At 39.9% G+C, this 57,671-nt stretch carries 47 protein-coding genes (2 of these 47 cut by a window edge); 27 read left to right on the top strand and 20 right to left on the bottom strand.

Features of this window, described 5'->3' with window-relative positions:
- Together ACFQ3Q_RS10965 and ACFQ3Q_RS10970 are read left to right on the top strand one after the other, a co-directional pair.
- Positions 1-1,240, top strand: partial view of a M3 family metallopeptidase gene (locus ACFQ3Q_RS10965; protein ID WP_380745762.1) — the 3' portion only. 911 nt of this gene lie to the left of the window's left edge; 1,240 of the gene's 2,151 nt are visible here — the last part of the coding sequence; its start codon lies off the left edge, out of view; the stop codon is at positions 1,238-1,240.
- Between the two features lie 119 nt (positions 1,241-1,359).
- The gene (locus ACFQ3Q_RS10970; RefSeq protein WP_380745764.1) at positions 1,360-1,926 is read left to right on the top strand and encodes a pseudouridine synthase; all 567 of its coding nucleotides are present in this window, start codon (positions 1,360-1,362) and stop codon (positions 1,924-1,926) included.
- Between the two features lie 58 nt (positions 1,927-1,984).
- Here ACFQ3Q_RS10970 and ACFQ3Q_RS10975 read toward each other — a convergent pair whose 3' ends face one another.
- The 5 genes from ACFQ3Q_RS10975 to ACFQ3Q_RS10995 form a co-directional block, all read right to left on the bottom strand.
- Positions 1,985-3,982, bottom strand: a complete 1,998-nt coding sequence (locus ACFQ3Q_RS10975) for a hypothetical protein (RefSeq protein WP_380745765.1) — start codon at positions 3,980-3,982, stop codon at positions 1,985-1,987.
- 285 nt (positions 3,983-4,267) lie between these two features.
- Positions 4,268-4,834 (bottom strand): biliverdin-producing heme oxygenase, encoded by a 567-nt coding sequence (locus ACFQ3Q_RS10980; RefSeq protein ID WP_380745767.1) that lies wholly within the window; start codon positions 4,832-4,834, stop codon positions 4,268-4,270.
- Positions 4,831-5,394: a response regulator gene (locus tag ACFQ3Q_RS10985; protein ID WP_380745769.1), complete on the bottom strand. Its 564-nt coding sequence runs from the start codon at positions 5,392-5,394 to the stop codon at positions 4,831-4,833. The genes ACFQ3Q_RS10980 and ACFQ3Q_RS10985 overlap by 4 nt, the downstream gene beginning before the upstream one ends.
- Positions 5,395-5,443: 49 nt before the next feature.
- The gene (locus ACFQ3Q_RS10990) at positions 5,444-7,660 is read right to left on the bottom strand and encodes an ATP-binding protein (RefSeq protein ID WP_380745771.1); all 2,217 of its coding nucleotides are present in this window, start codon (positions 7,658-7,660) and stop codon (positions 5,444-5,446) included.
- A 3-nt stretch (positions 7,661-7,663) separates the two neighbouring features.
- Entirely contained in the window at positions 7,664-11,311 is a 3,648-nt protein-coding gene (locus tag ACFQ3Q_RS10995; protein ID WP_380745773.1) for a CheR family methyltransferase, read from the bottom strand.
- A 365-nt stretch (positions 11,312-11,676) separates the two neighbouring features.
- Here ACFQ3Q_RS10995 and ACFQ3Q_RS11000 point away from each other — a divergent pair, with 365 nt between their 5' ends.
- The 5 genes from ACFQ3Q_RS11000 to ACFQ3Q_RS11020 all read left to right on the top strand — a co-directional run bounded on the left by ACFQ3Q_RS11000 (position 11,677) and on the right by ACFQ3Q_RS11020 (position 15,663).
- Complete coding sequence (locus tag ACFQ3Q_RS11000; RefSeq protein ID WP_380745775.1) at positions 11,677-12,453, top strand: MlaE family ABC transporter permease; 777 nt, start codon at positions 11,677-11,679, stop codon at positions 12,451-12,453.
- Positions 12,454-12,456: 3 nt separating this feature from the next.
- The gene (locus ACFQ3Q_RS11005) at positions 12,457-13,218 is read left to right on the top strand and encodes an ABC transporter ATP-binding protein (protein WP_380745777.1); all 762 of its coding nucleotides are present in this window, start codon (positions 12,457-12,459) and stop codon (positions 13,216-13,218) included.
- Positions 13,219-13,225: 7 nt separating this feature from the next.
- Complete coding sequence (locus tag ACFQ3Q_RS11010) at positions 13,226-14,218, top strand: MlaD family protein (protein ID WP_380745779.1); 993 nt, start codon at positions 13,226-13,228, stop codon at positions 14,216-14,218.
- An 88-nt stretch (positions 14,219-14,306) separates the two neighbouring features.
- Positions 14,307-15,146 carry a universal stress protein gene (locus ACFQ3Q_RS11015; RefSeq protein WP_380745781.1) on the top strand — a complete coding sequence of 280 codons (840 nt, stop codon included), beginning with the start codon at positions 14,307-14,309 and terminating at the stop codon, positions 15,144-15,146.
- A gap of 10 nt (positions 15,147-15,156) precedes the next feature.
- A complete protein-coding gene (locus ACFQ3Q_RS11020) occupies positions 15,157-15,663 on the top strand; it encodes a hypothetical protein (protein WP_380745783.1) in 507 nt (168 codons plus the stop codon).
- On the opposite strand, the gene ACFQ3Q_RS11025 is transcribed toward ACFQ3Q_RS11020, so the two are convergent.
- From ACFQ3Q_RS11025 to ACFQ3Q_RS11035, 3 genes are read right to left on the bottom strand one after another with little or no spacing between them, the layout of a single operon-like run.
- Positions 15,660-16,406: an LOG family protein gene (locus ACFQ3Q_RS11025; RefSeq protein ID WP_380745785.1), complete on the bottom strand. Its 747-nt coding sequence runs from the start codon at positions 16,404-16,406 to the stop codon at positions 15,660-15,662. The two genes, ACFQ3Q_RS11020 and ACFQ3Q_RS11025, sit on opposite strands and share 4 nt — an antisense overlap.
- Positions 16,407-16,417: 11 nt before the next feature.
- Entirely contained in the window at positions 16,418-16,681 is a 264-nt protein-coding gene (locus ACFQ3Q_RS11030; RefSeq protein ID WP_380745787.1) for a zinc ribbon domain-containing protein, read from the bottom strand.
- A gap of 3 nt (positions 16,682-16,684) precedes the next feature.
- Positions 16,685-17,095 (bottom strand): hypothetical protein, encoded by a 411-nt coding sequence (locus tag ACFQ3Q_RS11035; RefSeq protein ID WP_380745789.1) that lies wholly within the window; start codon positions 17,093-17,095, stop codon positions 16,685-16,687.
- Positions 17,096-17,364: 269 nt separating this feature from the next.
- On the opposite strand from ACFQ3Q_RS11035, the gene ACFQ3Q_RS11040 reads away from it, so the two are divergent.
- Entirely contained in the window at positions 17,365-18,420 is a 1,056-nt protein-coding gene (locus tag ACFQ3Q_RS11040; protein WP_380745791.1) for a response regulator, read from the top strand.
- A gap of 421 nt (positions 18,421-18,841) precedes the next feature.
- Complete coding sequence (locus tag ACFQ3Q_RS11045) at positions 18,842-19,330, top strand: Hsp20/alpha crystallin family protein (protein ID WP_380745793.1); 489 nt, start codon at positions 18,842-18,844, stop codon at positions 19,328-19,330.
- Between the two features lie 31 nt (positions 19,331-19,361).
- On the opposite strand, the gene ACFQ3Q_RS11050 is transcribed toward ACFQ3Q_RS11045, so the two are convergent.
- A complete protein-coding gene (locus ACFQ3Q_RS11050) occupies positions 19,362-19,991 on the bottom strand; it encodes a WG repeat-containing protein (protein WP_380745795.1) in 630 nt (209 codons plus the stop codon).
- 155 nt (positions 19,992-20,146) lie between these two features.
- On the opposite strand from ACFQ3Q_RS11050, the gene ACFQ3Q_RS11055 reads away from it, so the two are divergent.
- From ACFQ3Q_RS11055 to ACFQ3Q_RS11125, 15 genes are all read left to right on the top strand, one after another.
- Positions 20,147-21,001 (top strand): universal stress protein, encoded by an 855-nt coding sequence (locus tag ACFQ3Q_RS11055; protein WP_380745797.1) that lies wholly within the window; start codon positions 20,147-20,149, stop codon positions 20,999-21,001.
- 73 nt (positions 21,002-21,074) lie between these two features.
- A complete protein-coding gene (locus ACFQ3Q_RS11060) occupies positions 21,075-21,926 on the top strand; it encodes a universal stress protein (RefSeq protein ID WP_380745799.1) in 852 nt (283 codons plus the stop codon).
- Between the two features lie 2 nt (positions 21,927-21,928).
- A complete protein-coding gene (locus tag ACFQ3Q_RS11065; RefSeq protein WP_380745801.1) occupies positions 21,929-22,783 on the top strand; it encodes a universal stress protein in 855 nt (284 codons plus the stop codon).
- A 13-nt stretch (positions 22,784-22,796) separates the two neighbouring features.
- Positions 22,797-23,645 carry a restriction endonuclease gene (locus ACFQ3Q_RS11070; RefSeq protein WP_380745803.1) on the top strand — a complete coding sequence of 283 codons (849 nt, stop codon included), beginning with the start codon at positions 22,797-22,799 and terminating at the stop codon, positions 23,643-23,645.
- A 1-nt stretch (position 23,646) separates the two neighbouring features.
- The gene (locus ACFQ3Q_RS11075; protein ID WP_380745805.1) at positions 23,647-25,017 is read left to right on the top strand and encodes an MBL fold metallo-hydrolase RNA specificity domain-containing protein; all 1,371 of its coding nucleotides are present in this window, start codon (positions 23,647-23,649) and stop codon (positions 25,015-25,017) included.
- A 72-nt stretch (positions 25,018-25,089) separates the two neighbouring features.
- Positions 25,090-25,518, top strand: a complete 429-nt coding sequence (locus ACFQ3Q_RS11080) for a hypothetical protein (RefSeq protein ID WP_380745807.1) — start codon at positions 25,090-25,092, stop codon at positions 25,516-25,518.
- 27 nt (positions 25,519-25,545) lie between these two features.
- The gene (locus ACFQ3Q_RS11085) at positions 25,546-25,989 is read left to right on the top strand and encodes a hypothetical protein (protein WP_380745811.1); all 444 of its coding nucleotides are present in this window, start codon (positions 25,546-25,548) and stop codon (positions 25,987-25,989) included.
- A 95-nt stretch (positions 25,990-26,084) separates the two neighbouring features.
- Complete coding sequence (locus tag ACFQ3Q_RS11090) at positions 26,085-26,699, top strand: hypothetical protein (protein WP_380745812.1); 615 nt, start codon at positions 26,085-26,087, stop codon at positions 26,697-26,699.
- A 425-nt stretch (positions 26,700-27,124) separates the two neighbouring features.
- Positions 27,125-27,934, top strand: a complete 810-nt coding sequence (gene proC / locus ACFQ3Q_RS11095; protein WP_380745814.1) for a pyrroline-5-carboxylate reductase — start codon at positions 27,125-27,127, stop codon at positions 27,932-27,934.
- A 25-nt stretch (positions 27,935-27,959) separates the two neighbouring features.
- The gene (gene proB, locus ACFQ3Q_RS11100) at positions 27,960-28,730 is read left to right on the top strand and encodes a glutamate 5-kinase (RefSeq protein ID WP_380745816.1); all 771 of its coding nucleotides are present in this window, start codon (positions 27,960-27,962) and stop codon (positions 28,728-28,730) included.
- A 28-nt stretch (positions 28,731-28,758) separates the two neighbouring features.
- A complete protein-coding gene (locus ACFQ3Q_RS11105; RefSeq protein ID WP_380745818.1) occupies positions 28,759-29,958 on the top strand; it encodes a glutamate-5-semialdehyde dehydrogenase in 1,200 nt (399 codons plus the stop codon).
- Positions 29,959-30,092: 134 nt separating this feature from the next.
- Positions 30,093-31,961 (top strand): M61 family metallopeptidase, encoded by a 1,869-nt coding sequence (locus ACFQ3Q_RS11110; RefSeq protein WP_380745820.1) that lies wholly within the window; start codon positions 30,093-30,095, stop codon positions 31,959-31,961.
- Positions 31,962-32,082: 121 nt separating this feature from the next.
- Complete coding sequence (locus ACFQ3Q_RS11115) at positions 32,083-34,083, top strand: cation:proton antiporter domain-containing protein (RefSeq protein WP_380745821.1); 2,001 nt, start codon at positions 32,083-32,085, stop codon at positions 34,081-34,083.
- Positions 34,084-34,205: 122 nt separating this feature from the next.
- Entirely contained in the window at positions 34,206-35,870 is a 1,665-nt protein-coding gene (locus tag ACFQ3Q_RS11120; protein ID WP_380745823.1) for an ABC1 kinase family protein, read from the top strand.
- Between the two features lie 117 nt (positions 35,871-35,987).
- Complete coding sequence (locus ACFQ3Q_RS11125; RefSeq protein ID WP_380745824.1) at positions 35,988-37,481, top strand: S10 family peptidase; 1,494 nt, start codon at positions 35,988-35,990, stop codon at positions 37,479-37,481.
- A gap of 36 nt (positions 37,482-37,517) precedes the next feature.
- On the opposite strand, the gene thrC is transcribed toward ACFQ3Q_RS11125, so the two are convergent.
- The 5 genes from thrC to ACFQ3Q_RS11150 all read right to left on the bottom strand — a co-directional run bounded on the left by thrC (position 37,518) and on the right by ACFQ3Q_RS11150 (position 45,140).
- Entirely contained in the window at positions 37,518-38,813 is a 1,296-nt protein-coding gene (thrC, locus tag ACFQ3Q_RS11130; RefSeq protein WP_380745826.1) for a threonine synthase, read from the bottom strand.
- A complete protein-coding gene (locus tag ACFQ3Q_RS11135; RefSeq protein WP_380745827.1) occupies positions 38,810-39,730 on the bottom strand; it encodes a homoserine kinase in 921 nt (306 codons plus the stop codon). Before ACFQ3Q_RS11135 ends, thrC begins: the two co-directional genes overlap by 4 nt.
- 2 nt (positions 39,731-39,732) lie before the next feature.
- Positions 39,733-42,180, bottom strand: a complete 2,448-nt coding sequence (gene thrA / locus ACFQ3Q_RS11140; RefSeq protein ID WP_380745828.1) for a bifunctional aspartate kinase/homoserine dehydrogenase I — start codon at positions 42,178-42,180, stop codon at positions 39,733-39,735.
- A gap of 332 nt (positions 42,181-42,512) precedes the next feature.
- Entirely contained in the window at positions 42,513-43,976 is a 1,464-nt protein-coding gene (locus ACFQ3Q_RS11145; protein WP_380745830.1) for a magnesium chelatase, read from the bottom strand.
- 33 nt (positions 43,977-44,009) lie between these two features.
- Entirely contained in the window at positions 44,010-45,140 is a 1,131-nt protein-coding gene (locus ACFQ3Q_RS11150) for a vWA domain-containing protein (protein ID WP_380745832.1), read from the bottom strand.
- Positions 45,141-45,322: 182 nt separating this feature from the next.
- Between ACFQ3Q_RS11150 and ACFQ3Q_RS11155 the strand changes: the two genes are divergently transcribed.
- Positions 45,323-46,144: a phosphatase PAP2 family protein gene (locus ACFQ3Q_RS11155; protein WP_380745834.1), complete on the top strand. Its 822-nt coding sequence runs from the start codon at positions 45,323-45,325 to the stop codon at positions 46,142-46,144.
- Between the two features lie 11 nt (positions 46,145-46,155).
- Positions 46,156-47,235 (top strand): endonuclease/exonuclease/phosphatase family protein, encoded by a 1,080-nt coding sequence (locus ACFQ3Q_RS11160; RefSeq protein WP_380745836.1) that lies wholly within the window; start codon positions 46,156-46,158, stop codon positions 47,233-47,235.
- On the opposite strand, the gene ACFQ3Q_RS11165 is transcribed toward ACFQ3Q_RS11160, so the two are convergent.
- From ACFQ3Q_RS11165 to ACFQ3Q_RS11185, 5 genes are read right to left on the bottom strand one after another with little or no spacing between them, the layout of a single operon-like run.
- The gene (locus ACFQ3Q_RS11165) at positions 47,232-47,636 is read right to left on the bottom strand and encodes a response regulator (protein WP_380745838.1); all 405 of its coding nucleotides are present in this window, start codon (positions 47,634-47,636) and stop codon (positions 47,232-47,234) included. The genes ACFQ3Q_RS11160 and ACFQ3Q_RS11165 overlap by 4 nt on opposite strands.
- 23 nt (positions 47,637-47,659) lie before the next feature.
- Entirely contained in the window at positions 47,660-49,423 is a 1,764-nt protein-coding gene (locus tag ACFQ3Q_RS11170) for a PAS domain S-box protein (protein ID WP_380745839.1), read from the bottom strand.
- Between the two features lie 12 nt (positions 49,424-49,435).
- On the bottom strand, positions 49,436-49,849 hold the full coding sequence (locus ACFQ3Q_RS11175; protein ID WP_380745841.1) for a response regulator: 414 nt from the start codon (positions 49,847-49,849) through the stop codon (positions 49,436-49,438).
- 31 nt (positions 49,850-49,880) lie between these two features.
- Positions 49,881-53,387 carry a PAS domain S-box protein gene (locus ACFQ3Q_RS11180; protein ID WP_380745842.1) on the bottom strand — a complete coding sequence of 1,169 codons (3,507 nt, stop codon included), beginning with the start codon at positions 53,385-53,387 and terminating at the stop codon, positions 49,881-49,883.
- A 28-nt stretch (positions 53,388-53,415) separates the two neighbouring features.
- Positions 53,416-54,756: a capsule assembly Wzi family protein gene (locus ACFQ3Q_RS11185; RefSeq protein ID WP_380745844.1), complete on the bottom strand. Its 1,341-nt coding sequence runs from the start codon at positions 54,754-54,756 to the stop codon at positions 53,416-53,418.
- A 73-nt stretch (positions 54,757-54,829) separates the two neighbouring features.
- Between ACFQ3Q_RS11185 and ACFQ3Q_RS11190 the strand changes: the two genes are divergently transcribed.
- Positions 54,830-55,561 carry a tyrosine-protein phosphatase gene (locus ACFQ3Q_RS11190; RefSeq protein ID WP_380745846.1) on the top strand — a complete coding sequence of 244 codons (732 nt, stop codon included), beginning with the start codon at positions 54,830-54,832 and terminating at the stop codon, positions 55,559-55,561.
- 10 nt (positions 55,562-55,571) lie between these two features.
- Here ACFQ3Q_RS11190 and ACFQ3Q_RS11195 read toward each other — a convergent pair whose 3' ends face one another.
- Positions 55,572-57,671 carry the 3' portion of an exopolysaccharide transport family protein gene (locus tag ACFQ3Q_RS11195; protein ID WP_380745848.1) on the bottom strand. 309 nt of this gene lie beyond the right edge of the window, so the window shows 2,100 of its 2,409 coding nt (coding positions 310-2,409); its start codon lies beyond the right edge, outside the window; it ends in the stop codon at positions 55,572-55,574.

Here is a 57,671-nt window from a genome sequence, read left to right on the forward strand (position 1 = left end):
ATTATTAGGATATGATAATTATGCCCAGTGGCGACTTCAAAACAGAATGGCGAAGACTCCAGAAAGAGCAATGGAGCTTATGGAAGCTGTTTGGCCTGCTGCTTTGGCAAGAGTTGAGGAGGAAGTAGCCGATATGCAGGCGATTGCCGACCAGGAAGGAAAGGATATTACGATCAAGCCCTGGGATTATCGTTACTACGCTGAAAAAGTACGTCAGAAAAAATATGATCTTGATAGTGAAGAAGTAAAACAGTACCTGGAACTAGGGAATCTAACCCAGGCCCTTTTCTTTACTGCGGGTGAACTCTTCAATTTTGAATTTACTCCGGTTGAAGAAGGGACCGTTCCAGTTTTTCATCCAGATGTAAAGGTTTGGGAGGTTACCGATAAGACTTCCGGCGATATTGTAGGTTTATGGTACCTTGACCCCTATGCAAGACAAGGGAAAAGATCTGGTGCCTGGGCCACTACTTACCGCAGTGCTACGGAAGTAACCGGAGACAAGCCGGTACTGGCTTCTAATAACTCCAATTTCATAAAGCCTGCTCCGGGAGAACCCGTATTGGTTTCCTGGGATGATGCCGAAACATTTTTCCACGAATTTGGTCACGCCTTGCATTTCTTATCTGCCGATGTGAAGTATCCTACCTTAAACGGAGGTGTGCGTGATTATACTGAATTCCAGTCTCAATTACTTGAAAGATGGTTATCCACAGATAAGGTGATCAACCAGTTCCTGAAGCATCACGAGACCGGAGAAGTAATCCCGGATGAACTGGTAAAAAAGATCAAGAAGGCTTCAACCTTTAATCAGGGTTTTGCAACAACAGAGTTCCTTGCGTCAGCCCTTATGGATATGAAATATCATACCACCGATCCTGAAAATATTGAACCTAAAAAGTTCGAAAAGGAACAACTCGAGAAACTGGGAATGCCGGAAGAAATCGTAATGAGACACCGTTCTCCTCACTTTGGCCACGTATTTTCCGGAGAAGGTTACGCTACAGGATATTACGGATATCTTTGGGCCGATGTATTAACCTCAGATGCTGCTGAAGCTTTTGCTCAAGCCCCGGGAGGTTTCTACGATAAAGAGGTAGCACATAAGCTTGTAAAATATCTCTTTGCCCCCAGAAATGCGATGGATCCGGCTGAAGCTTACCGGAAATTCCGAGGCAGGGATGCTAATATTGATGCGCTTATGAGAGACAGAGGTTTCCCGGTTCCGGAAGAAAAATAATATTATTTTCATTCATATATAAAGCCTCGCAATTGCGGGGCTTTCTTAATTTGGCTTGTTTAGGAAATTAGAATACTTCCCTAAAATCACTATTTTCGCGCCAAGGAAAACTTCAGTTGATGCATCGGCACTTCAAAATATATAAACCCTACGGATTTTTAAGTCAGTTTATCAATAATGAAAAACCAAGGAAAAAAGGCCGTCTTTTAGGGGAATTAGGCGATTTCCCGGAGAGCACGATGTCTATAGGAAGACTGGATAAGGACTCTGAAGGCTTGCTTCTTTTGACGACTGATGGTAAAGTGAGCGCAAAGATAACCGGGAAAGGAGTAGAAAAAGAATATTACTGCCAGGTAGACGGAGAGATAGATGAAGAGAGTATCAAAAAACTCAGGGAAGGTTTAGAAATAAGCATACAGGGTAAGAAATATGAGACCCTTCCCTGCAAAGTATTAAAGCTCAAAGATCGACCGGAATTTCCGGAACGGGCAAAGAAAATAAGGGACGAGCGTCACGGTCCTACCAGTTGGATCTCTATTACCCTTACCGAAGGTAAATTTCGTCAGGTAAAAAAAATGACCGCTGCAGTTGGTTTTCCAACTCTGCGCCTTGTTCGGGTAAGGATTGGCAAGGAATATCTGGGCCAAATGCAGGCCGGGGAGGTAAGGGAACTAAACCACCTATAAAAAAGAGCAACCGCCACCGGCGATTGCTCTTATCTTAAGTTGATTATTCTAAAAATCATTATTCAGGCACCGAAGAAGCGGTTACCTCCGGATTATAGACTCTTGAGTCCATCATTAATGTATTTTGCACATTAACATCAGAAACCGGGTTTGTATCGATCTTTGCGACTCCCGCCAGTACTTTGGTATTTGTAGTGTCATAAAATAACGGAAAATCATCCGGCCCCGGTTCTATTACAGAAGCACAGGCTATTGTGAGCTGATTTATTCCGTCCATAATCGGGTGTTCCCTGTTAGAGGCAGACGGCAGTGTTGTGTAACCACAATCTATATAGCCTCCCGTATTAGTTAAAACAGCCCCCATACTCAACAAGAATTCATTTTCCACATTTATATAAAAGTAGAATTGTTCGTGTTCCCCAATAAAAATGATTCTTCCTCCTTCAGCGGCAAAAGATTTCAATTCATTAATCTCAGCTGCAGTATAAGATATAGTAGGCATAACCAAAAAGATCGTCTTTATATCTGAAGCTATATTGGTTAAATCACCCCCTGTTGAAAATAGGTCCTGTATAGAAAAACCTTCGTTAGTAATTACAGAACGCATAGTAGCCCATCCATTATCATTACATTCCCCATTGGAGTAACACCTGGCATTTCTTCCCCTGTCTATTAAAACAACATCACCATTATTACGCTGGCCGGTGGTGGTGAAATTAACCAGGTTCTGAACAAGTTTTACATTATCAGCATCGGCCATACTGTTATTATCAAAGATATTTATATCGTTAAATACCACCACATCTCTTCCCGGCACCTGGATGCTTTCACAGCCTTTTTCATCTACCGCCACTCCTTCATCGGTATCCGGACATTCGTCAATTCCATTGGGAACGCCATCTCTGTCACAATCATCCTCAGGGTCATTTGGATCACATTCCCCTGATGGAAGATCACATCCGTTTTCCTGAACAGGAGTTCCTAACATTGTATCAGGGCATTCATCTATCTCATTTGGCACACCATCCATATCACAATCTGCATTAGGATCGTTGGCGTCACATTCTCCCCCATCGTCATCTCCGCAATTGATGAATACGTGTTCATATTCTACTGAAGTACCGTCATCGCCAAGTAACATATCTACCTCGTTCCAGCTTAATGAACCACTCATCATATGATCTCCGGCTGTACCGTAGCTTCCGGGCCAGTCTGCAAGAGTCAGCTCATAGTATAAGTATGGCGTATCTGCTCCTTCTCCATCCTGTGGTCCCGGAACAGCTATACATAATGGATCGGCATACCAGTCTCCGGAGTCATCATCTTCGGTGTTTCCGGTTGCAGGCATCAATCCCTCATAGATCAAAGTACCTCCGTTATCAGGATCACCATACCAAACATTCAGGTTATAGTTAGCCGTATAGTGTCTTCCGCTGTCACTGCAGTAGTTCGCAAAGAAGCAAAGCTCGTAAAGCACTTCCGGAATGATATCGAAGAACTGGTATCCATAAAGGTTTACTTCCCTGTCATCAAAACAGATCACCTCTACATCTACATACTTCTTGGTTCCCGCACGCAGGTCCCAGATCATATCTAAAGGATCTTCAACAAATTGTGCATATTCACTGCCTTCTTTTGGTGCTGCCCAGATCACGCTTCCCGGAGAACCGTTATCGTCATCCCAGACCAAAAAGTCGGTGAGGGTCACTGCTACTGAGGTTTCTCCTGAAGGTATCGGGATCTCAAGCGCTTCATCATAAGCCGTAAAAAGCCCGTCATCATCAGACAAAATTTCAACAACCACATCTACCGGAGTATTCGATGACCCGTAGGTAAGGGAGATCTGTGCATAGGCCGGTGCATTCTCTGAACAGGCAGGCGCATCCTGTCTTACCTGGGCCCTGTTCAGCATATCGTTTAAAACAGGTCCAAAGGTCAGCACCGCTACCTCATCAGACACAGGATTGTCTACCATCTGGGTCTCATCCTTACTACAGGAAGTCAGCAATAAGGCAAATACAGCCGTAAAGGCTAAATAATACTTCAAAGTTTTCATAATTCAATATTTGGTGGTTAATAAATTACATAGTCCTGTCAGCCAGGAGAGTTATGAACTCCGGTGTATTTAGTTTTAAGCACTTTGGGATAATGGGTAGGGAATAGCTGGAAAACTATCTTAATATCTTTTTGGCAATATTTCCAGCTTAAAATTATGTAAAAATGAAAGGGGTCGAACTAGGGGTTTTTTAGTATTTATCCTAGATGACAACGTGGGATATTATTAAATAAAAAAAGCAGAACCGGTGGCTCTGCTTCTTAAATATCTTTAGTGGTATGAATTTCAGGAATCAACTCGCCCTTCATCCATAGTAAATATATCTCCGAAAAAACTAAAGGTCTCTTTAGCTTTTTCAGCTGCACGATCTTCTTCATCCTGCGTAAATGCTTCTGACTTAATGTCCTTCAGAAACCTGTTCCAGGGTTTTACATTATTGCGGTCTCCGTTAAAAAAATGATGCTCTTCTATTTCCTTAAGCTGCTCACAATTTTCTAACTCCTTTGCAATAAACATTCCTCCAAGTGCAGAACCCTCTATCACATATGCCGCTCCTAAAGCTTCACTTTTACAGGTACATTTAAACGCGTCCTGAAATTGAACCAAAGCTTCAGTGGGATCTATGTTCAAATTGAATAAATCTCTTTGTAACCTCTTAACCCGGTTAGCCTCCGGTGATTTATAATAAGGAGATATGGCATCTTCTACAATAGAATAAGCCAGGTAATTTTGAAGTAAAAGCAGTTTATACTCTTCAAGACTTATCTTATGATCCATAATCCTGGATGCAAGATTATCTTTTTCAATTTGTTTATGTAAACTTGCAGTATCCTCTCTTAGTCGGTTTATCATTCTTCCTCGTCTTCTTCATCCATTTTAAAATCGCCGATGGTATCCTTAATCTTGCTAATATTTTTAAGCTGTTCACTATTATCAGCATTTAAGTTATCCAGATAATTATAGATCTGGTTCACTGCGATCTTGTTTTGTCTCACTTTTTCACGAACATCTTCCCTTGCAACCATATTGAATGCTACCTTCTTTAATAAAGGCTTCAATTTTTCTTCGAGGTTATGAATATGCTTCTTTAGAATATAACCAGTGGCCCCGGCAAGAATAGTGTTGGCTGCCAGCTCTTCATCATTGATAGTTCCGGTAAGGAATATAAAAGGGACATCGGGATCAATAGACTTTGTCAGCTCCAGAATTTCGAGCCCATTACAGGTAGGCAGATTATAATCTGAAATCACCACATCTGGCCCAAAATTTACAAGATGGCTCCTGCACCCCTGAAGATCTTCTGCAACCTTTACTTTTGGGTCTCTTACCAGCTTTTTCAACTGCCGCTTAATAAGAACCACATCTGTTTTCTGATCCTCTATTAATAGTATGCGAAGAGAAGTATTTATCATCTAGGTCATTTCCGCAAATATACATAAAATTGGAGCGCAACAAACCTCCTTAATTCAGGTAAAAGTTAAATTTTGCACCTTTGCCCGGCTCACTTTCAACCCAGATTTCTCCTTCGTGTTTTTCAATAATGCGCTTTACAATAGCCAAACCAATTCCGGTACCCTTATAACCGTCTCCTGCCAATCGTGAAAAAGATTCAAAGATTTTATCGTGATATTCAGAAGCAATGCCGATACCGTTATCCGCTATAAAAAAGACATTTTTTCCATTAACCTTCTCAGAACCTATTTTGATCTGTGGGGCTTCGATTTTTGCAGAATATTTAAGGGCATTGTTCATTAAATTAGACCATATCTGGAAGATCATTTTCTTATCTCCCTTAATAAAAGGCATATCCTCTTCCACCATAATCTCTGTCCTGGGATAATTCACCTTAACATTGAACAATTCAATGATTTCTGAAATTATGGTGTTAACTGAAATCTTCTGAGCCCTAAGCTCTCTGGAATTCATCTTCGAAAATGAAAGGATATCATCTATTAAGTTTTCCAGCCTTCCGGTAAGACCAAGAATGGTATTTATCAAGTACTGTCCTTCTTTATTAAGGTTTGAAGCATAATCCTCCTGCAGAATTTCAGCATAGCCCTTGATCCCTCTTAAAGGAGCCTTCATATCGTGAGACATCCCGTAACCGAAAAGCTCCAGTTCCTTATTCGCATCTAACAGGCGTTCATTAAGCTCGTGAATTTCGTTTCTTTGTTTTTCAACAATTATATGGCTGATATCTTCCCTTAGGCCTTTTGCAGCACTTAACTCATAACCCTTCCAGGATTCAGAAATCCCGGTTAACTTTTGAGACCACTTTTCAAAAGATTTCCTTGGGCTTAATCTTTTCTTTGCTTCGTTATAGGTAACTTTCTTTTCAGGATTACCACCCCAATCCACAACCTGCACCAGCTCCGGCCTGAACCAGACCAGATATTTATTTTCTGTGACCCTGATACTTAATAGCCCCGAAATCAGCTTAGAAACTGATTCATCAAGTTTTATGAAGCTACCAAGATTTTTAGTGAAAAACATATCCTCCTCCTGCTTCCGGATCAACTCCTCAACCAGTTTTTTTATGGAAGCTTTGGCTGGGACCTTTTTCCCAATCATAATAGTCTCTTCCTCCCATATGATAGCCCCGCCACTACACGACAATAATTCTGTAAAGACAGGAGAAGCCTCTATTAAGGCATCAGGAATTGTATTAGCTTCCTTCATTTTCACAATAAGCTCATTTCTGAGTTTATTGGTTTTATCAGTCTTTTTCAGGAACTTATTTGTTTCAATAAGTGAAAGCTCACTTGAAAACATTTCGGTGAGAAAGCGATAACTTTCCCGCTCATAATAATTTATAAATTTTGCAGAGTAATGATGACACGCGATGAGGCCCCACAATTTACCATTCACGATGATAGCTGCGGTAAGCGAAGCTCCAACATTCATATTCTGAAGGTATTCTATATGAATTGGGGAAACTCCTCTAAGCTGAGATCTCGAGAGATCTAAAGGTTTTCCTGTGACCGGAGAAAGTTCCGGGCTAATAGATACAGGATCATAATTTACATCGGCAATGATCCTAATGGGGTGTTTTAAAAAAAGTTTGCGGGATTGGGCAGGAATATCACTCGCGGGATAATGAAGTCCCAGCCAGCTTTCCAGCTCTTCTTTTTTTTCTTCGGCTATCACCTCTCCATTCCACTCTTCATCAAAGCGGTAGATCATTACCCGGTCATAATCAAAGAACTCCCTGGTTAGTCTGGCAACTTCACGGCAAAGCTCAGGCGCATTTTCCTGAACTTTAAGGTTATTGAGCACTTTTGTCAGCTGTCTTTGAAAAAGATAAGGATCGTGCAGTTCTCCTAAAGGCTCAATATCCAAAATGAGATTCTCCTCAGAGCGATGGGCGAGTACAATAAACTTTTTCCCGTTTATTTCCAGTTCTTCCGGCAATAGAGAAGTTTGCTGCTGAAGTTTTTCTGCCAGCTTTTCCGCAAAAGAATCCCCCACGATCTCCTGAACAGGGCGCCCCAGAATATTATCTGAAGAAATGCCTAAAATGTCCTTTGCATTACTCCCGGACTGAATAACCTCAAGACTTTCAAAATATACTGAAAGTATAAGCCCGTGAGATTGAGATTTTCCAATTATATGAATCGGTTCTTTGTCACAATTGGAAATATCAACATTATTAGGATACAATTCAGATGAATTGCGCATAATTTATTCCGCTTTTAATTTAAAGTAGAAGGTACTACCTACACCCTTCTGAGAATCTACCCAAATAGTCCCCTCATGTAAAAGCACGATCTTTTCTACGTGGGCAAGTCCTACCCCGGTACTTTCTTCATTCAGCTTCTCATCTTCGTGGCGAACTCGGTTAAAAATGGTAAAGATATTTTTCTGATCTTCTTCAGAAATACCAATTCCGTTATCCATTATGGAGAATACCCAGTATTCTCCTTCTTCATAAGCCGAAATTCTTATCTCGGGATTTTTGTTACCAGGAGTATATTTCAGGGCATTACTTATCAAATTCTGGAACAAGAGTCGCAATTCGATCTCGTAGCCCATAATCTTTGGCAGAGCACCAGTATGGATCTTCGCCTTGGTGTCCTTTATTCTTTTTCCAAGATCATATTTAACAACCTCAACAACCTCTTTGGTATCTACCAGTTGTTTCTCACCGTTACGCCCAATCCTGGAATGCTCGAGTAAAGCCTTGATCTGCGCAGATAAACGATTGGATGCCTCCTTGATATAGGAAATATAATTTCTCCCTTTTTCATCCAGTTTATCTGAATAGATCTTCCCGAGTACGTCACTACCAAATTTAATGGTTGAGAGCGGCTCCTGAAGATCGTGCGAACAAAGCGAAACAAACTGTTCCAGGTCATTATTGGCTCGTTCCAGGTCACTTTTCTGTTTCTTAAGCTTTAATTCGGCATTCTTTATCGCCGAAATATCCACACAGGTATATCTTACCGTAATGATCTTATCATTTTCATCCTTTTCGGCTGTCGCATTCAGAATAACCGGCAGCACCTCCCCAGATTTGGTAAGCATTTTCTGTTCGAGGTTTACCACTTCTCCGGTTTTCTTGAATTTCTTATTTGTCTTAAGAGCCTTAATCTGAGCCTCTTCACTGTAAAGGTCAAAAATAGGAAGTCCCAGCAGGTCATCCTTAGACTCATAACCGAGTTTTGAAACCGCCATAGCATTGCATTGAACGATCAATGAGTTCTCCGGGTTTACACTTATGTGCATTACCGGATCTTCTTCATAGAATGACTTAAAGCGCTTTTCACTGGCTATAAGCTTTTCTTTAGACTTCTGAAGGGTCTCAATATCTATAAAGGTGATCACAACCCCATCTATTTTGCCTTTGGAATTGTGATAAGGAGAGATCCTTCTTAAATAGTGGAGGCCGTCCTGGGCAACAACGGATTTTTCAAGGGTTTTACCCTCTCTCAAAACTCTTTTACATCGCTCAATAAGATTACTACTACCAATATTGGAAGTGAAGTGACTAATTGGGCGCCCTTCATCTGAATTTAGAAAACTGAAATGTTTCTTGATGGCAGGTGTGAATTTCCTGATAGCAAGCGATGAATCAAGGAAGATAGTACCTATTTGAGTACTCTCCAGAAGGTTGTTCATATCTGCATTCAGTGCCGCAAGATCGTCCATCTTCTGAACATTCTCCGCATTTACAGTATTGATCTCTTCATTTACACTCTGCAGCTCCTCGTTGGTACTTTGCAGCTCTTCGTTAGAGGCAAGAAGCTCCTCGTTAGCCGCCTGTAATTCTTCGTTGCTGGTTTCTATCTCCTCCAGGGAATTCTGAAGTTCGTGCTTGGTTTCCTTTAATTCTTCTTCCAGGCTCGAAACATATTCCTTGGTGCGGTTAGTGAGCGTAAGCTTGTCTATGGTATTAGTGTCCTCTACGTTAATTTCCTTCTCTACAAAGGTTACCACATAATTGGTTTCATCCATACCATATTGCTGATCAAAAGGCGATATAATGATATCCACTCCTTTCTTTTCTCCGTTATGGCTGAAAACAGCATCCTGGTAGTAGACCTTTTCGTTAGATTTCTGAGATTTCTTGAGTGTGGTCTGTAGGATGAACTTAAGATCAGAATCAAGCATATCCATCAAGTTGATAGAGAAGCCGTTCACAGGAAGATTTGCATACTTTCTGAATTCACCCACAGCCTGCAGTATATTGTACTCCGCATCTATCAGGATACTGGCTCCGCCGAACTGCTCCATAATACTATGGTTAAGTTCCAGCCTGAGCCTGTCTTTCACGGGATTCTGAACCGTCCTGCTGGGCCTTTCGGTTTTATTCTTAGGCTTAACCTGTTTTTCATAGGAAGAATGAGAGATCCCCGATTCCAGTCTCTTCTTAGGACTAATATTCTTATATATCTTCCATTTACGATCTATTTCGCTGAAACTATCTTTGTGACTACTTACGCTTTCACTGGTTCCAAGCAATAAGACCCCATCCTGTTTAAGAGAATAATGAAGTACGTTAATGGCCTTTTTCTGGATAGCCGGCTGAAAGTAAATAAGAAGATTTCTACAAGCCACCATATCCATATTACTGAATGGCGGATTTTTAATAATGTTATGTTTGGAGAAAATCACCATACTGCGGAGTTTTTCCACAACCTGGTAATTATTGGGCTTGGAAAGGAAGTATTTAACCAGGTAATCAGATGGCACATCGGCCACTATACTTTCAGGATATATTCCTTTACTTCCTATATCAAGGTGTTTTTGTGCAAGGTCTGTAGCAAAGATCTTTACTTCCAGTCTTTTATCCTGTTTTTCCATCTCCTCATTCACGAGCATCGCAAGCGAATACGCTTCCTCTCCCGTACTACAGCCTACATCCCAGATCTTTAGGGTCTCTCCGTTAGTCTTAGACCTGATAAGTTTAGGAAAAACATCCATCTTCAATATTTCCCAAACCTTTTCGTCTCTAAAAAACTTGGTTACCCCAATCAGGAACTCGCGATATAAAATTTCAACCTCTCCCTCCTTAGATTTCAAAAAACTGAAATATTCAGACAAGGACCTGCATTTACATACATTCACCCTTCTGGCTACCCTTCGGGCAAGAGTAGAGTGCTTATACTCTCTAAAATCAAGTCCTGTTTTCTCATCAACAAAATGAAGGATCTTATTTAGTTCGCTCTGGTCATACTCTACATCTCCATCCTTAAAATGAAAAACAGAAGGCGCATTTATAAAATTACGCAGTTCAACCGCCATCTTTTCTACAGGTAATACATAATCTATAAGTCCGGTACTTATAGCACTCTGAGGCATTCCGTCAAATTTCGCCTCTTCCGGATCCTGCACCATCACCATCCCGTCATTTTCCTTGATGGCCCGCGCTCCCCTGGTTCCGTCACTACCGGTACCGCTTAAAATCACACCTATAGCCTTCTCCTTTCGCTTTCTGGCAAGGGATTCAAAGAACTTATCTATTGGTAAATTAAGGGTCTGATCCTTGGGCTTATCCAAAAGCTGAAGTGTCCCGTCATCTCCGAGAAGCAGGTTGTTCACGGGTGGGATAAGGTAGATATGACCCTGCTCAATTTCCATCCCTTCCGTAATTTCCATAATCGGCAGGCTGGTGTTCTTTTTAAGCAATTCTCCCATCATACTCTTATAATCAGGAGAAAGATGCTGTATAACTACATAGGCACTCTTATCATCCTCAGGAATATTTTGAAAAAATGATTTTAAGGCCTGAAGCCCTCCGGCACTTGCTCCAACCGCGATAATCCGCGCCTGAGCTTTTTCGCTTGTTTGATTTTCTATATCCGAAGGTAAGTTATTGTTCTTGGTCATATTCTTTAAGATAGAAATCTATAGTAGGTATAAAAGATTCTTAAGTCGTCGAAATTAAAATTTAAATCCAACATCTTTTATACCAAAAAAAATTTATTATAACAATTTTTGATGTATTTCTTACACAAATTGCGCGTTTAGGGCCAAAAAAGACCTCAAAAGTTAATTATATCTTAATAAAAGATGTGAAAAGCTAATTTTTTGTTAAAAAAAGAACTTAATTAAGTACGGGTCGTACTTGGATGTTTAACCATAATTAGTCCATATTTTTGCTTAAATTTAAGGATTCCACCACAAATCTTAACAATAGCTGAGAATTATCATTGCCGCCCCTTTAGGACTCAACTAACTTTAAACTAAAAACTATGCAAGGGGCATTTGGTTCACAAAATAAAGCTATTGCTTTCTTCTCTGAAATAGGGGCCCTGTCCTACTTTGCGGCCAGATTTTTCAGGGAAGTTTTCTCGCGTCCTTTCGAATTCAGAGAGTTCCTTAAACAATGTTTTAATATGGGGAACAAATCCCTGTTGCTTGTTGGAGTGACCGGCTTCATTCTTGGTCTTGTATTCACCCTCCAGTCACGCCCTACCCTACTGGAATTTGGTGCCGTATCCTGGATGCCGTCAATGATTAGTATATCGATAGTGCGGGAAATAGGCCCTGTGATCATCGCCCTTATATGTGCGGGAAGAATAGGTTCCAGTATAGGGGCTGAACTGGGCTCTATGCGGGTAACCGAACAGATTGACGCTATGGAAGTATCGGGTACCAACCCCTTTAAATTTCTGGTAGTGACCCGCGTTTTAGCAGCCACATTAATGCTGCCTATATTGGTGATCTTAGGCGATTTTATTGCCCTTCTTGGTTCTGCCTTGATTGAAAACTTTAAGGGACAGGTCTCATTTTTGCTGTACTTCAATCAGGCTTTTGACGCTCTGGAATTCAGCGATCTGATCCCGGCGACCATTAAATCTTTCTTTTTCGGTTTCGCCATAGGGCTGGTTGGATGCTTTAAAGGCTACAACAGCAGCAAGGGAACCGAAGGTGTGGGAAGAGCTTCCAACTCGGCTGTTGTGTTCACTTCATTACTGCTTTTTATAATAGATTTCATCGCGGTATTTATTGCCGATATAATTTACTGAGTTATGGAGCCTGTGCAATCAAATAATAATGCATCCGGAAAACCCGTAATAGAGATCAATAATCTTTATAAGGCCTTTGGTGACCAGAAAGTACTTAACGGCTTCAGTTTAGAACTCCTTGAAGGTGAGAACCTGGTACTGATGGGCAAGTCGGGCTCCGGAAAGTCTGTAATGATCAAGTGCCTGGTTGGACTTATGGAGCCCGACAACGGCACCGTTAAGGTTTTGGGAAAGGATATCTCCAAACTGAAGCATATAGAGCTTGATGAATTAAGAACACATATTGGATTTCTTTTCCAGGGCAGTGCTTTGTATGATTCTATGACGGTAAGAGAAAACCTGGAATTCCCACTAAGGCGGCATACCAAGAATATGACCAATCGTGACAGGGAAACAAGGGTTCGGGAAGCGCTTGAGAATGTTGGCCTGCCTAAAACAATGGACCTGATGCCCGCTGAACTATCAGGCGGAATGCAACGAAGGATCGCCTTGGCGAGGGCCCTTATTCTTAAACCCCGAATCATTATCTATGATGAACCTACTACAGGTTTAGACCCGATTACCGCCAAGGAGATTATCCTGCTTATGATGAACATACAGAAGATGTACAGAACCTCCTCCTTGATTATAACCCACGACGTGGACTGCGCCCGTGTGATCTCGAACAGGATGATTCTTCTCCTGGACGGAATCAACTATGCCCAGGGAACTTTCAAAGAACTCTCTACCTCAACCGATCCTAAAATACAGGCATTTTTTAAATGATCTCATTATGAAAAAGAACAACTCACAAAACCTGAAACTGGGAATATTCGTAATAGTGGGCCTTGTCCTATTTACACTTGCAGTTTACCTGATAGGCAACCGGAAAAACCTGTTTGGAAATACCACTCAGATAAGCTCTGTATTTAAGAACGTAAATGGCCTGCAACCGGGGAATAATGTGCGCTATTCCGGCGTGAACGTAGGAACCGTGAAGAGCATTTCAATTCTTAACGACACCAGCATTTGTGTTGATATGATCATTTCAGAAAAAACCATTGGACTTATCAAAAAGAATTCTCTGGCCACCATAAATTCTGACGGGCTTGTTGGAAGTATGATCGTGAACATTCTGCCCGGTGAAAAAGGGGAACCGGCAAACATCAGGCCGGGAGACACCATTACCTCCATAAGTAATATCGCGACTGCCGATATGCTGGCAACTCTAAATACTACCAACGAGAACGCGGCTTTGCTTACTGCCGATCTGCTAAAGATCACCAAAGCAATCAATGACGGGGAAGGAGTGCTTGGAGGGTTGATAAAGGATAAAGAAATGGCAATAGAATTTAAGAACAGTATTTCTAATCTTGAGAAAACCACGGCTTCAGCGGTACAAACCATAAACAGGATCAACCATTTAGTGTCTTCTATAGAATATGACGAAAGCCTTGCTTCGGTTTTGCTAAGTGATACGGCTTCAGCTGACAAAATGGAAATGATCCTTGAAGATCTCAACCATTCGGCTAGTGAGATTAAACTTATGACCTCCAATCTCAACAGCTTTTCGGAAGAGATCAGGCAGGGAGACGGTGCCTTGAATTATGTAATAAAAGACACAAGTTTTGTAAACAATCTGGAGAGCACCATCAGGAATGTTGAGGAAGCCAGCGAGAAATTTAACGAGAATATGGAAGCCTTAAAACATAACTTCTTTTTCCGTGGTTATTTTCGAAGGCTGGAAAGACAAAAAGAAAGGGCAGCCAGAAAAAACCAGGATTGACTTCCGGGAGTTATGAGTTTAAACCTGATCAAAATCATTCTTTAATCCTCTCTCCGGCACTAACTTTATTCAGCTATAAATCATAGAAATGAAAAAGATCATCTGCTCCACCGACTATTCTCCGAATTCAGTATCGGCTTTAAAATATGCTTATGCCCTTTCCCGGCTTATAAAGGCAGACCTCATCCTTTTACATGTCTACCCTCCTTCAGAAGTCAGGGGTGGTGTGACCTCCCACGGAAAAAAAGAAGCCCTGAATATCCACCACAAGAAACTGAAAACCTTTTGCGAAAAACACCTCGAGAAGGATTTTGACAGCCTGAATATCTCCCTAGCGGTGGTCCCGGGCCCGAATGTGCCCCATTCCATCCTGGATTTTATTAGGGATCTGGATGTGTATATGCTGGTTATGGGGGCCTGTGGAACCGGAACCTTAAAAGAACTCATTATGGGAAGCACCACTAAAGAGATGCTGAGTATCTCTCCTTTCCCTGTGCTTGCTGTTCCGGCAGAATTCAGTTTTAAGTCCTTAGATAAGGTGGTTTACACCACTATGTTCGAGGAAGAGGACCTCAACAATATTGCTGAACTTGTAAAAATCACGAAGCCCTTTAAAATGAAGCTATATGTGATTCACGTGACCAATAAAGATGAATTACTCACCAGAAATGAAATGGAGGAGTTCAAAGCCCGGATATCAAAACGTATCCATTATGACAACATACAGTTTGAGATCGTTTTTTCTGATGATGTCTTTGAGACCTTGAAAAGTACGATAGAAGAGATTCATCCGGATATGGTTGTCATGCTTGAAAGAAGAAACCGCACCGAGTTAAGTAATATCCTGCACCGGGACAAGGTGAAAAGAATGCAGTCCTGTACTAAAATTCCATTATTAAGCTATACGGCCTCGCACTTGAATGAATAAAACAAGCCTAATGAAAATAGAACATCTGGAAGAGCGGATAGGAGAATATCTTAATTCTATAAAAACAGTGGTAGAAAAACGTATCTATTGGAATTCTACGCTTAAGCCGCTGGTGATCCGCATTCTCAAAAAAGCCGAAAAAACCTATCTGATAGGCTGGAAAGTACAGGAACTTAACTGGATACATACCAATGAAGCAGTAAATATCACCTTCAACTCCTTCCCGCCTGGCCTCATCGAAACTACAAACCAGATTCCGTCATATCAGTTTCTTCAGGGGGGCTCTTTAGTATTTTCCCAGAAATACAACGGAGATGTCGAGATTTTTGTCATCTTCCCTCAGGTTGACAGCATCACCGACCCCTCCGGTGAAATGAAAGACCTGGGAACTTATGCCCCTAACTCTATCACTGAAAAACTAATCATAGAAAAGCTGGATGACTTCCTGAGGGAAATGATACGTTGGGAAGTTCCTTTAGTGATTTCGGGCGTTGGGTTTAAGAAAACCGAAAACTAAGAAAGTCTTTCTCCAAGCCACCATTTCTGTTTTTTACGCCTTTTAATTAATTTATAGCGTTCTATTGCGTGCTCCTCAATATAGCTTACCATTTCCTCTACAGAGTCGGTAAAAAGAAGTTTATCCAGGTCAGATTCGTCTATACTCCCCTTCTCCTTCATCATTTCTATATGCTTCATAAGATCTGTATGGTAATCCTTACAAAATAAAATCACAGGGAACTGATCTATCATTTGGGTTTGTATGAGCAGCAGCGACTCAAAGAATTCGTCTAAGGTACCCAGCCCGCCTGGCATCACGATAAATGCATAGGAGTATTTTACCAGGAGCACTTTTCTAACAAAGAAATAAGGAATATTTATCCAAACATCTAGATACGGGTTAGGGACCTGTTCTTCCGGTAAAACAATATTACAACCTACTGAATAGCCTCCTGCCATATAAGCCCCTTTATTTGCAGCCTCCATAATCCCGGGGCCTCCCCCGGTCATCACCGTGAAGCCCAGCTTTGCAAGGGCAGCCCCGGCTTCTTCCGCTTTTTTATAGAACAAAGAGTCCTCCTGAAATCTCGCTGACCCGAAGACGGTTACACAGGGCCCCAAAAAATGCATCTTTCTAAAGGCCTTTACAAAATTCCAGATGACCTTAAAAACAAAGAGTAACTCCCTGAACCTCGAACGGGGGCCCTCTAGGAACCTTCTTTCTTCGGTTAAAACGGGTAATTTTTTCTTTGGCTTGAGCATAATACAGGAGTTTAGAAATTAGACATCCTCCAGCGTTTAAGATGCGGAAGTATCTTAATTATATCCTGCGCCTCTTCAAGGCTTATTTCATTGTGTTTTTCTGCCCTTTCAAGAAGGTCTACCTCCAGTTGATGAAGGCTAAGAGAGTGGTCTTTAAACTCCCCGTTGTCAAAACAATTTCGGCAATAGTCATTACTGAGCGAAAGATCTCTGTTATGACCACGATTAGCTTCGATTAAAGGAAATCCGCAACTTTGACATACCTCGGTTATCATAATTCAGGTTTGAAGAATTGATTTTAATTTAGACAGCATAATAAGCTCAGACTTATTCTTACCCGCAAATGAAGAGGCAATAGCATCAGCCGTCTTCCAGATCAGCTTATTTACTTCCTGGTCAAACAGCTGTTCGTGCTCCATTTTATAGTCTTTGAATTCATTAAAAGCCTCATTAGCATCGGGGCGATTGTCTTCCAGCCAGTCTAACATCACCTCCATCTGGTAAGCTTCGTCTGTCCCGAACTCATCCATAGAGCCTTCCAGGCCAAGCCATTTGGTCTTCACGATTTTCTTTAATGACTTTACCTCCTGTTCTCTCACTACTTTATCGGCAGCCGCAATAGCGTAAAAAAGTTTGCCCAGGTTTTCATAAAACTTTTCAGCGGCATATGTACTCGGTAATTTTTTCATCAGGATTGTTATTTTAGGTAATCTTTTAAAATTACGCAGAATACTCTCATCGTTTAATGACAATTATCACTTTACAGGCTGAATTATCACTCCCAAATTCAATTTGAAGCCTGCACTATTGAAAAATACTATGTATCTTTAAGTCAGAGTTTTGACCTGAATCAAATTGTTTTTTATCATTTTTAAATGATAAACCGGGTTGCCCAAAATACCAAGCCTGAAACACCTGCGTTTTTTATCTAAAGATTACATTTAAAGCTTTCTTTTCTATGAAAAGTATCTTGCTAATAGAAGATGATAACACCCTTAGGGAAAACATCAAAGAGCTCCTGGAACTCAAAGGTTACAGGGTCTATGATGCCCCTAACGGAGAAAAAGGTGTGGAAAATACATTAAGGTATTTACCGGACCTTATTATTTGTGATATTCTGATGCCTGTAATGGATGGGTATGAGGTGTATGAAATACTGAACAATAATAAAAAAACACGGCAGATCCCTTTCATATTCCTTTCAGCCAAATCTAATCCTGAAGATGTTCGCAAGGGGATGAATTTAGGTGCCGATGATTATCTAACCAAACCCTTCAAGGAAGAAGACCTGATAAGCAGTATTGAAAGCCGACTGGCGAAATATGCGATTTTAACCGAAAATCAAAAACGACAGCGGGGTTCAGGAGATAGCCCGGGCCCGGAAGTCTCCTCTCTTCAGGAATTGAGAAATTATTTCAGAGAGCAAGGACAAGTACTGGAATTAAATAAAAACTCTGCGGTTTACCGGGAAAGAAAGAACGCCGATTTCATCTATCTCATAGAGGAAGGACTTGTAAAAACTCACCGGATGGATGAATATGGAAAGGAACTTATTACCGGAATTTACAGGGAAGATGATTTTTTCGGCTTCTACTACTTTAAAGATGTCTCTACCTACCCTGAAACTGCAACGGCCCTGGAAGATTGTTTATTCTACAGGATCTATAATTCAAATTTGAGTGAAATACTTTCCTCCAGTCACGATCTCACCATAGAGCTTGCCCAGTTGTTATCTGACAATCTTTCGATCCTGAAAAATCATTTACTGGAAATGGCCTATGCCTCGGTCCTTAAAAAGACCACTAATACGATCCTTAATTTTGCTGAAATTATGAAGGCTCATCACGCCGATGATATTAAGATCTCCAGGAGTGATCTGGCCAGTATAGCGGGAATATCTACCGAAAGTTTTATACGGAGTCTCTCGAGTTTAAAAAAAGAAGGCCTTATAGATATTGAAGGCCGAAACATTAAGATCCTGGACCTGTCAAAATTGCAAAAAGTACGCTGGTAATTTAACAGCCAAATATTTGTTAAAAACTGATTTACTGATATTTATCACCAATTTTAGAACAAAAAAAGTGGTATTTTAGTGAAGTAAAAAATCAGTATAGTTTTATACAAAAAGACAATTTGATTTTTAAGTACATTGTTGGAGTTAAAAATCAAGTTATAGGAGATAAAAAAGGTACTGCGTAACGTGATATACAAATTTTACTTCGTGTAAGATCACTGATATCAATCAAGAGTTTGTAAGTACACTTTATATCTTCTAAGGAAACAGGAAGCAATGGTTTCCTGTTTCCTGTTTTATAGCCTTTCTGTTCCCACTTCCCGTCCATTTTTTTCCTGATTTTTGTCATTTTAAAAACTTAGTATCTTCATTAAATTAGGACCATTAAATCACTGATTTACAAACCTTAAAACTTTAAATTATGTCATTAGCCAAGCCCACAAAAAAACGCAGGTCACTACTTAGTGAACCTTTTATGAACCAGGATCCGTTCTTTTCAGACCTTTTTGATACTCGCCGTGGTATCTATAATTTAAACAGAATCCTGAATGGAAATTTTGACGAAGAATTCAACTTCTCCCCTGCGGTGAATATTAAAGACCAGGAAAAGAATTATATCGTTGAGATGGCCGCTCCGGGACTTTCCAAAGAAGATTTTGAAATTAATATTGATGATGGCATCCTTACCGTATCTGCTAAAAAAGAAGAAAAGAAAGAAGTGAAAAAAGAAGACTTTGTTCGCAAAGAATTCAGCTATAATTCTTTTACTCGATCTATGAGCTTACCAGATAGCATAGATGAAGACAAGGATGTAAAAGCTCAATATAAGGACGGAGTACTTAGCCTTAATCTTCTTAAAAAAGAAGAATCGGTAAAACCAAAGAAACATAAATCTATTAAGGTTTCTTAAAAAAAACGGGCTCTTTAAATAGCCCGTTTTTTTATATTTTGAAAACTTCCCAGGTTTTTTCAGGTCCCTTCACGGCAATAACATCTTCCGAAATATATTTGGCTTTTATAGAAGGTGCTTTTCTTAACTTCTCTTTAGAAAGCGAGACCGGAAACGGCCCGGAAAGGTATTGTAACGCCTTACCATCCTTATCTATTAGAACCACATCATATTTATAAGAAACCACTTTTTTATCCAACACATCATTTCTTCCCAGATATTCTTCATCGATCTTTAGTGCCAGAGCCTTATCGTTTTTAAAGTTGGAAACATTCAAAAAGACAGGTTTTATTGCAATATTTCCCCTTTCATCTATAAACCCGTAATAAGGAATATCTTCTATGGTCTTTTTGATGATACTTCTGTTATCCTGCATTAAAGGATATTTCTGGGCTTCTACTCCCATTTCATTCTGATCTTCTGTTTCCTTGTTATGGATAAGATCTTTTCTAAAATCAACGACCAATTCTCCGGAAGAATTTATAAACCCCCATTGGCCTTCTTTATGAACCGCGGAATATCTATCATTCATAGGGGCAATATAATCCAGTTCTCCTAAGGTCTGTGAAAATGCAAGCAGCGGAAAAAGAATCAGCATCGCTGTAATAAACTGAAGTCTCATCTCTCTGTATTTAATGTTATGAACTTCAATTTAGCTTTAAACTCCAATAAATAAAATGATAATGATCACCTGGTCAGCTCAATACCTGTCCTCTGACATTCGTCATAGTTTTAAGCCCGTTAATCCCCTAATTTTAATTCTTATAATTAAAAGCGATGAGAAAGATTGTAATTCCTACCGATTTCTCGGTCAATGCCTTCAATGCATTTAAATATGCGGTAGACCTTTTCAAATATGAGAAAAGCGAATTCTTTGTGGTACACGCCTATGCTGACGAAGTTTACGACCAGGAAGTAATTTTAAGCAGGGAATTAATGGAGGAGTTAAAGGCCAAAACATTAGAACGCACAAATAAAGAACTGCAATTACTATTGGATAAAATAAAGGAGTACTCCCCTAACCCCAGGCACAGTTTTAAAGCGATCTCCACCTTTGGGTCTTTGGTAGACGGGGTGAACCACCTGATCAATAAAGAAAATGCCGATGTAGCTATTATGGGGACACGTGGTAAGACCAATGACAGGAGCATTTCCTTTGGCAGCAATACCCTTCAGGTATTAAAATATGTACAGTGCCCGGTGCTTAGTATCCCTGAAGATTTTGAATATAAGAGACCTGAAAAAATGTTGTTCCCTTCCAATTTTCTTATACCCTACCAGAAAAGAGAATTGAAGCTGGTAGCAGAACTGGCAAAATCCTACAGGTCTGAGATCCATATGATCTATATCTCAAATTTCCCAGCCGATTCCTACCGGCAAAAGGATAACCAGATAATACTAAAAGAGCAGTTTCACGAGTCAGATTTCTATTTTCATTGTGTAGATGAAGGCGACAAGTTAGAGATCATTAAAAAGTTCATTAAGGATCTTGAGATCGACCTGCTTATAATGGTCAATTCCAGACATACATACCTCGAAAGTATACTTTACCAATCTACTATAGATAAAATAGGCTTACATCCAAAGATCCCGTTTTTGGTGTTGCAGAACTATAACCGGGAGTGCACATAAAGCGTTGTATTGCTGACAATTATCATATAAAAGCAGGAAAAAACGGACTAATTTTATTAAAAACCGAAGAACGATGAAAAGGATACTTCTGCCAACCGATTTTTCGCTTAACTCCTTTAACGCGATAAGTTATGCTCTTCAGCTTTTTAAAGATGAAGAGATAATATTTTACCTGCTTAACACTTATACTCCCATTCTATACGACAACGATTATATTCTTTATAATGCAACTCAGCCCAGCCTGGAAGAGATCTACAAAACCAATTCGGTTAAGGGACTGGCAAAAATGATTAAAAAGGTTAAGCAAAGATTCCCTAATGCTAAGCATCGGTTCGAGCAAATTTCAGCTTTCAATATGCTGAATGATGAAATGCAGAAACAGGTAAGGGATAAAAATATAGACCTTATCGTTATGGGCACCCAGGGAGCAACTGGTGCAGACGAGATCCTTTTTGGCACACACACCGTTCACGCCCTGCAAAAGGCTATTTGCCCCTTATTGGCGATTCCTTCAGAATATGAATATGAACCTCCCAAGAACATTCTTTTCCCTACAGATTATGAAATAGATTACAGGGAAGACCAATTGAGCATGATAAGGGAGGTTGCAAAAATATCCAATTCCAAGCTACATATCCTCAATATCATTACCGGTCGGGCTCTTGATGAAGACCAAGAAAGGATGAAGAAGGTTTTGGCTGAAAAACTAAAGACTGTTGCCCACCAGTTTTATAGTATAGAAAAGAGAAATGTTCCCCAGGGTATTTCAGATTTTCAAAATGACCACCCTGTTCAAATGCTGGCTATGATCAATAACAAACACTCATTTTTTGAAAACCTGTTATTCCGGCCGGTCATTAATAAGATAGGCTTTCATGTTAAAGTTCCTTTTTTGGTAATACCATCTGGAAAATATAACCCCTGAAAATGAAAAATATCCTTATCCCCACCGACTTTTCCGATAATGCCTGGAATGCTCTGAATTATGCTGTGGAACTATTCAGAGAGGACAAGTGCACTTTTTATCTATTGAACGCATTTGAATCTAAGTATTTCACTACCGACAGTTTAATGGTGCCCGAGCCCGGGGAACCAGCTTATGATAACGCCAAAAATCAGTCCCAATTCGGGTTAGAGCACTTAAAGAAAAAGCTGGACTCGGGGAACAGTAATCATAAATTCGAAACCATATCAAGTTATAACACCGTACTGGAAGCCATTAGAAACAGCCTTCAAAAACTGAAGATACATTTACTGGTGATGGGTACGGAGGGAAAAGAAAGTATTGAAAACAGGATCTATGGAAGCACTGCATTAAATGTAATGGAGCATATTTACACCTGTCCGCTGCTGGTTATTCCTGATTCAACTAGTTTAAAAGATATAGAAAAAAAAGAGATCGTATTTGCCACAAATTATAAATATCCGTACACCCGAAAAGCAGTAAGATACCTGGCTGAAATAGCCAGAAAATATTCAGCTGCGATAAGGATATTATACGTTCAGGAACACGAAAATTTAAACCCTGAGCAACAGAAAAACAAAGAGAAACTGCAGGAATACCTCAAAAAGGTGGTACATAGTTTCCATACGCTTACAGAGATAGGAACCGGTGAAGGAATCCACTCCTTTATCCAAAGCAGGGGCAGCCATATGCTAGCCATAAGCCGCAAAAGACACAGTTTCTTTTACAAGTTTTTTTCTAAATCTATCATAGAAGAAATTGGTTATAAACCACAGGTCCCGATCCTTATCTTACCCGATTTTAATAAAGAACAATAAATAGGAACTTGCAATGGGCCATACAGATATCGATATCATTAAAGCTTCAGGAGAAAAAGCCCACTTTAATATGGAAAAAGTGGAAACTTCCCTGCGCCGGGCCGGGGTATCCCAGGAAGATATAGATTATATTACCAATAGACTGGCCAGGGAACTCTACGATGGCATTTCTACCAAAGAGATCTATAACAGGGCCTACGGATACTTAAAAAAAATAAACAACTCTTCAGCTTCCCGATACAAACTTAAAAAAGCAATATACGAATTGGGGCCCACCGGCTTTCCTTTCGAAAAGTTTATTGCTGCAATACTTCAGAACACAGGGTACCAGGTAGAAGTGGGAAAAATACTTCCCGGAAAATGTGTAAATCACGAAATAGACGTGATTGCGAGAAAAGATGGAAGGAACACGCTTATTGAATGTAAGTTCCACAGTGACCAGGGGCGTAATTGTGACGTTAAGATCCCGCTCTATATTCACTCCAGATACAAAGACATTCTTGACCAGAACCGCACTTCAAAAAACAAGGATGCTAATAAATTTGAAGAATGCTGGGTGGTCACCAACACCCGTTTTACTGCCGATGCTCACACTTATGGGAAATGTGCAAACCTATTCCTCCTAAGCTGGGATTATCCGAAAAGCAGCAGTCTTAAAAAAAGGATCGACAGTTCAGGGCTTTACCCCATAACAGTATCTACCCTGCTTACAGGCAGAGAAAAGCAATTTCTTTTAAGCCGGGATGTGGTTTTATGCAGGGAGCTAATTAATGATAAATTCTACCTCGATCATCTTGGGGTATCAGAAAAAAGGCAGAAAAAGATCCTGCACGAGATGGAAAATCTTTGCAATACTAGTTAAAATGAAATCGGTTAAACTACATTTTCTGGGAGCCGCAGGAACCGTGACCGGTTCCAAATTTCTACTGGAAACCGATGAAGGAAATATCCTTATTGACTGCGGAATGTTTCAGGGAATAAAGGACCTGCGGCTATTAAACTGGCAGGATTTTAATTTTCCACCATTGGAGATCGACCTGGTACTGCTTACCCACGGTCACCTGGATCATTCGGGCTATCTGCCCCGGCTTTTCAAGCAGGGATATAAAGGGCCGGTAAAAAGTACGGCGCCCAGCCTTGCAGTGACCTCGGTCATTTTAATGGACAGTGCAAAGATTATGGAAGAAGATGCCGAGAAAGCAAATGAAGAGGGGTACAGTATTCACGAACCTCCCCTCCCCTTTTATACGGTGACGGAAGCCGAAAAGACCATTGAGTATTTCGAAGCTGTGGAAATTGATACCTGGTATAAATTTTCCAACAACATTGGTTACAGGTTTCTGAGAAACGGCCATATTATTGGAGCAACCTTCATCGAATTCGAAATAACGGGAAAACGAATCGTTTTCTCAGGAGATATTGGACGGGAAAAAGATCCGCTGCTTCCTCCTCCTTATAAACCTCAGCAAGCAGATTATCTGATTCTGGAAAGTACTTATGGAGACCGGTTGCATCCGGAAGAAAATATTGAAGAATTACTTTCGGGGATCGTAAAAGATATTCTCGAAAAACGAGGGATCCTTATTATTCCAAGCTTCGCTGTAGAACGCCTTCAGCATATCATGTATATTCTCTGGAAATTATACGAAAAAAATAAGATCCCAAATATCCCAATCTTTATAGACAGTCCTATGGGGAATGATATTCTGGGAATCTTCAGCAGTTACCCCGCCTGGCACAGGATTGATCCCGGAGAACTTCGTAAAATGATCTCCCACTTTAATATTATCACTTCCTATGGGGACACCTGGAAAACCATAGACGACAACCGGCCTAAAATAGTTGTTGCCGGAAGCGGAATGGTAACGGGCGGCAGGGTACTTACTTATTTAAGATATTACCTAGAGAAACCGGAAACCTATGTGATACTGATAGGCTTCCAGGCGGAAGGGACAAGAGGAAGACAGCTTCAGGAAGGAGCAGCAGAAATCAAGATCTTCGGAAAATATTGTAAGGTAAATGCAAGCATCAAGCATCTTCAAAGCCTTTCTGCCCACGCCGATCAGCAGGAACTCCTGGGGTGGCTAAAGGAAATAAAAAACAAGCCGGAAAAAGTTTTTCTCGTTCACGGAGAGCCGGCTGCTTCCGACTTTTTAAGGCTGAAGATAAAGGACACTTATAGCTGGCCCGTGCACATTCCCCACTTAAATGAAACTGTGGAACTTCTGTTATAAAAAGCCGGTTGATAATTATCATTTTATTTCAGCCAATTCTCTTCTAACTTATTGTTCATAAAATTTAATGTGATGAATGCTTTTGTTATGGACAAGTCTTCAGATAATGGAAAGAGTATTGAAGTCTTAAAAACCGAGACCGAAGGTTGGAAAAAGGAGTTGTTTTTTACTTCTGAAGAAATTCAGTTTTTCGAGGTCTATCTTACCGCTGATATTTTTGAGTCGAACCAGCCAAATATTTTCGAAAGGCTCAGCAAACTTTCAGATGGAATAGAATCGATAAAATCAGATATTCAGGAGTTAAATATAGCTCTGCATAACCATACCTACGAAATTGACGGAATGATGGAATGTGACGATATAAGTTGTGATGCATTTTATTACGGCCAGCATACAAGGCTTGGAAACCAGATTGAGAACCTGCTAAGTGAATACCAGGTACTAAAATCTGAGATCATAAATTACACCATGGGTATCCTGAAAAAGGATAATAAGAATTGAAATAAGTTGGAATTAAAATAAAACATTATGGAAACTTCAAGTAAACATTTCAGGTATATTGCCTGGAAAAGTCCGGAAGAAATGCATTTCTCCTCCCTTCAGTGGGCTTCCGAGCTAAAATTTATTCAGGATGAGCATCATTTCTTTCAGGATATGCTCAAAGAATATACATTACCTATAATCGAATCTCATCTTCTGGATGAAGTAAGAAAAATGATAGATCGTTTAAATGATTCTAAAACTAAGGGCTTGGATTTACTGCAAAGGATTGAAAAACACATTAATGGTCTGGACATTATGGTAGATGGTGTAGACCAGCCGGATGAGGAAAAAGATTACAAAGAAGAACACAAAAGCCTTTTGAAGGAATTGAATGAGTACTCCAGGGCTTATAATAAACTAAAAAAAGAAATTTTTGAAATTGTTTCCAAGGCGCTTAAAAAACAAAAGCAAAAACGCTTATTGGAATAAGTGGTCCTTAAGTTGGTTAAAACCCCATAAAGATTATTGAACCGACCGGGACAAAAGTTTCCCGCCGGACTTTTATTTCGTAAATTTAAGAACCAATGAAAAGACTTTTACCTATAATATTCCTGATTTTAGTCTCTTGCAGTACCTCGAGACTGGTGGAAAGCTACAGAAATCCGGATATTGACAATCCGAAAATCAACAAGATCCTCGTAATTGGCATCACTCCTAAAGACAAGACAAGGAAAAGGTTTGAAAAAAACCTGGTACAGGAATTCCGAAAAAGAGATATTCAGGGTGTTGCAAGTATAGATTTTTTTGACCCCTACTTCACTTCCAGTAAGCAATCTGAACATGACCTGGCTGAACTTGAAGAAAAGTTACTTGATTTAGGCTTCAACACGGTACTGATGAGCAGAATAAAGAGTGTTCAAGATAAGGTGAGCCTGGGACAGGCCTTCAAAAGCTTTAGCGGAAATTTCTCCAGAGACTATTATCAAAATCAGGCACTGTACCTTGATGAGCCCGATAATACCAAGAAAATTTATATCACCGAAACTGCGTTATACCGGCTATCAAGAAATAAGAATAAAGAAGTGATATGGAGGGCAAGAATAGATCTTATTAATCCGAAGATCATAGATAATTCGATAAATGAGTACATAGATATTTTGATTTCCGCCTTAGGAACCGAAGATTTGCTTAACAAGTAAAGACTGCTTCTGCCTAAAACCTGCCATAATTACAGTAAATTGTCATAAGGGCGTATTTATTTCGTATAAATAAAATTTCAATATTTTCCTTTTTACACCAATTTCGGGGAGGTGTTTCTGAGCATTTATTCAAAAGAATGTTCCTGAAACGACCAAAACCCCTGTCTTTTCGACAAAAGTAACAAGTCTCGAATCCCTTGTATACAAAGGCCTAAGATGATTTTTAAAAATATTTAACCATTTTAAATCACTGAATTTTGGATTTGTTTAACCTTTCTCCAACCACCATTCCGGGAAAATTAATTTAACTTACTAAATGCAATAAAAACATCCATTTTAAGGAGGCTTGCATGGTCTTTGCGCCATACAGGGTGAATTAAAATGATGGTAATAATAACCAACGAATAAAAACCAAAAAATTTAAAATGAAAGTACTAGTTATTGGAGCAGGAAATATGGGACTTACTTACGCTGAGGGAATGGCGCAATCAAGTTTATTGAATCGCCGTAACCTGATGATATTCGACAAGTCTGCCGAAGTGATCACAACCCTAAGCAAAATAGACCATTTTGACGTTTTCGATAATATTGAAGACTGCCTACCGCAGGCCGATGTAGTATTTATCGCCGTAAAACCCTACCACTGCGACGACCTTTTTAAAGAGATCAAGGGAATGGTTAATGACCAGCAAATTTTCGTTTCACTTATGGCCGGAGTTACCATTGGTAAAATCCAGGAAGGCTTAGGAGTGAAAAAAGTGGTTAGGTCTATGCCTAATCTTCCCGCACAAGTTGGTAAAGGTGTTACTTCTTATACCGAAGCAAAAGAAGTTTCCCGCGTGGAGCTTCTAATGGTAAGAAATCTTCTTGACACCACCGGAGCATCTATTCACGTAGAATCTGAAAACTTTATCGATGCCTCTACCGGAATCTCTGGTAGTGGGCCGGCTTATGTATTCTATTTTATGAATTCTATGCTTGAAGCTGCATTAAAAATGGGCTTTTCCAAGAACGATTCGAAAGTATTGGTTAGCCAGACTTTTGAAGGAGCCGTTAAACTGTTTAATGAGTCTGACCTTTCGGCTAAGACCTGGATGGAGCGAGTAGCTTCTAAAGGTGGTACAACCCGTGCAGCATTAGACTCAATGGAAGACAATAATGTGGAAGAGCTTATTAAAGACGCAGCCTATGCCGCCTTTAACAGAGCAGTGGAATTAGGAAAAGAAGAAGCATAACCCAAAACTCTTTAAAAGTAAAGTAATGGAAAAAAAGAGAATAGTTGTTAAAGTTGGAACCAATGTAATGACCAACAAGGACAACAGAATTTTACAACCGGTCTTAAAACATCTTGTACAACAAATTGCAACCCTTTATGAGGAGGATGTAATGGTAGTTCTTGTTTCTTCAGGTTCTGCTATTGCCGGGAAAGAAATTCTTGGTGAGATCAATATAGAAGATGATTCTAAACGTAGACAGGTATTTTCATCTGTAGGACAGCCAAGAATGATGCGCCATTATTATAGTCTTTTTCACGACTACGGAATGAGATGTGCGCAGGTTCTTGCAACTAAAAGAGACTTTAGCCCTGGAATTCACAGGGAAAATATGATCAATTGTTATGAATCTTTACTCTCTGAAGGGATCATTCCAATTGCAAATGAGGATGATGCCGTTTCGGTGACTATGTCTATGTTCTCAGATAATGACGAACTGGCAAGTCTTGTAGCTGAACTTATTGAAGCCGATGCACTTATTATATTAAGTGATACAGACGGGCTTTATACAGGCCACCCTGAGGATGAAGAATCTGAAAAACTGAACAAAGTGCAGATCGACCAGAATGTTGAAAAATACGTTCAGGAGTCTGACAAAGGTGAAGGCGAAGGCCGTGGAGGTATGGAGTCTAAAATTAAGATCGCAAAAGGTACCGCTTCCAAAAATATTACCACCTATATCGCCAATGGTAAACGTGAGAACGTGATCCTTGATATTATGGCTGGTAAACCGGTAGGCACCAAATTTACAGCGTAGAATTTAAAAATCAGAAAAAAGAAAAGAAATGAAACTCTTAGATACACAAACTAAAAATAATGTCTTGAAGTCCATGATGAATATTCTGGACAAAAGACGTAAGGAAATAATTGCCGCAAATAAGAAAGACCTGGAGTCATTCCAGAAAGACGATCAGGCAATGTACGATCGCCTTATTGTTGATGATAATAAGGTAGACGGAATGATCCAGTCGGTTAAAGAAGTGATGGACCAGGAAGATCCGGTTGGACAAACCATAGAGCACAGAAGACTTGACACCGGACTGGATATCACCAATAAGACCGCTCCTTTCGGAACAATTCTGATTATTTACGAATCCAGACCCGATGTGACCATCGAGGCTGCGGTTCTTGCTTTTAAAGCAAATAACAAGATATATCTAAAAGGAGGGAAAGAGGCAATTAACAGTAACAAGATCCTTGAAGAATGCTGGCACGAGGCGCTTAAGGAAAATAGTCTTGATACCAACTGGATCGAGCTATTGCACCTAAACCGCCAGGAGACTCAGGACTTCCTTAAAAATCCGCCGGAACATATAGACCTTGTTGTTCCCAGAGGAGGAGAACGCCTTATTGCATTCGTAAAAGAGCACTCCACAGGAGCTGTACTGGTGAGTGGTAGAGGAAACAACTTCCTTTATGTTTCTAAAAACGCCGATTTCGAAACTGCCAAGAAAGTAATGCTAAACGCCAAGATCGACAAGATCTCAGGATGTAACGCACTGGATAAAGTATTGGTAGATAAGAATATTCCAGACTACGAGAACAAGCTTAGAGAACTTCAAAAAATGTTCAAAGAACATGAAGTGTCAATTCTTGTAGATGAAGAAGTACATAAAGTATTGAACGATGAGGAAATAGTACCAAATGAAGATACCTGGTATGAAGAGTTCCTTGCTATGAAGATTGTGATTTCGGCAATTGACGGCCTTGACGAAGCAATTGAAAAGATCAATAAATACTCAGGTGGTCACTCCGCTTCTATTATCACTAAAGATAAAGCAGAAGCCGCTAAATTTATGGAGCAGGTAGACAGTGCCGCTGTTTATCACAATGCTTCCACAAGATTTACAGATGGTGGACAGATGGGTGTTGGTGCAGAGCTTGCCATTAGTACAGACAAGCTTCACCACCGTGGGCCACTTGGCTTAAAGCAACTGGTAACAAACAAATACTATGTTTTAGGTGAAGGCCACATCAGAGAATAATCCTGATAAGGATCAAAAAAAGCCGCAGTTTAAACTGCGGCTTTTTTTATTCCATTAGGCTATATCTTCAATTCTACCCGGCATTTTGTAACAATTCTGCATTTTGAAAGTCTTATTACTAAAACCATTTATAAATGAAAAAATTAATAGTAGCAGTAGCCGCCATAGCTACATTATACGGTTGTAAAACTGCTCAAACCGGAACTGATGCCGAACAACCCATTATTGCGAATCTTGATCTTGTAAATATTAATGAAGACAGGGTAAGCGTTAGTGTTGATCCAGACAAAATAGCCCGAGAACAGATCACTTTCTTTATCCCCAAAACTGTTCCCGGCACTTATTCAACGGACAATTACGGAAAATTCATTGACGACTTTAAGGCTCTGGATTATAAAGGTAAGGAGCTTAAAGTGACTAAGATCGATGATAACTCGTGGCAAATTTCTGATGCAAAAAACCTTGATAAGGTTACTTATCTTGTAAATGACACCTTTGATATTAAGGGCGAAGAAGATGTATTCTCCCCTACCGGAACCAACATTAATGAAGGTGAAAACTTTATGCTGAACCTGCACGGGTTTGTTGGATATTTTGATCAGCTCAAGGAAAAGAATTACCGCCTTGTCATAAAAAGGCCGCTATCCCTAATTCCCGGAACTTCACTTACTGCCGTTACAAAACCTCAGGATTCGGAAACCTATACCACCGACGTTTACAATGTAGACCGATACTTCCAGGTCACCGACCACCCAATTATGTATGCAGCTCCAGATACTACCAAATTTATGGTAGATAATATGGAGGTTCTTATAGATGTATATTCGCCAAATAAAAAATACACAGCTAAAAGCATTACTCCCGGAATAAAGGAAATGATCTCCGCTCAAAAGAACTTCCTTGGAGATATAGACAATACTGATAAATATGCTATTCTCTTATATCTCTCGGATATCGACACCATTGATGCAAGAGGATTTGGGGCACTTGAACACCACACTTCTACCGCTGTGGTTTTACCGGAGTCTATGCCAGCCGAAGCTCTGCAGAAAACAATGACCGATGTGGTTTCTCACGAATTCTTCCACATACTTACGCCTTTGAGCGTACATTCCAATGAGATTCATTATTTCGATTATAATGATCCTAAAATGTCTAAACATCTTTGGATGTATGAAGGGGTTACCGAGTATTTTGCAAACCTTTTCCAGATTAACCAGGGCTTAATTAGCAATGAGGATTTCTATAAAAGAATTGCCGATAAGATAAAAACCTCCCAAAATTATGATGATACGGTTCCTTTTACCGAAATGAGTGAAAATGTATTGGCCGATGAGTATAAGGATAGTTATTATAATGTTTACCAAAAAGGTGCCTTAATAGGAATGGCCCTGGATATCAGGCTGCGTGAACTAAGTAATGGAGAAATGGGAATCCTGGATCTTATGAAAAAGCTTAGCGATAAATACGGAAAAGACAGACCTTTTGATGATGATAAATTGATTGATGACATCGTAGAACTTACCTACCCTGAAATTCAGAACTTTTTCGAGGCGTATGTAAGCGGCCATACTCCTATTCCTTACGATCAATTCTTTAATAAAGTTGGGCTGCAGCAAAAGGAATTTGAAAAGAATACCGGCTACTTCCTTCACGGAAATATTCCTTATATAGATGCCGATCCTGCCACGAAAGAGATATTCTTCAGAAAAGGGATCACCTTCAACTCTTTCCTTAAGGAGCTTGGGGTTAAAGGTGGAGACATCCTGAAGTCGGTTAACGGAAAAGAATATAATGTCGAAAACATTTATGGATTAGTAATGACTGCTGAATCCTGGGAAGAAGGCACAGAAGTCAGCTTTGTGGTAGAACGTGACGGAGAAGAGATCACGCTTGAAGCAAGCACTTTTCAGCCGACGGAACCCACAACAGGGATTGTTGAAAAAGATCTCCCTGAAGACAGTGCGCAGGTTAAATTGCGACAAGCTTGGTTAAAAGGTTAATAGATTTTAATGTAAGCGCAAAAGCGGTAGTTCACACTACCGCTTTTTTTGTTTTATATATCGATATATTCTGCTACCTTGGATCGGATATTTCAACCAGCCAAAAATCTCACTTTTATAAATGGAAATTCCAATTTTAAAGGATATCGTCGTTATTCTGGGACTATCTATATTTATAATCCTGGCATTCCAAAAGATTAAGGTCCCTTCTATTCTCGGGTTTCTTTTAGCCGGTATTATAGCAGGGCCACACGCATTTAACCTTATTAGTTCCAGTCACGAAGTAGAATTATTATCAGAGATCGGAATCATTTTCCTGCTTTTTGTGATCGGGATAGAATTATCTCTTAAAGGCCTGGCTTCTATTAAAAAACCCATCCTTCTTGGTGGTGGTTTGCAGGTTGGCGGAACCATCCTTTTTACAGCGATCCTTGCCAATTTGGTGGATATTAACCTGAATACCGCTATTTTCCTCGGATTCTTATTCTCCTTAAGCAGTACCGCCATTGTTTTAAAACTGTTCCAGGAAAAAGGAGAGGTCACTTCTCCCCACGGAAGGCTGGCAGTTGCAATTCTTATCTTTCAAGATATTATTGTAGTTCCTATGATGCTGGTCACTCCGCTGCTGGCGGGAAAGTCCAATAATATCTGGGAGACCCTGGCCATTTTGCTCATTAAAATTGTGGGAGTTGGTATAGTGATCTATTTGCTGGCACTTTATGTAGTCCCCCGAGTCTTTAAAATGGTGGTGCGAACAAAAAACAGGGAGCTTTTTATCCTGACCACCATCGTTTTTTGCTTTGGTGTTGCCTGGTTAACTTCTTCCGTGGGACTATCTCTGGCCCTTGGAGCATTCTTTGCCGGACTAATTATATCTGAATCAGATTACAGCCATCAGGCCACGGCCAATGTATTGCCTTTCAGGGAAATATTTATCAGCTTCTTCTTTATCTCGGTAGGATCATTACTTGATCTTGATTTCTTTTTTAACCATATTTTCAAAATTATGGGACTGGTGATTGGTGTGATCCTGTTGAAAATGATCATCCTGGCAATAACGGTCATCACCTTGAGGTTCCCTGCCAGAACCATATTTATGACGGTTTTTGCGCTTTTCCAGGTTGGAGAATTTTCTCTGCTTCTTTCCAGTGTTGGAGTTGAAAACGATCTTTTACCTCAAAACATTTACCAGTATTTCCTGGCTATTTCAATAATTACAATGGGGATTACTCCCATTCTTATTAATTACTCCTCCAGAATCACATACTTCCTGCTCAAGATCCCAATCCCTTCAGCAGTAAGGAAGCGCCTGAAAAATATCAGGAAAGTGAATCAGCCGGAAGCTACGCCAATTGAAGAATTAAAAGATCATCTTGTGATCGTGGGCTACGGTATAAACGGGAAGAACATTTCAAAAGCAGCTAAAAATGCAGAAATACCTTATGTAATTGTAGACCTTGAACCTGAAGCCTTCCAAAAAGCAAAAGCAGAAGGTGAGCCGGTTGTTTTTGGAGATGCTACTAACCCGGTGATCCTGAAACACGTGCACGTTCAGGAAGCAAGGGTTGTGGTAATCGCTATTTCAGATTCTTCGGCAACGAAAAAGATCATCAACGGGGTAAGATCATTCAGTCAGACCGCCTGGATCATTGTACGAACGCGTTATGTAAGAGAGATCGAAGAAAATATGAGGCTGGGGGCCGATGAAGTTATACCAGAAGAGTTTGAGACTTCCATAGAGATCTTTAGCAGGGTACTTCGGAAATATCTTATTCCGCATAATGACATACAGGATTTCATCAATTACATCAGGTCTTCAGATTACGAAATGTTGACCAGTATTAAAGGAGAGCCTCATACTCCATACTACAAACACCTGAATATTCCCAATAAGGAGATTGTGACCCTAAAAGTGGAGCAGGGCACTAATGCCGTTGTAGATAAATCCATTGAAGAGGCGGGAATTGGTAAGAATTACGGGGTTACCGTCCTGGCAATAAAAAGGGACACTCATTATCTTACTGAAATTTCACCATCTACAATTATAAAACAAGGAGATCTCCTTTATCTCTTCGGGCATCCTAATAACATCAATCAGCTTAATGAAGTACTCACATACTAGCTGCAGGTTAGAGTGTTAAAACATCCTAAAATAGGACGGTTCTATTGTTCGGGCCGTTTAAATTTGAATATATTGTAATGAACAAGACCAAACCTTAACCAACTACTAACCAATAAGAGCCTATGTCTGTGCTACCCGATAACCTGGATCGCTACCGGAAATTTATAAGCTTTATGCTAAAATACTGGAATAGTGATCTCTTTCAGAATACAGCTTCTAAGGCAATGGAGGACGATGAAGAGGAAGACGGAGCTGCTTTCAGCCAATCGCCTCAGGAGTTGGTGGAAGATCTAAAGAATATGGGGCCAACATATATAAAGCTTGGCCAGCTTCTTTCTACGAGACCAGATTTACTTCCGGACGAATATCTTAATGCTCTTGCGAGCCTTCAGGACGATGTTCCTCCTATTCCTTATGATGAGGTTCACAACATAGTTGAAAAAGAACTTGGCATTCGAATTTCCAAGGCCTTTCAGACCTTTGAAGAGGTGCCTTTGGCAAGTGCTTCTATAGGACAGGTTCACCAGGCTACTTTAAGATCGGGGCAACCGGTAGCAGTTAAGGTTCAACGCCCTGAGATAAGAAAAAAGTTCCTGGAAGATCTCGACACTTTAAAGGAACTCGCCGAAATGGCTGTTAAGCACACCGAAACGGGTAAAAAATATGCTTTTGATAATGTTCTTGCTGAATTAAGAAGAATTCTGCTGCACGAGCTGGATTATAACAGAGAAGCACAGAATCTTATCACCCTCGGCAAAAACCTGGCGTCCTTTAAATACCTTTTAGTACCGCAGCCTATTCAGGATTATTCTTCAGGGAAGGTTCTTACTATGGAATATATTCAGGGTTCCAAGATCACTTCAGTTTCCCCGTTAAAAAAACTGGAAGTAGATTACAGTCCGCTTGTAGATGAACTGGTGGAAGCCTATTTGAAACAGATCATCACAGATGGTTTTGTTCACGCCGATCCGCATCCCGGGAATATACATTTTACTAAGGATGATAGAATTGCTCTGATGGACCTTGGGATGGTGGCCACCTTTTCTCCAAAAATGCAGGAATCTTTACTGGAACTACTTATTGGCATCAGTAACAGTAACGGGGAAGACACTGCCAATGTGATCTTGCGAATGAGTGAAGTGGAGACTGATGCCCAAGTGACAGCTTTCAAAAAAGCCATAAGTGACCTGATTATGGATAGCCAGCACAGCACTGCTAAAGATATGCAAACAGGCCGCCTGCTTATTCAGTTAAACCGAATGGCCGCAGAAAGCGGCATTCATATCCCTGTAGAAGTGAATATCCTGGGAAAAGTCCTTCTGAATATGGACCAGATCGTGGCTTTTCTTGATCCCGACTTTAACCTGAGAAAAGCTATCCAAAAGCACGTTCATAAGATAATGGAGGAGAAAATGATCAAGGAGCTTAAGCCCGAGAACCTGTTTTCTATGCTCCTTCAATCGAAAAAACTTGCGGAAAACCTCCCTGAACGTCTTAACAGGTTCAGCGAAAGTCTGGCAAATAATGAGTTCAAATTAAAGATAGAAGCAATAGATGAGAAACGTGTGACCGACGGGTTCCAGAAAGTTGCCAATCGAATCACCTTAGGACTTATTATAGCAGCAATGATCATTGGTGCCGCAATGCTGATGCAGGTGCCTTCAGATTTTACGATTTTTGGATATCCCGGACTAGCCATTATCTTTTTTATGCTGGCAGCACTTGGAGGAATCTTTCTAAGCTATATCATAATTTTCAGAGATGAAAATCTGAATAATCGAAAATAAGCAGGTTGAAATTCCTTTTTCTTAAATCACATTAGCCGAAATCTTCTCTTTTCTTGCAGGTTTAGTGAATTGAATGTATTTTCAACAGCCAATTTAAACCCTAAATCTAATCAAGAAATGAAGCATTACTTCTACCTCTTATTTTTACTACTCGGAATTTCCGGATTTGCTCAAAAAACCGAAAAGATAGAGATCCCTATCGATACTACCGTTACCACCGAACATTCGGTAAACATTAACGGAAACAATATAGATTATACCGCTACCACAGGAATGCAACCGCTGTGGAACGATGACAGGGAACCTATCGCCAGCCTTTTCTACACTTATTATCAAAAGAAAGGGGTGAAAAACACCGAGAATCGCCCTTTAGTAATTTCCTTTAACGGCGGGCCCGGTTCAGCTTCGGTTTGGATGCATATCGCCTATACCGGACCTCGTGTCCTGAAAATTGATGACGAAGGTTTCCCGGTTCAGCCATACGGAATTAAGGAAAATCCGCATTCTATTTTGGACGTTGCAGACATTGTTTACGTGAATCCTGTGAACACAGGCTATTCCAGGCCAATTCCGGATAAAGAAGGGAAAGTAGATAAAGAAAAATTCTTCGGTGTGAATGCCGATATTAAATATCTCGCAGAATGGCTTAATACTTTTGTTACCCGTAAGAACAGATGGCTTTCCCCAAAATACCTCATTGGCGAAAGCTACGGAACCACAAGGGTTTCAGGCTTGGCTCTTGAATTACAGAATAGCCAGTGGATGTATTTAAACGGAGTTGTTCTTGTTTCTCCTACCGAGATAGGGATCAAAAGAGAGGGGCCTGTTGAAGTAGCCAACCGTCTTCCCTATTTTACAGCCGCAGCCTGGTATCACGATGCCCTTCCTAAAGAGCTCCAGGAAAAAGAACTGGAAGATTTATTGCCGGAAGTTGAGAACTATGCGATAAATGAATTATTACCTGTACTTGTAAAAGGTGGTTTTACCGAAACAGAGCAAAAAGAAGAAATTGCAGAGAAAATGGCCTTCTATTCCGGGCTGTCTGAAGAAGTGATCCTTCAGAATAACCTCGCGGTGCCTATCAGAAACTTCTGGAAAGAACTGCTTCGTGATGAGAATGGCTATACCGTGGGAAGACTTGATTCAAGATATCTTGGACTGGATTCCAGGGAAGCCGGAGAAAACCCTGATTATAATGCAGAACTCACATCCTGGCTGCATTCCTTTACCCCAGCGATAAATTACTATTTAAGAGAAAAGCTGAATTTTAAAACCGATCTTAAATATAATATGTTTGGTCCGGTTCATCCGTGGGACAGAAGCGGCAACAATACTGGAGCTGATTTAAGACAGGCTATGGCCCAGAACCCTAATCTGGATGTTATGATTCAGTCCGGATATTTTGACGGGGCCACCACATACTTCAATGCAAAGTATACGATGTGGCAGCTTGATCCAAGCGGAAAAATGAAAGACCGCCTTAGTTTTAAAGGTTACCAAAGTGGTCATATGATGTATCTGAGGAGTGCAGATCTCAAAAAGGCCAACGAAGACCTTAGAGAATTTATCCTTACCACGATTCCAAAAGAAGGAGAGCCGGCTAAATACTAAACCTAAAAAGGCTGTTTGATATTCAAACAGCCTTTTTTATTTCATCAGGAAGTCCTTTAATTCCTTATAATCTTTTATCGGAATCGATCTTTTTTCTTTTTCCATAACCGATTGAATAGCTTTAGGGATTTCTATTTTCTTACCTATACTCTTCTCTACCACGTCAAGAAATTTTACCGGGTGTGCGGTCTCCAGGAAAGTGCCATAAAAACCAGGGTTCTCTTTCATAAAAGATTTAAGACCCAAATATCCAACCGCTCCGTGAGGATCCATTACATAGCCATCCTTCTCATAGACCTGTTTGATGGCCCTTTTTGTCTCTGAATCACTAAAACTGTATGAAGACAAATGTTTTTTTAAAGCTCCGTATTCATTTTTAAATAACTCCAGCACCCTAGCAAAATTACTGGGATTCCCAACATCCATCGCATTAGAAATTGTCTGAACACTTGATCTTGGCTCGTATTCCCCTGTTTTAAGATACCTGGTTACCACATCATTTTCATTATTGGCGGCTACAAAATGATCTACAGGCAGTCCCATTTCCCGGGCCACGAGTCCCGCACAAATATTGCCGAAATTCCCGCTGGGCACTGAAAAGACCAATTTCTCTTTGTGGTTTGACAGCTGTTTGTAGGCAAGCAAATAATAGAACATTTGCGGCAACCACCTTGCAATATTTATGGAATTGGCAGAAGTAAGCTGCCTTTTTGAAGTAATCTCTTCATCTAAAAAAGCCTTTTTCACCATATCCTGACATTCATCAAAAGCCCCGTCCACTTCAAGAGCAGTAATATTTTTTCCCAAAGTGGTAAGCTGTTTTTCCTGGATTTCACTAACCTTCCCCTTGGGATATAGAATAACCACATCTATCCCTTCTACCCCCAGGAATCCGTTTGCAACGGCACCTCCTGTATCCCCGGAAGTAGCTACCAAAACGGTGATCTTCCCAAGATTTCCTTTTTTGATGAAATATCCCAGACTTCCAGCCATAAACCTCGCACCCACATCTTTAAAAGCAAGAGTTGGCCCGTGAAAAAGTTCAAGCGTACCAATATCCTTTTCAACAGGAACCACAGGAAATTCAAAATCAAGGGTTTCATCTATGATATCCAAAAGGGCAGCTTCAGAAATTTCATCACCTACAAAATCCTTTATGGCTTCAAAAGCGATTTCGGTTTTGGAAAGCTTATCAAGCTTTTTAAAAAAGCCAGAAGACAAATGAGGAATCTTTTCCGGAAAATAAAGTCCTTTATCAGGAGCCAGTCCTTTTACCACCGCTTGCTCAAAGCTAGCTGAATGCTTCCTGTTATTTAAACTGAAATACCTCATAATATCCTTATTCCGTTAGAATTTATTTTTGAAAGATGAAGCTGAAAATCTATATCCTGATCTTTATAAAAATCAGCGATGGCATCTTTAACCTTTACGGCATTCTCCTCTCCACGGCATAGTGCATAAACCGAAGGCCCTGAACCCGAAATACCGAAACCTAAAGCTCCGGCTTCCATTGCAACTTCATCAAGACGGTCATAATACGGGATGAGAATGGAGCGAATAGGTTCCACAATCTCATCTTTAAGGCTTCGGCCCAGAAGATCATAATCATTAGTATAAAGGGCGCTAACAAATGCGCCCAGGTTTCCCCACTGGGCAATGGCCTTCACAAGGCTGACATTCTGCTTTATAATGGCCCGGGAATCCTTTGTCCTGATTTCAATTAAAGGATGTAAAATCACCATTCTCAGTTCTTCAGGGCTGGGAAGGCTTAATACCTCAAATGGCTCGTAGCTTTTTACCAGGCTGAAACCTCCCAGAAGGGCGGGAGCAACATTATCGGCGTGCGGGTTACCACTGGCGAGTCGTTCCCCTTCCATCGCAAACAATATAAGCTCCTTAGGTGAAAAAGGTTCATCAAGCAATTTATTTACCGCAAATACAGCCCCCGCACTGCTTGCCGCACTGCTTCCAATGCCACTCCCCGACTTTATCTTTTTATGGATCTCAATATCGAACCCCTGATCAGATCCAAGTCTCTTAAGAAGTGAAAGTACCGCTACTCCCGCCACATTCTTGTCAATATCCATTGGCAGTTCCTCGCCAGTAATCCTGGTGATTCTAAGCTGGTTCAGGTTATTCTTTCTAACCAGCATTTCGTCACCTACATTATCAAGACAACAGCCCAGCACGTCAAATCCACAGGAAAGGTTTGCCACGGTGGCGGGAGCGAATATTCTTAGTTCTTCCATAATTACTTTTTTCCTATTCGTATTACATCGGCAAAAATTCCTGAAGCCGTAACATCGGCTCCCGCTCCCGCACCCTTAACGATCAAAGGTTGTTGGCTATAACGGTCGGTAAAGAACAACACAATATTATCGCTTCCGCTGAGATCATAGAACGGATGCTTCGGGTCCACCTCCTGAAGTCCTACTTTTGCTTCTCCATTTTCCAGTTGGGCAACATATTTAAGTTGGGCATTATTTTCTTCAGCCTGTTTATAGACCTCTTTAAACTTATCTTCATCCTTTTCCAGAACGGCAAAAAAGTCTTCATTATTCTCGGTTTTCAGGCTCTCTTCCGACAGGAAACTTTCATTCTCAATATCTTCAAGCTCCAGATTATAGCCACTTTCCCTGGCCAGGATCAGTATCTTCCTTGCCACATCTACCCCGCTAAGATCTATTTTCGGGTCCGGCTCGGTATAACCTTCCTTCATTGCCATTTCCACTGTTTTATAAAATGGCTCTTCAGCCTTATAATTATTGAACACAAAATTCAGGCTTCCGGAAAGCACGGCCTGGATTTTATGGATCCGGTCTCCCGAAGCGATCAGGTTTTTAAGCGTGTCGATTATTGGTAAACCGGCACCTACATTGGTTTCATATAAAAAAGAAGCCCCAAACTCCCTCGAAAGGTTCTGTAACTGCTGATAATTTACAAAATCATCGGCACAGGCTATCTTATTGCAGGTAACCACAGAAATAGAATTTGCCAGGTAATCCTTGTACCAGGAAGAAATCTCAGCGCTGGCAGTATTATCCACAAAAACACTGTTGCGTAAATTCAGCTCGTTTATTTTATCAAAAAACTTTTTCTTATCGGCCTTTTCGCCATTTTCAAGCGCCTTTGCCCAGTTCCCAAGATCGATCCCATTTTCGTCGAAATGCATCTTTCGTGAATTTGAAAGCCCAAGCACTCTTACTTTTAACCGAAGTTTTTCCAGCAGGTATTTTTCCTGTGTCTGAAGTTGGTCCAGAAGTTTACTTCCCACATTCCCAACTCCGGTAATGAACAGGTTAAGCTCTTTTGAAGGCACTTCAAAAAACTGTTCGTGCAGGGTGTTCAAAGCTTTCTGAACGTCTTTTTTAGCAATAACGGCAGAAATATTGCGCTCTGAAGAACCCTGGGCGATAGCCCTGATATTGATATTGTTATTACCCAAGGCACTGAACATTTTACCGCTTAGCCCGTGGTGACTTTTCATCCTGTCTCCCACAAGGGCAATGATCGCGACCTTATCTTCGATCTCCACAGGTTTTATCTTACCGTATTGGATCTCCACTTCAAAAGCTTCATTAAGAGCCTCCCTGGCATCTTCAGCTTCATCATCTTTTACAGCGACACAGATACTATGTTCAGAAGATGCCTGTGTTATAAGCACCACATTAATGTTCTCCTGAAACAGGACTTCAAAGAAACGCTTGGAGAACCCCGGAATACCAACCATCCCACTGCCTTCAATATTCAGCATTTTTATGGAATCTATATGGGTGATCCCTGTAACCGACCTGAAATTCTCGGGGCTCGACCGGGAAATAAGAGTTCCTTCCTCCTCAGGCTTAAATGTGTTCTTAATATGAATCTTTATATTCTTATTCAACAATGGCTGCAGGGTTGGCGGATACAGAACCTTAGCTCCAAAATGAGATAATTCCATCGCCTCTTCATAAGAAATGTTCTTAAGGGAATATGCCTGGGGCACGAGATAAGGGTTAGCCGTATACATCCCGTTCACATCGGTATAAATCCAGACTTTATCTACTTCAAGGGCACCTGCAAAAATAGCCGCGGTAAAATCAGATCCCCCGCGCCCCAAGGTACTTGGCACCCCCTGGCCGTTTTTCGCCACAAACCCCGGGACTACATATAATTCTGAATTCTTTCCGTTTAAGGCTTCTTTTACATTCCTATAGGTGACATCATAATTCACCTGCACCTTTTCGTTAAGGTTTCTGCTGACAATGATCTCACGGGCATCCAGGAAGTCGGCATTCACCCCTGAATGCTTGAAATATTCGGTAATGATCAAAGAAGACAGGATTTCGCCGAAACCGGAAACAACATGTTTTGTTTTGTTGGAAAGCTCATTTAGAAGATATACTCCTTCATAAAGGGTTTCGAGCCGATTAAATTCTGCTTTTACCCTGCTTAGCACAGAGCTCTGAGATTTTACCGGAATAAGTTCTTTAATTGCATCCAGGTGTCTTTTTTCATTTTTAGCAAGTATCTCCTTATAGGAAGTATCTTCCTGTGAAGCCAGTTCAGCCATATATAGAAGATCATTGGTAACCCCACCAAAAGCTGAAAAAACCGCAATTGTCTTATCATTTTGAAGATGCTTTTTTACAGTTTCGGCTACTAATTTTATTCGGTCTGGAGATGCCAGTGAGGAACCTCCGAATTTTAGAACATTCATAGGTCTAGTTAGTTAAATTGAAAATATATAGGAATATGTACGGACGGAAATTATATAGCAAGTACCCCAAAAGGGGTAATACGGGTAATCATCATGCTCATACCAATCCCTGCTGCAGTAGCAGTCGCAGTAATCATTTTGGTATTTGTAATTTGAAGATTTTGCATGATTCTTTCTAAAACCTGAAATAAAAGTAGATAATTTCGGCTACATAAAAAACTAATCCTCAGCAGTTTTCAAAGAAATAAGAATATTTCATTTTTCCTTAAATAAAAATGCCCAATCAATAATTTGACCGGACATTTTCACTCTACTTTTAAATTTATAGGAATTTAAAGGCCGCCAATATAGCTCCCGTATAGATCTTTAAACTGAATACCTTCACTAAACCTGTGTTTGCTCAGCTTTTTATATTCAACGAGTCCCCATAACAGGAATTCCTTTAAAAAATATTTGTCATCCTCAGCTAAATCAGGCTGGTACTTATCCACAAGTTGGTTTAAGGGCTGAACCGAATTTAGTTTTTCCTTGTACTCCTTATCTGAAATATCGTCGGGCAGTTCAAAACCGCTTTGTTCAAAGAACCATTCTACAAGATCGTCATAAGGACTTTTCTCTTCCGCCTTCTGAAGCTTTTCGATCTTAGGGAAATAATGCGGAAATAAGGACCTCACGGATTGTCCTATAAGATTAAGTGCAACTGCCGGGGCTCCCTCCTGTTCTCCTTCATAAACCAGTTCCACTTTACCTGTAATAGAGGGAATAACTCCCATAAAATCACTAAACCTAAGTAAAGTCTTTTCATCTCCCGATCTTAAACTCCTGCGTTCGGCCGTACTCAGAAGATTTTCATAACCTGTAATACTCATCCTCGCACTTACCCCGCTCTTCTCATCTATGAATTCACTTTCCCTGGCTTCAAAACTGATTTGCTCCAACAGGTCTTTTGCGAGTTCCGGAACGTGAACTATTTCAGCCTGTCTTTTATCAAACTTTGCTTCCTGCTGAGTAATATGCTTGGCGGTCTCGATACTTTCAGGATAATGCGTAAGAATCTGCGAACCTATCCTGTCTTTTAAAGGGGTGACTATACTTCCCCTGTTGGTGTAATCTTCCGGGTTTGCGGTAAATACAAACTGCATATCCAAGGGCAACCTCAACTTGAAGCCACGAATCTGAATATCCCCCTCCTGTAAAATATTGAAAAGGGCTACCTGAATTCTTGCCTGCAAATCGGGAAGTTCGTTGATCACGAAAATACTGCGGTTGGCTCTCGGGATCATCCCGAAATGAATAACGCGATCGTCAGCATAACTTAACCTTAAATTTGCTGCTTTTATAGGGTCTACATCTCCTATGATGTCTGCAACGGTAACATCTGGTGTTGCCAGTTTTTCAAAAAACCGGTCCTCCCTGTGGACCCAGGCAATGGGAGTATCATTCCCCTTCACTTCAATAAGGTCTTTAGCAAATCGTGAGATAGGGTTAAACGGATCATCATTGATCTCTGAGCCTTCTACCACCGGAATATATTCATCCAAAAGATTCACCATTAATCTCGCCAATCTGGTTTTAGCCTGACCCCGAAGCCCTAAAAGATTGATATTATGCTTAGAAAGAATAGCCCGCTCCAATTCAGGAATCACGGTATAATCATAACCGTGAATCCCTTCGAATGCAGGTTTATTGGTCTTTATTCTTTCTATGAGGTTTTGCCTTAGCTCTTCTTTTATACTTCTGCTTTCATATCCGGCTTCGGTTAAAGCGCCAAGCGTTTTTATTTTTGTAACATCCATAATCTATCTTATTTCACTAATTGTGAATCTTAATTAGCCTCTTATTCTTTTCTTTCGATTAGTTTCATAATCTTCAAATATCATTTCACCCAAGCCTTTTAATCCTGTATAAAATGCTTTACCCTGATTGGCAAAGGTAAATTCCCTTACAAACTGGGTAAGGTAAGGATCCTGGGCGATCATAAACGTGGTGATGGGAATGCGCAGTTTCCTGGCCTGTCGGGCCATATTATAACATTTCCCAATTATATAAGGATCAAGGCCCATCGGATTCTTATAGTAAGATCCATCCCTCTCACGAAGACAACTGGGCTTCCCATCGGTGATCATAAAGATCTGTTTATTGGTGTTTCGTTTACGTCTTAGAATATCCATTGCAAGTTGTAAACCTGCCACCGTATTAGTATGGTAAGGACCTACTTTCAGGTAAGGAAGATCTGCAATAGAAATAGGCCAGGCATCATTCCCAAAAACAATAATATCCAGCGTGTCTTTCGGATAACGAGTAGTGATCAACTCTGCCAGAGCCATTGCTACTTTTTTTGCCGGAGTAATCCGGTCTTCCCCATAAAGGATCATACTATGGCTGATATCGATCATCAGTACAGTACTCATTTGGGTCTTATAATGGGTTTCCTCAACAACCAGATCGTCCTGATCCATACTAAAATTCCCAATCCCGTGATTTATCTGTGCATTCCTTAAGCTTTCAGTCATAGAGATCTTATCCAGGGAGTCTCCAAACTGAAATTCCCGAAAATCACCGGTATGTTCATCCCCGGCTCCAATTTGATTGGTCCGGTGATTTCCGGAAGTGCTTTTCTTCAATTTTCCGAAGATCTGATTAAGGGCTTGTTGTCTAATGGCCCTTTCGGTTTTGGCTGTAATGGCCATTCCGCCTTTACCATCGGGGTCTGTTTCTTCCCTTATATAGCCCTTTTTCTTAAGGTCTTCCACAAAATCATCTATGGTATAATCCTCATCGGTAAGTTTATATTCTTCATCCAGTTGCCTCAGCCAGTCCAGGGCTTCATCCAGATCTCCAGAGGTATGAGTAATGAGCTCCTTAAAAACCTCAAACAACTTTTCAAACGGAGTTCTATGTGGTTCATCATATTTTTTAAAGACGAATCCCCTCCCCTGCATTTGCTCTCTCTTCTTCATAACCTAAAAATAAGGTATTTTCGAGACAAACTCATAATCAGCAATACTCAACAGCTTTTAAAGTTTTGTTAAGGTCAGTCTGAAATTCTCTAATGAAATCTGAAAGTTACTGTTATTCTTTTCTTAAATGCTTTACTGTTAAACCGAGATATGAGAGATTTGAATAAACTACTATATCCCCGATGAAAAACATTTTAACACCTTTTTTTTTACTTTGTATTTCCCTGTCTATATACGCGCAGGATAACCAATCACCTTACCAAACCGACCTCTTAAAAGACGGGGCCTGGATAACTGCAGGGGTTGGATTAAATGTCCTGGGAGTCCTTATGATACAGAATAAATCGGCACTCTCCGAAGCTGAAGCAAATGCTCTTAATAAAAATGACCTTTGGAAAATAGACAGATGGGCCGCAGGAAATTATTCTCAAAATGCCGATGAAGCCAGTTATATTCCATTCTATGCATCTTTTGCTTTGCCTGTAGCTTTCCTCCCAAGTGAAGAGGAGCGAAATAATTTTGGTCAGATATCGGTACTATTCATAGAAACGATGGCTACAACGGGAGCGATGTTCACCATTACTGCGGCGGCAGTAGAAAAAAGCAGGCCTTTGGTTTATAATGAATCATTACCAATGGAAAAACGCACCGATCCGGATGCCCAGCGTTCCTTTTTTGCAGGGCATACTGCAGCAACCGCTGCCGCAACCTTCTTTGCAGCTAAAGTATTTAATGACTTTCATCCAGACTCTAAAGCGATTCCGTATGTTTGGGCCGGTGCTGCCGCAGTACCCGGCCTGGTAGGATATTTAAGATTAAAGGCAGGAAAACATTTCCTTACCGATAATTTAATAGGATTTGGAATTGGTGCAGCCTGTGGAATCCTGATCCCTGAAATTCATAAAAAAGGTAACGAAAGTATTAACTTATATCCTACAGCCAGTTTCAACATAAATAATACCGGATTAAATTCTCAAGGCCTGGCCATCTCTTATACTTTTTAAACAATAAGGCAATGACAATCCCAGAGGGCATAGTATTATTTTTCACATTCTTAATGATATTACCCAGCCTTGCTTCCATCTCCAAATTTGATATCTGGTGGATACGCGGCTTCGATTTTCCGAGGATTCAAATATGTTTCCTGGTGATTATGGTAATTATCGCCTCTGCTCTTGTATATAGTTTTGAAGAATCCTGGCATTATATTGCCATCGCCTTGTTGTTCCTAAGCCTTATTTACCAGTTTACAAAGATCTACCCGTACACTTATCTGTCCCCAAAACAGGTTCTAAGGATAAAGAACTTTAAAGAAGATAATACAATCTCGATTTTGGTAAGTAATGTACTTACGCACAATAAGCGATCAGACAAACTAATTAACCTGGTTAATGATAAAAAGCCGGATATTCTTCTAACCCTTGAATCTGACAAGAGATGGGAAAAAGAATTAAGTGTGCTGGAAAACGATTATCCCTATACGGTTAAAATCCCACTGGATAATCTATACGGAATGCATCTTTATTCAAAACTAAAATTAGAGGATACCGAAGTAAAATATCTGGTTGAAGAAGATATCCCTTCTATTCATAGCGATGTGATCCTGAGAAGCGGAAAGAAGGTAAAGATACATTGCCTTCACCCAAAACCCCCAAGTCCCACAGAGAGTGAAACCTCTACCAACAGGGATGCTGAGTTGCTGATGCTCGGGAAGCATATTAAACACAAGGATAAAGGGATCCTGGTGTTTGGAGACCTTAATGATGTAGCCTGGTCCCGGACTACCAAATTATTCCAAAAAATGAGCGGCCTGCTGGACCCAAGAATAGGAAGAGGTTTTTTCAATACTTTCCACGCGGGCTATCCCCTCTTAAGGTGGCCTTTAGACCACGTTTTTCATTCAGAGGATTTCAGCCTTATAGAGATTGCAAGAGAAAGAAGTATTGGCTCTGATCATTTCCCTATGTATATCCGCTTGAATTACACGCCTGAAATTGAAGACTTACAAGATCAGCCGGAACACGAAGACAGGGAAGAAAGTGAATGGGCAGATAAAAAAATAGAAGATGCTCATCCGCTGGAAACTTCAGTTTAAGCTTCACTAAAAAAACCAGAGAGTTCAGGAAGCTGCTTTATTTTTTCACAGTGTGCAGAGGAGATCGGTTTTTCAACAAAATCCCGTACAACACTGTATTTCAGAGCCTTTTTTTTATCCTTAAGGTCTATTGATGATGTCACCATTATTACGTGGATCTGATGGTTCTTTGGCTTTTCATTTATACTCTCAAGAAACTCCCATCCATCCATCCCGGGCATATTAATATCCAGTAAAATAAGGAAATGATTATTGGAATCCTGATTTTCATCCAGATAATCCAGTGCCTGCTGGGCCTTTTTAAAACTTACAGGCTCACTTGAAATTTTATGATTTGTGATCATTTTCTTCTGAATAAAAATAACCACGTCATCATCATCTATTATCAGTACTTCCAGCATATGCATTAGATTTGGGAATTGGCCTAAAGATTTTTCTGCTCTTCTGTTATATTAGCAATTCTTCTTATAATTTCATCCAGTTCTTCAGCTGAAGTTAATATATTTTCAAGCAACAGTTCCCTGTTTCCTTCATCTTCTTCAGAATTTTTGAGAAGATCTGCCAGTCCCATAATTCTTGCCAAGGGAGCCCTGACTACGTGAGACTGAGTCCAGGCTATTTCCTGCAGCCTTTTATTTCTTTCTTCTATCGTGTTTATATAATTGATCCTCTCGGTAATATTCTGCATAGAACCGATCACTCTAACGGGTTCTCCTTCACTGTCAATTATCAGGTAACTACGGTCAAGAATATATTTAAAGGATCCGTCTGCACATCTGAAGCGATATTCGGTTTTAAGGGTTCGTTTTCCCTTTTCATACATTTCAGCAACTTTTGCTTTTACCTGTGCATAATCCTCAGGATGAATTTTATCGTCCCACCAAGCTCCCTTCTTCCCGATCTCTTCTTCGGAATAACCAAACATATCATATATGGCATCATTATAACTGATGACATCCTCTTTTACATTATAATCGGTTATCAAATCACTGGTTGCTTTTGCAACAATATCATAACGCTTCAAACTATTAACAAGTTCCTGTTCCTGAGCAATGAATTCTGAAATATCCCTCGAATTGGTCACAATACCGCCAACAGCTTTTTCATCTAATAAGTTGGTAACAATGGTTTCCAGCCAACGCCAGTTTCCTTTTGCATCCATAAACCTGAAAGACGGAATTTGCACCCGTTTTCGGTCAGATAGTAAGCTTTCATTATCCATAATCTTTTCAAGATCATCCGGGTGGATATAGTCTACAAATTTATTACCAAGCATTTCTTCGGGCTGATGCCCTAAAATAGAGGTGACATTGGGACTCACATATGTATAGGCATATTCCTCATTAATAATTGCGGTAATATCTGACCCATCCTGAACAAGAGATTTAAAGCGTTGCTCACTATGGAGTAACTCCTCTTCTGCTTTAACCTTTGCGGTTACATCGTGAGCCAAGGTCACCCTGGCTTCCTTCCCCGCAAAAATTATAGGGTTGCTCTGTACTTCAACGTATAAAAGCTCCCCTGATTTTTTATTATGTTTAACCTTTATCTCAAAAAAGTCGTGAAAATTTTTCTCTACCACCGGCTCTATGTCCCCGGCAATCCCCTCGACCCAGAGATCCTTTACCGTCATTTTATGAAACTCTTCCCGTGTATACCCATATAAATTAATGGCTGCCTGGTTCACACTTAAGAACTCCAGCGTATACCTATCCAAAACCCACATTGGCAGCGGGCTTGATTCAAAAAGGGTCCGGTATTTCTCTTCAGACTCTTTCAGCTCCAACTGAACCTTCTTACGCTCTATACTATAATCGATACTTTTACTTAAAACAGAAGAATTCAGTTCATCTTTCAGCAGATAATCTGATACTCCCTGGGAAAGGGTTTCAATACCAAATTTACGGTTAGCAAAACCGGTTAATACGATCACCGGAATATCTCCTGCCAGATTTAGAATATCCTTAACCAGTTTGTGATTATCGGTAACATCAGGCAGGGAAAGATCAAGCAAAATTGCATTAAAATTGCCATTAGATTCAATTATATCCTTTCCCTGCTTATAGGTTTTAGCCCATTCAGTAAAAGGTTCGGTAAATTCATCATCAAGATACTCCTGTATCAACACAAAGTCTCCTGGATTATCCTCAAACACAAGTATTTTTAACTTGTCTGAATTTCGGGGCATTACTTTGGGGTTTTAGTTAGAGATAAATCCATTCGAATTACAGAGTTCTTCTACCGGAGCGATGAGGCTTGAAAAGTCCCGAGCATCTGTAGGTTTCACAATATATTTATCTGCCTTTGCTTTCATACAGAAGTTTTCATCTTCTATTAGAGAAGATGTACTTAAAATGAAGACGGGAATAGACCTGAACTGAGGATGGGTTTTGATCTTCTTTAACAGATCTTTTCCTCCTATTTTAGGCAAGTTTAAATCAAGAAGAATTAGGTTTGGAGTAAAACTCTCTTTATTCTCAAGGAATTCCAAAGCTTCATAGGCATCTTTAACGACCTTTACCTGATTGCACAAACCTTCTTCCTGTAAGGCTTCGATAGTCAGTACAGCATCACCTTCATTGTCTTCAACCAATAATACATCTAAGGGGCTCATCGAGAAAGGGGGCTTTCTTTTAGTAAATATACTAAAATTGTCGAGGTATGGTAAAATAGAATGTACTTCCTTCATCTACTGCTGATTTCACCCATATCTTACCTCCGTGACGTTCAACGATTTTTTTAGAAATAGCAAGGCCTATTCCTGTTCCCGAATATCTCTCATCGCGATGAAGCCTTTGAAAGATGACAAATATTTTTTCGAAGAAGCCTGTTTCAATTCCTATTCCATTATCTGAAACAGAAAGCAACCAATCCTGCTTTCTTTTTTCTGCGGTAACATTTATTACAGGTGGTATTCCTTCTCTGTGATATTTCAGCGAATTCCCTATCAGGTTGGATAAAACCTGTCTCAACGGGGTTTTCGCAGCTTTAATAACAGGTAGCTCTCCATAATTTACTATAGCCGATTTTTCGTCAATGGAAACCTGAAAAGAAGAGATTATTTCATCAAGAAGTTCATTCAGGTTGATAAGATTAATTTTAAATTTATTCCTGCCGGCCCGCGAGTATTCCAGAAGATCCAACAAGATGTGCCTCATCCTTGTTGCACCGTCAAAAGCATAGTGGATATAGGTTTGAGCCTTCTCATCTAACTCGTCATTATATTTTTTCTGAAGCTGCGATAGAAACCCTGTCACCATCCTTAAAGGCTCCTGTAAATCGTGGGAAGCAATGTAGGCAAACTGTTCCAGCTCCCGATTAGCTGCAACAAGTTCTTCGGCTCTTTGTTGAAGGTCATTATTCAAATCTTGAAGTGTGCTCTCCTTTTCTTTCAGGTTATTTCTATACTCCAGCAGTTCAATATTAGCCTTTTTAAGGGGAGTAACATCACTACCAAATATGTGGAGAGCATCTTCCTCAGCCTGAAACAAAGCAAGGTTCCAGGCTATCCACTTCCAGTTTCCTTCTATATCGCAAAATCTTGTCTGAATCTCTCCTGAGAAAATGCCCTCCTTTTTATCTTCAATGGCTTTCAAAAATGAAGCCCTCTCCTCTTGATGAATAAAGTTGTTTAAAGGTGTCTTTAGGAGGTGCTCCTCCTTATATCCAAACAAGCTGGTAAATACAGGGTTCACCTTTTTAAGATATCCGTCTCCTCCTAAAACCGCCAACAGGTTAGGAGACTGCGTAAACATATTATTCAGATTTTCTTCCGTAAACTTTCTATTAATACCTACGGCTATTTGTACAGCAATCCTGGATAAAATCCGGGCAAGCTCCATTTCCCGATGCTTAGTTTCCTTTCCGTAAAATGTAAGTACAGCTATAACCTCATCTTTCAGAATAACAGGAACGGCAACGCCTAAAAGTGAACTATTCTTATCCAGCAGTGCTCTACGGTAAAAGCGTTCATCATTTTGCAGGTCAGGCCATATCTCAACAGCCTGAGACTCCCAGGCAGTACCGGGCAAGCCTTTTCCAAAATCAAAAGCCTTAATCTCTTCTGTGAATTTAGACTGCCATATTACAGGGTTATACTCTGCAATTTTTCTAATATGGGTTCTATCAAAGCCCACTTCCCAGGCTTCTCCGGTGTCGAAATTCAGGTATTCAGAAATAGTTTTAATTGTATCTGTCAATCCTTGCTTGAGATCAAACGCCAGGCTTAGTACTTTTATTACCTGATGGATCAAATTCCTCTCTTTCTCAAGCTGATAGGTTTCGGTTATATTTCTGGCAATTCCTACAAGACCATCTACTCCTTTGTTCCTCGTTTTAAGTGGTACTTTTGTTAAAAGAACCACCTCAGGGTTTTGCTTGAAATCATAAATAAAATCCTGCCTGTTTATAACCGGAACCCCGGAATTCATCACCTTTTCGTTATCATCGATTACCTTTTCGGCTTCAGAATGAATAAAGTAGTCTTTAGGTTTGAGCTTTAGCACCTCAGCCTCCCTTGTCTTACCAAGATAATCCTGATAGAATTTTTTATTAGTGAGAATTAATTCGTGATTTCGGTTAACCACAAAAATATAATCGGGAATATTATCTATAATTGCCCGAAGCATATTTCTTTCCCTTACTAACTTTTCCTCTTTTTCTTTTAATTCTGAAGCATCTTTAGCCACACAATAAGTGAGATGATCTTTTTCATCCCATTTTGCTGACCATATAAGGGGAACAAGGGTACCATCTTTTTTTACATAGCGATTTGAGAAATCGGTCTTTTCAGCTCCATTCTGAATTTCATTGTTAGCCTCAAGAGTTTTCTCAATATCAGGTTCATATACAAAATCAACATACTTTTTCCCCACAAGTTCCTTTGGACTATAGCCCAATACTTTCCTACTGGCTTCACTCACCTCCAGGAATTCACCTTCAGCACTAATAGTACAAATCACATCTAAAGACTGATTCAAAATATTCTGAATACGATGCTGGCTTTCTCTTGCCCTGGCTTTATGCTCCTCGTCAAGAGTAATATCCTGGGCAATACCGAATACGCCTGTTATTCCTTCCTGGGTAATTAAAGGGAAGTTTGTGATATTAAGAATTCTGAAGTTATTCTTTATGCTCCGAAAGCTTGTATTATAATTTAAAACTTCTCCAGATTTAGCTCTTTCAAAATTAGAGAAAACCATCGCCTGATCTTCTTTTGGGATAAGTTTACTAAAATGACTATTTAATAGTTCTGCTTCTGATGTTTCACTTAAACTCACAGCCCTGTCATTCACGCTCAAAAAGTTGCCATTAAGATCGAAAGAATAAACGGCATCGGGATAATTTTCGAACAGGGATTCGAAAATATCTGTAGTTTCCTTAAGCTTCTGCTCTTGCTCCCTTTGTAACGAAATATCAATAAGCATTGTACTGGTAACATCCTCTCCAAATAAATCGGTATAGATATTAGAATATATCTGAACCGGAAATTTGGTACCATCCTTTCGAATCCCCGTTAATTCGCCACTAACGCTTCTTTCTCTTTTCCTTACCTCAACCAGCTTTTCAAGCCTGCCGTCACCAAGATCAAACAAGCCGGCACGGCCCGTGTTTTTTATCTCTTCAATGGAATAGCCAAACATTTCTAGGCCGGCAGCATTGACGTCCAGGATTTCGCCGGTGGGTAGTGTAAAGAACACGCCTATAGAAGTATTATCAAAGACTCCTTTAATATCTGAATTAATCTCTCTAAGAAATAGTTTTGGAGGTTCTGTACTTAAGGTAAGGTTCAGGGATGAAGTCCTATGGGTTTCATTATCCAGCACGGGGATAAAATTAAAATACACAAAGGTATTGTTCTTTGGAACCGAAAAACTCCCCTTGATACTATGTCCTGAAAATGCCGCAGTGAACTTTTCTCCAAAAGAGACTAATTCAGAATCTTTCACAATATCAAACAAAAGGTCTCCCCTCTCCAAATCTATTTGAAAATAACCGGAGAGAAAGTCCCTAGTTTTTGTATCTATTTGATTAATCCGGCCATTTTTTCCAACATTAAGAACAAATTTTCTGTCTTTACCGACCTGCTTTGTCTGAGAAACAATGTTCTCAATTCTTTTTGTTCTGTTATCTGCTGATGTGGATTCCGCCATTAACCCTAAGGATTTGAAGATTTATTTCTTACAACAACTTTCTGCTGAGTCTTACTCCAACACCAAAATTGGGAGAATCATCAGAAATAAAATCAGACCCTAAAAGTAAATTAAGGTCTACGACATTTCTAAACAACTCCACATCTAAATAAGTAGAAAGAATATTATTCTTAGCAGCAGCACTTCCTCCTTTCACTCCATAATTCTTCCTATAGCTTAAAAGCAATTTGTAAGGGAAGTTAGACCAGGCCTTGCCAGATATACCCAGATGATGTACAAGAACCGTATTATTAGCTACCCTAAAACGGTCTTCATCTAAGGTAATGAACGGAACTCCTAATATCCTATTTTCATATGTCCACCCAGACCTGTACAGATTATTATTAAAATAATTATCTCTCCCATCGGAGGTTGGACTAGCAGCACTCTGGTTTTTTGTATAATACAACTCATACATCAAGGCGGTCACCCATTTCTCCTGATGGATATCTTCTATATATATTCCATATCGACCATCGGGAGTATTTCGCAAAACACGACCGGAACCATCCTCAAACAAGTGATTGTAAAGCAACTGAACCTTATATCCTGCCAATTGGGTATCAAGATAAATTTCATAGCTTCCAAGATGATTTCCTAAGGCATTAGCTTCCTGCCCGTCAACTGAATCATCTCCTTCCTTCCCGGTAAAGATATTCAGGTAATCATCAAAGCCAGCAGGCAATTTTCCAAAATCGGGTGAAGTTCCTCCCCATTGCACAAAATGTTGTAACCCGGCAGTAATCTGAAATTTCCCGGATGCCTTGTAAACTAGATGAAGACTTTTATGATGAATTCGCGTATCATCAACATACCTTTCATCATCGGTAAGGTATTCAGCCAAAGATGCCTTGAACCCGACACCATCTTTTCCATTTAAAAAAACAGGTTCAGGAGTATAAACCTGTAAACCCGGCAGAGGCCTTGCGTTTAATGACCATAGAATATTTTGATTAGTCGCACTAAGACCGCGATATAATTCTGGTTTTTGTTTTCTCCCGGCAATAACGCTAAATAAGATTGTATTGAAGGAAACATAAGATTCATCCAGCTGAAATTCATCAGTAAAACCATCCTGATATAAACCTCCTGCACCAAGCTCAAAATACGTTGTATTCGAAAGATAATATTTGGCAGAAGCATTTAACCATCCTGAAATATTAGTTTTCTCATCTATTCTGCCTCTTTGATTACTGTGAAGCCAGAACGGAGATGTTTCTTTACTGAAAAACAATCCTTCTGAATTAACCTCAGCCGAATATTGAAATTGTTGAGCATTTAAATGAAAGAAAGAAATAAGAAAGAAAAAATAGAGTAGTTTTATTTTCATATAGGCTTTGTTAGTAGATTCTGGAGTTAATTTGAGTTAAAAATATGTAATTTTGTGTTGTAATTACAGTTAGATGATATCGATTTTTCAGAAAAATAAATACTTATCCGATTATTTAGAAGGTTTTACCGATTTTCACAACCATATATTACCGGGAATTGATGACGGAGCTGCAACCATTCAGGACTCTCTGGACATAATTAAAGAATTTGGAGAAATTGGAGTGAAAAATTTTGTCGCCACCCCGCATGTTATGGGTGAGTTTTATCCTAATGAGCCAGGAACAATTAAAAATGCACTTAGCATTTTAAAAAAAGAAATTCCGGAAAATGTTGCGATTAGTGCTTCAGGGGAATATATGATGGATCAGTTCTTAATCGAACAGTTAGAAAATGAGAATGTAACCCCACTAGTAGATAAGAAGGTTTTGGTTGAAATGTCTTATTTCCAAGCTCCCATTAATTTAAACGAAATTTTATTTAAGCTTCAGAATAGTTCTTTTCAACCTATACTGGCCCACCCTGAAAGGTATGCATTCTTCCATACCAGGGATCTCGCCAAGTATGAAGACCTTAAGGAAAGGGGATGTACATTTCAATTAAACATGCTTTCGCTTACACCTCATTACGGAGGTAATATGCAAAAAGTTGCTTATAAATTACTAGAAACTAATATGATCGATTTTATAAGCAGCGATGCACATAAAGTCGCTCATCTTGAAAAGATTAAAAATATCAAACTATCTAAAAAACAAGGCAAATTAATTGAACCTGTAATAGAAAAAAGTAAGGCCTTATTTTCATAAGGCCTTTTATTTAATTCCTGGATTTTCCAAATTTGTTCCTGAAGCGTTCCCATCTACTTGGCTCATCTACTCCATATCCGTATCCATATCCATAGGAATAACCATAATTAGCTCCATAGGAGAATTTAGAGTAATCTACATCATTCAGTATAATCGCCGGACTCTTGATTTTTCCTTGCTGCTTAAGATCTTTTGGGAAATCAAGCATTTTTTTATCAGTAAGATCTGCTCTTACAACATAAAGTGTTGTATCTGCCAACGGACTAATCAGAAGTGTATCCGTAACGATCATTGTAGGAGCTGTATCTACAAGAACGAAATCATATTTTTGGGCAGCATACTCCAGAAGCTTTTCAATCCTGTCATTCATTAATAGTTCTGCAGGATTAGGAGGGATAGCACCGGAAAGTACCATATCCACTTTAATCCCTTTGTCATTTTCCTTAGAGATTATTTGCTCTTCAGTAATTTCATAATCATATAAATAATCTGAAAGTCCCTTTTCACTGGCATAATCCAACTCTCCGTAGCGGTGTAGTTTCGGGTTCCTTATATCTGCTCCAACTAAGAGCACTTTTTTGCCTGTACTGGCAAGAGTTCTAGCCATATTATAGGAAACAAATGTTTTTCCTTCCCCTTTAACTGTAGAGGTTACAAATATTATCTCCCCTCTGTCTTTATCTTTATTCTGAAGCAAATAAGCAAGATTTGTCCGAAGAATCCGGAATGATTCTGCCAATGGAGATCGATCATTCACCTCAATTTGCTCATTCTGCCCGGGAGAAATTCTGGGCACCTCACCTATAAAGGGAATATGTTTAATTAAAGGATGAAGATCTCCTTTATGATGAACCTTAGTGTCCAGCATATTCTTAATAAAAATGATAAGAATAGGAATAATTAAACCAATTAAGAAGCCCCCAACCAAAATCAACCAAGGTTTAGGGTCAACAGGTTCATTAATAGTATAAGCAGAATCAATTACCCTAGCCACTGATGCTGTAGCTGCAAAAGAAATTGCCGCCTCTTCTCTCCGCTGCAATAAAAATAAATATAACTGCTCTTTTATTTGTTGCTGACGTTCAATGCTTCGCATTCCTTTTTCCAAGCCGGGAAAATTACTAAATTTCCCTTGCGCAATATTCTCCCTTTGATTAAGCTCCCTAAGTTGAACCCTTATAGAACGCTTTGTACTTTCTATATTTTCAAAAAGATTTTCTCTAAGACTATCTAATTGTTCAGTAATAGTCTGTACTGCCGGATTTTTTTCTGTACCTCCCTTAAGATACATATTACGCTCCATAACCAGTGTGTTATAAGAGTTCACAAGTCCGGAAATACCTCCCTCACTTATTCCCACATCTGGGAGTAACTCATAAGCTCCTTGCTTTCTAAGCAAGTCTTCTATAGAAGCAATTAACTCCAATTGGGTTTCAAGCTTGAAAATCTCTTGTTCTGCTGCAGAAAATTTTGACTGGAATTCCGAAGCACCGGAAGAAACATCCATAATCCGGTTTTCTCTTTTAAATTCAGCGATACCAACTTCTACTGAGTCAAGTTCAGTTGTAATCATCTCCAAACGTTCTTGGATAAATGATGTGGTGTTTTCAGCAACTTCTTGCTTATTTTTAACCCCCTCTTCATTAAAGCGTTGCATTAACTTATTTAAAAAATCCTCCGATCTTTTACTGGATTCCTGAATGATATTTAAAGTTAAAATATCTTTTGCCTGTCCCTTTTGTGCAACCTGAAGTTTAGAAATATAATGATTGGCAACTTCTCTTAATGGATGTATTTGTATATTAACCGTTTTGGTTTTCCTAAATGTTCCTTCTTCTTCTCCTGATTTTGGCAGAATTGTAAATTTTAAGTTATCCAATTCAATTACTTCACCTATTTCATGCGTATTTGAGTAATTGGCCGAACGATCTTCTAACTTAAAAGAGGTGTCAGACAGTGGTGTGACAAATAAGTTTTTTGAAGTTTGATGAACCAAGGAATCTGGCGTAATAAACTCAATCAAAACAGGACTGCTTTTATAAGCCTCTACGGTAATAACATTCCCTTCAATAAAGTAAATCACATTATGATCTAATTCATCAACAACACT

Source organism: Salegentibacter chungangensis (assembly GCF_042678405.1).
Taxonomy (GTDB): Bacteria; Bacteroidota; Bacteroidia; order Flavobacteriales; family Flavobacteriaceae; genus Salegentibacter_A; species Salegentibacter_A chungangensis.

Bases quoted from the DNA above. Each gene is read 5' to 3' on its own strand.
- ACFQ3Q_RS10970 (WP_380745764.1), top strand. From the start codon at position 1,360: ATGCATCGGCACTTCAAAATATATAAACCCTACGGATTTTTAAGTCAG.
- ACFQ3Q_RS10975 (WP_380745765.1), bottom strand. From the start codon at position 3,982: ATGAAAACTTTGAAGTATTATTTAGCCTTTACGGCTGTATTTGCCTTA.
- ACFQ3Q_RS10980 (WP_380745767.1), bottom strand. From the start codon at position 4,834: ATGATAAACCGACTAAGAGAGGATACTGCAAGTTTACATAAACAAATT.
- ACFQ3Q_RS10985 (WP_380745769.1), bottom strand. From the start codon at position 5,394: ATGATAAATACTTCTCTTCGCATACTATTAATAGAGGATCAGAAAACA.
- ACFQ3Q_RS10990 (WP_380745771.1), bottom strand. From the start codon at position 7,660: ATGCGCAATTCATCTGAATTGTATCCTAATAATGTTGATATTTCCAAT.
- ACFQ3Q_RS10995 (WP_380745773.1), bottom strand. From the start codon at position 11,311: ATGACCAAGAACAATAACTTACCTTCGGATATAGAAAATCAAACAAGC.
- ACFQ3Q_RS11000 (WP_380745775.1), top strand. From the start codon at position 11,677: ATGCAAGGGGCATTTGGTTCACAAAATAAAGCTATTGCTTTCTTCTCT.
- ACFQ3Q_RS11005 (WP_380745777.1), top strand. From the start codon at position 12,457: ATGGAGCCTGTGCAATCAAATAATAATGCATCCGGAAAACCCGTAATA.
- ACFQ3Q_RS11010 (WP_380745779.1), top strand. From the start codon at position 13,226: ATGAAAAAGAACAACTCACAAAACCTGAAACTGGGAATATTCGTAATA.
- ACFQ3Q_RS11015 (WP_380745781.1), top strand. From the start codon at position 14,307: ATGAAAAAGATCATCTGCTCCACCGACTATTCTCCGAATTCAGTATCG.
- ACFQ3Q_RS11020 (WP_380745783.1), top strand. From the start codon at position 15,157: ATGAAAATAGAACATCTGGAAGAGCGGATAGGAGAATATCTTAATTCT.
- ACFQ3Q_RS11025 (WP_380745785.1), bottom strand. From the start codon at position 16,406: ATGCTCAAGCCAAAGAAAAAATTACCCGTTTTAACCGAAGAAAGAAGG.
- ACFQ3Q_RS11030 (WP_380745787.1), bottom strand. From the start codon at position 16,681: ATGATAACCGAGGTATGTCAAAGTTGCGGATTTCCTTTAATCGAAGCT.
- ACFQ3Q_RS11035 (WP_380745789.1), bottom strand. From the start codon at position 17,095: ATGAAAAAATTACCGAGTACATATGCCGCTGAAAAGTTTTATGAAAAC.
- ACFQ3Q_RS11040 (WP_380745791.1), top strand. From the start codon at position 17,365: ATGAAAAGTATCTTGCTAATAGAAGATGATAACACCCTTAGGGAAAAC.
- ACFQ3Q_RS11045 (WP_380745793.1), top strand. From the start codon at position 18,842: ATGTCATTAGCCAAGCCCACAAAAAAACGCAGGTCACTACTTAGTGAA.
- ACFQ3Q_RS11050 (WP_380745795.1), bottom strand. From the start codon at position 19,991: ATGAGACTTCAGTTTATTACAGCGATGCTGATTCTTTTTCCGCTGCTT.
- ACFQ3Q_RS11055 (WP_380745797.1), top strand. From the start codon at position 20,147: ATGAGAAAGATTGTAATTCCTACCGATTTCTCGGTCAATGCCTTCAAT.
- ACFQ3Q_RS11060 (WP_380745799.1), top strand. From the start codon at position 21,075: ATGAAAAGGATACTTCTGCCAACCGATTTTTCGCTTAACTCCTTTAAC.
- ACFQ3Q_RS11065 (WP_380745801.1), top strand. From the start codon at position 21,929: ATGAAAAATATCCTTATCCCCACCGACTTTTCCGATAATGCCTGGAAT.
- ACFQ3Q_RS11070 (WP_380745803.1), top strand. From the start codon at position 22,797: ATGGGCCATACAGATATCGATATCATTAAAGCTTCAGGAGAAAAAGCC.
- ACFQ3Q_RS11075 (WP_380745805.1), top strand. From the start codon at position 23,647: ATGAAATCGGTTAAACTACATTTTCTGGGAGCCGCAGGAACCGTGACC.
- ACFQ3Q_RS11080 (WP_380745807.1), top strand. From the start codon at position 25,090: ATGAATGCTTTTGTTATGGACAAGTCTTCAGATAATGGAAAGAGTATT.
- ACFQ3Q_RS11085 (WP_380745811.1), top strand. From the start codon at position 25,546: ATGGAAACTTCAAGTAAACATTTCAGGTATATTGCCTGGAAAAGTCCG.
- ACFQ3Q_RS11090 (WP_380745812.1), top strand. From the start codon at position 26,085: ATGAAAAGACTTTTACCTATAATATTCCTGATTTTAGTCTCTTGCAGT.
- proC (WP_380745814.1), top strand. From the start codon at position 27,125: ATGAAAGTACTAGTTATTGGAGCAGGAAATATGGGACTTACTTACGCT.
- proB (WP_380745816.1), top strand. From the start codon at position 27,960: ATGGAAAAAAAGAGAATAGTTGTTAAAGTTGGAACCAATGTAATGACC.
- ACFQ3Q_RS11105 (WP_380745818.1), top strand. From the start codon at position 28,759: ATGAAACTCTTAGATACACAAACTAAAAATAATGTCTTGAAGTCCATG.
- ACFQ3Q_RS11110 (WP_380745820.1), top strand. From the start codon at position 30,093: ATGAAAAAATTAATAGTAGCAGTAGCCGCCATAGCTACATTATACGGT.
- ACFQ3Q_RS11115 (WP_380745821.1), top strand. From the start codon at position 32,083: ATGGAAATTCCAATTTTAAAGGATATCGTCGTTATTCTGGGACTATCT.
- ACFQ3Q_RS11120 (WP_380745823.1), top strand. From the start codon at position 34,206: ATGTCTGTGCTACCCGATAACCTGGATCGCTACCGGAAATTTATAAGC.
- ACFQ3Q_RS11125 (WP_380745824.1), top strand. From the start codon at position 35,988: ATGAAGCATTACTTCTACCTCTTATTTTTACTACTCGGAATTTCCGGA.
- thrC (WP_380745826.1), bottom strand. From the start codon at position 38,813: ATGAGGTATTTCAGTTTAAATAACAGGAAGCATTCAGCTAGCTTTGAG.
- ACFQ3Q_RS11135 (WP_380745827.1), bottom strand. From the start codon at position 39,730: ATGGAAGAACTAAGAATATTCGCTCCCGCCACCGTGGCAAACCTTTCC.
- thrA (WP_380745828.1), bottom strand. From the start codon at position 42,180: ATGAATGTTCTAAAATTCGGAGGTTCCTCACTGGCATCTCCAGACCGA.
- ACFQ3Q_RS11145 (WP_380745830.1), bottom strand. From the start codon at position 43,976: ATGGATGTTACAAAAATAAAAACGCTTGGCGCTTTAACCGAAGCCGGA.
- ACFQ3Q_RS11150 (WP_380745832.1), bottom strand. From the start codon at position 45,140: ATGAAGAAGAGAGAGCAAATGCAGGGGAGGGGATTCGTCTTTAAAAAA.
- ACFQ3Q_RS11155 (WP_380745834.1), top strand. From the start codon at position 45,323: ATGAAAAACATTTTAACACCTTTTTTTTTACTTTGTATTTCCCTGTCT.
- ACFQ3Q_RS11160 (WP_380745836.1), top strand. From the start codon at position 46,156: ATGACAATCCCAGAGGGCATAGTATTATTTTTCACATTCTTAATGATA.
- ACFQ3Q_RS11165 (WP_380745838.1), bottom strand. From the start codon at position 47,636: ATGCTGGAAGTACTGATAATAGATGATGATGACGTGGTTATTTTTATT.
- ACFQ3Q_RS11170 (WP_380745839.1), bottom strand. From the start codon at position 49,423: ATGCCCCGAAATTCAGACAAGTTAAAAATACTTGTGTTTGAGGATAAT.
- ACFQ3Q_RS11175 (WP_380745841.1), bottom strand. From the start codon at position 49,849: ATGAGCCCCTTAGATGTATTATTGGTTGAAGACAATGAAGGTGATGCT.
- ACFQ3Q_RS11180 (WP_380745842.1), bottom strand. From the start codon at position 53,387: ATGGCGGAATCCACATCAGCAGATAACAGAACAAAAAGAATTGAGAAC.
- ACFQ3Q_RS11185 (WP_380745844.1), bottom strand. From the start codon at position 54,756: ATGAAAATAAAACTACTCTATTTTTTCTTTCTTATTTCTTTCTTTCAT.
- ACFQ3Q_RS11190 (WP_380745846.1), top strand. From the start codon at position 54,830: ATGATATCGATTTTTCAGAAAAATAAATACTTATCCGATTATTTAGAA.